At 28.6% G+C, this 57,671-nt stretch carries 61 protein-coding genes and 2 riboswitches (1 of these 63 running past the window's edge); of the genes, 23 read left to right on the forward strand and 38 right to left on the reverse strand.

The annotated features are described in order from the left end of the window. Nucleotides 1-107: 107 nt before the first annotated feature. The 27 genes from spoVG to L988_RS06755 form a co-directional block, all read right to left on the reverse strand. Entirely contained in the window at nucleotides 108-413 is a 306-nt protein-coding gene (gene spoVG, locus L988_RS06625) for a septation regulator SpoVG (RefSeq protein WP_047382757.1), read from the reverse strand. A 32-nt stretch (nucleotides 414-445) separates the two neighbouring features. After that, complete coding sequence (gene ispE, locus L988_RS06630) at nucleotides 446-1,306, reverse strand: 4-(cytidine 5'-diphospho)-2-C-methyl-D-erythritol kinase (RefSeq protein ID WP_047382759.1); 861 nt, start codon at nucleotides 1,304-1,306, stop codon at nucleotides 446-448. After that, nucleotides 1,306-1,596: an RNA-binding S4 domain-containing protein gene (locus tag L988_RS06635; protein WP_047382760.1), complete on the reverse strand. Its 291-nt coding sequence runs from the start codon at nucleotides 1,594-1,596 to the stop codon at nucleotides 1,306-1,308. The genes ispE and L988_RS06635 overlap by 1 nt, the downstream gene beginning before the upstream one ends. Nucleotides 1,597-1,671: 75 nt before the next feature. Continuing rightward, the gene (gene mazG / locus L988_RS06640) at nucleotides 1,672-2,424 is read right to left on the reverse strand and encodes a nucleoside triphosphate pyrophosphohydrolase (RefSeq protein ID WP_047382762.1); all 753 of its coding nucleotides are present in this window, start codon (nucleotides 2,422-2,424) and stop codon (nucleotides 1,672-1,674) included. A gap of 1 nt (nucleotide 2,425) precedes the next feature. Next, nucleotides 2,426-5,179, reverse strand: a complete 2,754-nt coding sequence (mfd, locus tag L988_RS06645) for a transcription-repair coupling factor (RefSeq protein ID WP_047382764.1) — start codon at nucleotides 5,177-5,179, stop codon at nucleotides 2,426-2,428. A gap of 122 nt (nucleotides 5,180-5,301) precedes the next feature. Continuing rightward, a complete protein-coding gene (locus L988_RS06650; RefSeq protein ID WP_047382765.1) occupies nucleotides 5,302-6,654 on the reverse strand; it encodes a 2-hydroxycarboxylate transporter family protein in 1,353 nt (450 codons plus the stop codon). Nucleotides 6,655-6,712: 58 nt separating this feature from the next. Beyond that, a complete protein-coding gene (gene citF, locus L988_RS06655) occupies nucleotides 6,713-8,263 on the reverse strand; it encodes a citrate lyase subunit alpha (RefSeq protein ID WP_047382766.1) in 1,551 nt (516 codons plus the stop codon). Between the two features lies 1 nt (nucleotide 8,264). Further along, nucleotides 8,265-9,164, reverse strand: a complete 900-nt coding sequence (locus L988_RS06660; protein WP_047382770.1) for an aldolase/citrate lyase family protein — start codon at nucleotides 9,162-9,164, stop codon at nucleotides 8,265-8,267. Nucleotides 9,165-9,176: 12 nt separating this feature from the next. Then, nucleotides 9,177-9,455, reverse strand: a complete 279-nt coding sequence (gene citD / locus L988_RS06665) for a citrate lyase acyl carrier protein (RefSeq protein WP_047382772.1) — start codon at nucleotides 9,453-9,455, stop codon at nucleotides 9,177-9,179. A gap of 23 nt (nucleotides 9,456-9,478) precedes the next feature. After that, nucleotides 9,479-10,597, reverse strand: coding sequence for a sodium ion-translocating decarboxylase subunit beta (locus tag L988_RS06670; RefSeq protein ID WP_047382774.1), 1,119 nt, complete (start codon nucleotides 10,595-10,597; stop codon nucleotides 9,479-9,481). 29 nt (nucleotides 10,598-10,626) lie between these two features. Further along, nucleotides 10,627-10,983, reverse strand: coding sequence for a biotin/lipoyl-containing protein (locus L988_RS06675; RefSeq protein WP_047382776.1), 357 nt, complete (start codon nucleotides 10,981-10,983; stop codon nucleotides 10,627-10,629). Between the two features lie 16 nt (nucleotides 10,984-10,999). Further along, the gene (locus tag L988_RS06680; protein WP_047382778.1) at nucleotides 11,000-11,311 is read right to left on the reverse strand and encodes an OadG family protein; all 312 of its coding nucleotides are present in this window, start codon (nucleotides 11,309-11,311) and stop codon (nucleotides 11,000-11,002) included. A 24-nt stretch (nucleotides 11,312-11,335) separates the two neighbouring features. Next, nucleotides 11,336-12,721 (reverse strand): oxaloacetate decarboxylase subunit alpha, encoded by a 1,386-nt coding sequence (locus L988_RS06685; RefSeq protein ID WP_047382780.1) that lies wholly within the window; start codon nucleotides 12,719-12,721, stop codon nucleotides 11,336-11,338. A gap of 178 nt (nucleotides 12,722-12,899) precedes the next feature. Beyond that, nucleotides 12,900-13,553, reverse strand: coding sequence for a GntR family transcriptional regulator (locus L988_RS06690; protein WP_047382782.1), 654 nt, complete (start codon nucleotides 13,551-13,553; stop codon nucleotides 12,900-12,902). Between the two features lie 124 nt (nucleotides 13,554-13,677). Beyond that, nucleotides 13,678-14,883, reverse strand: a complete 1,206-nt coding sequence (gene rpoN, locus L988_RS06695) for an RNA polymerase factor sigma-54 (protein WP_047382784.1) — start codon at nucleotides 14,881-14,883, stop codon at nucleotides 13,678-13,680. A gap of 66 nt (nucleotides 14,884-14,949) precedes the next feature. Next, nucleotides 14,950-15,654, reverse strand: coding sequence for an energy transducer TonB (locus L988_RS06700; RefSeq protein ID WP_047382785.1), 705 nt, complete (start codon nucleotides 15,652-15,654; stop codon nucleotides 14,950-14,952). Beyond that, complete coding sequence (locus L988_RS06705) at nucleotides 15,647-16,036, reverse strand: biopolymer transporter ExbD (RefSeq protein ID WP_047382787.1); 390 nt, start codon at nucleotides 16,034-16,036, stop codon at nucleotides 15,647-15,649. Before L988_RS06705 ends, L988_RS06700 begins: the two co-directional genes overlap by 8 nt. A 5-nt stretch (nucleotides 16,037-16,041) precedes the next feature. Then, on the reverse strand, nucleotides 16,042-16,650 hold the full coding sequence (locus L988_RS06710) for a MotA/TolQ/ExbB proton channel family protein (protein ID WP_047382789.1): 609 nt from the start codon (nucleotides 16,648-16,650) through the stop codon (nucleotides 16,042-16,044). Nucleotides 16,651-16,735: 85 nt separating this feature from the next. Further along, nucleotides 16,736-17,113 (reverse strand): hypothetical protein, encoded by a 378-nt coding sequence (locus tag L988_RS06715; RefSeq protein WP_047382791.1) that lies wholly within the window; start codon nucleotides 17,111-17,113, stop codon nucleotides 16,736-16,738. Nucleotides 17,114-17,195: 82 nt separating this feature from the next. Further along, entirely contained in the window at nucleotides 17,196-18,050 is an 855-nt protein-coding gene (locus tag L988_RS06720; RefSeq protein ID WP_047382793.1) for an ABC transporter substrate-binding protein, read from the reverse strand. Continuing rightward, on the reverse strand, nucleotides 18,047-18,829 hold the full coding sequence (locus L988_RS06725; protein ID WP_047382794.1) for an ABC transporter ATP-binding protein: 783 nt from the start codon (nucleotides 18,827-18,829) through the stop codon (nucleotides 18,047-18,049). The genes L988_RS06720 and L988_RS06725 overlap by 4 nt, the downstream gene beginning before the upstream one ends. Nucleotide 18,830: 1 nt before the next feature. After that, nucleotides 18,831-19,823: an iron ABC transporter permease gene (locus L988_RS06730; protein WP_047382796.1), complete on the reverse strand. Its 993-nt coding sequence runs from the start codon at nucleotides 19,821-19,823 to the stop codon at nucleotides 18,831-18,833. 62 nt (nucleotides 19,824-19,885) lie between these two features. Further along, entirely contained in the window at nucleotides 19,886-21,004 is a 1,119-nt protein-coding gene (locus L988_RS13270; RefSeq protein WP_052191736.1) for a M23 family metallopeptidase, read from the reverse strand. Between the two features lie 130 nt (nucleotides 21,005-21,134). Beyond that, a complete protein-coding gene (locus L988_RS06740) occupies nucleotides 21,135-21,884 on the reverse strand; it encodes an ABC transporter ATP-binding protein (protein ID WP_047382798.1) in 750 nt (249 codons plus the stop codon). Between the two features lie 4 nt (nucleotides 21,885-21,888). Continuing rightward, a complete protein-coding gene (locus tag L988_RS06745) occupies nucleotides 21,889-22,884 on the reverse strand; it encodes an iron ABC transporter permease (RefSeq protein WP_231549769.1) in 996 nt (331 codons plus the stop codon). Nucleotides 22,885-22,916: 32 nt separating this feature from the next. Continuing rightward, nucleotides 22,917-23,774, reverse strand: coding sequence for an ABC transporter substrate-binding protein (locus L988_RS06750; protein WP_047382801.1), 858 nt, complete (start codon nucleotides 23,772-23,774; stop codon nucleotides 22,917-22,919). A 48-nt stretch (nucleotides 23,775-23,822) separates the two neighbouring features. Further along, nucleotides 23,823-24,665: a sirohydrochlorin cobaltochelatase gene (locus L988_RS06755; protein WP_052191737.1), complete on the reverse strand. Its 843-nt coding sequence runs from the start codon at nucleotides 24,663-24,665 to the stop codon at nucleotides 23,823-23,825. A 120-nt stretch (nucleotides 24,666-24,785) separates the two neighbouring features. Further along, a riboswitch (cobalamin riboswitch) is annotated at nucleotides 24,786-24,962 on the reverse strand. Between the two features lie 154 nt (nucleotides 24,963-25,116). Here L988_RS06755 and L988_RS06760 point away from each other — a divergent pair. Beyond that, entirely contained in the window at nucleotides 25,117-26,826 is a 1,710-nt protein-coding gene (locus tag L988_RS06760) for an ABC transporter ATP-binding protein (protein WP_047382803.1), read from the forward strand. A 30-nt stretch (nucleotides 26,827-26,856) separates the two neighbouring features. On the opposite strand, the gene L988_RS06765 is transcribed toward L988_RS06760, so the two are convergent. From L988_RS06765 to L988_RS06815, 11 genes are all read right to left on the reverse strand, one after another. Next, nucleotides 26,857-28,287, reverse strand: coding sequence for a cation:dicarboxylate symporter family transporter (locus L988_RS06765; protein WP_047382805.1), 1,431 nt, complete (start codon nucleotides 28,285-28,287; stop codon nucleotides 26,857-26,859). A gap of 43 nt (nucleotides 28,288-28,330) precedes the next feature. After that, a complete protein-coding gene (locus L988_RS06770; protein ID WP_047382806.1) occupies nucleotides 28,331-29,674 on the reverse strand; it encodes a CoA-disulfide reductase in 1,344 nt (447 codons plus the stop codon). 26 nt (nucleotides 29,675-29,700) lie between these two features. Then, nucleotides 29,701-30,978: a serine dehydratase subunit alpha family protein gene (locus L988_RS06775; RefSeq protein ID WP_047382809.1), complete on the reverse strand. Its 1,278-nt coding sequence runs from the start codon at nucleotides 30,976-30,978 to the stop codon at nucleotides 29,701-29,703. Nucleotides 30,979-31,218: 240 nt separating this feature from the next. Further along, the gene (locus L988_RS06780) at nucleotides 31,219-32,976 is read right to left on the reverse strand and encodes a sigma-54-dependent Fis family transcriptional regulator (protein WP_047382811.1); all 1,758 of its coding nucleotides are present in this window, start codon (nucleotides 32,974-32,976) and stop codon (nucleotides 31,219-31,221) included. 213 nt (nucleotides 32,977-33,189) lie between these two features. Beyond that, nucleotides 33,190-33,960, reverse strand: coding sequence for a MetQ/NlpA family ABC transporter substrate-binding protein (locus L988_RS06785; RefSeq protein ID WP_047382813.1), 771 nt, complete (start codon nucleotides 33,958-33,960; stop codon nucleotides 33,190-33,192). A gap of 2 nt (nucleotides 33,961-33,962) precedes the next feature. After that, nucleotides 33,963-34,613 (reverse strand): methionine ABC transporter permease, encoded by a 651-nt coding sequence (locus L988_RS06790; RefSeq protein WP_047382815.1) that lies wholly within the window; start codon nucleotides 34,611-34,613, stop codon nucleotides 33,963-33,965. Beyond that, complete coding sequence (locus tag L988_RS06795; protein ID WP_047382817.1) at nucleotides 34,603-35,610, reverse strand: methionine ABC transporter ATP-binding protein; 1,008 nt, start codon at nucleotides 35,608-35,610, stop codon at nucleotides 34,603-34,605. The genes L988_RS06790 and L988_RS06795 overlap by 11 nt, the downstream gene beginning before the upstream one ends. Nucleotides 35,611-35,693: 83 nt before the next feature. Further along, nucleotides 35,694-35,780, reverse strand: a riboswitch (SAM riboswitch). 71 nt (nucleotides 35,781-35,851) lie between these two features. Continuing rightward, complete coding sequence (locus L988_RS06800) at nucleotides 35,852-36,925, reverse strand: alanine racemase (RefSeq protein ID WP_081982774.1); 1,074 nt, start codon at nucleotides 36,923-36,925, stop codon at nucleotides 35,852-35,854. A 50-nt stretch (nucleotides 36,926-36,975) separates the two neighbouring features. Continuing rightward, the gene (gene ptsP / locus L988_RS06805; protein ID WP_047382821.1) at nucleotides 36,976-38,718 is read right to left on the reverse strand and encodes a phosphoenolpyruvate--protein phosphotransferase; all 1,743 of its coding nucleotides are present in this window, start codon (nucleotides 38,716-38,718) and stop codon (nucleotides 36,976-36,978) included. An 89-nt stretch (nucleotides 38,719-38,807) separates the two neighbouring features. Next, nucleotides 38,808-39,071: an HPr family phosphocarrier protein gene (locus L988_RS06810; RefSeq protein WP_047382823.1), complete on the reverse strand. Its 264-nt coding sequence runs from the start codon at nucleotides 39,069-39,071 to the stop codon at nucleotides 38,808-38,810. Between the two features lie 226 nt (nucleotides 39,072-39,297). Then, the gene (locus L988_RS06815) at nucleotides 39,298-41,148 is read right to left on the reverse strand and encodes a replication initiator protein A (protein ID WP_047382824.1); all 1,851 of its coding nucleotides are present in this window, start codon (nucleotides 41,146-41,148) and stop codon (nucleotides 39,298-39,300) included. A gap of 773 nt (nucleotides 41,149-41,921) precedes the next feature. Here L988_RS06815 and rpmH point away from each other — a divergent pair. The 22 genes from rpmH to ispF all read left to right on the forward strand — a co-directional run. Continuing rightward, nucleotides 41,922-42,056, forward strand: coding sequence for a 50S ribosomal protein L34 (gene rpmH, locus L988_RS06820; protein ID WP_047382826.1), 135 nt, complete (start codon nucleotides 41,922-41,924; stop codon nucleotides 42,054-42,056). 63 nt (nucleotides 42,057-42,119) lie between these two features. After that, nucleotides 42,120-42,461: a ribonuclease P protein component gene (gene rnpA, locus L988_RS06825; RefSeq protein WP_047382828.1), complete on the forward strand. Its 342-nt coding sequence runs from the start codon at nucleotides 42,120-42,122 to the stop codon at nucleotides 42,459-42,461. A gap of 13 nt (nucleotides 42,462-42,474) precedes the next feature. After that, nucleotides 42,475-42,711, forward strand: coding sequence for a membrane protein insertion efficiency factor YidD (yidD, locus tag L988_RS06830; RefSeq protein WP_047382864.1), 237 nt, complete (start codon nucleotides 42,475-42,477; stop codon nucleotides 42,709-42,711). Nucleotide 42,712: 1 nt separating this feature from the next. After that, complete coding sequence (locus L988_RS06835) at nucleotides 42,713-43,321, forward strand: YidC/Oxa1 family membrane protein insertase (RefSeq protein WP_047382830.1); 609 nt, start codon at nucleotides 42,713-42,715, stop codon at nucleotides 43,319-43,321. A 10-nt stretch (nucleotides 43,322-43,331) separates the two neighbouring features. Continuing rightward, entirely contained in the window at nucleotides 43,332-44,063 is a 732-nt protein-coding gene (locus L988_RS06840; RefSeq protein WP_047382831.1) for a R3H domain-containing nucleic acid-binding protein, read from the forward strand. 11 nt (nucleotides 44,064-44,074) lie between these two features. After that, on the forward strand, nucleotides 44,075-45,442 hold the full coding sequence (gene mnmE / locus L988_RS06845) for a tRNA uridine-5-carboxymethylaminomethyl(34) synthesis GTPase MnmE (protein ID WP_047382833.1): 1,368 nt from the start codon (nucleotides 44,075-44,077) through the stop codon (nucleotides 45,440-45,442). 86 nt (nucleotides 45,443-45,528) lie between these two features. Then, a complete protein-coding gene (gene mnmG, locus L988_RS06850; RefSeq protein WP_047382835.1) occupies nucleotides 45,529-47,379 on the forward strand; it encodes a tRNA uridine-5-carboxymethylaminomethyl(34) synthesis enzyme MnmG in 1,851 nt (616 codons plus the stop codon). Between the two features lie 106 nt (nucleotides 47,380-47,485). After that, nucleotides 47,486-48,301, forward strand: coding sequence for a histidinol-phosphatase HisJ family protein (locus L988_RS06855; protein WP_047382837.1), 816 nt, complete (start codon nucleotides 47,486-47,488; stop codon nucleotides 48,299-48,301). Between the two features lie 21 nt (nucleotides 48,302-48,322). Next, nucleotides 48,323-48,892 (forward strand): hypothetical protein, encoded by a 570-nt coding sequence (locus L988_RS06860; RefSeq protein WP_047382839.1) that lies wholly within the window; start codon nucleotides 48,323-48,325, stop codon nucleotides 48,890-48,892. Then, entirely contained in the window at nucleotides 48,889-49,038 is a 150-nt protein-coding gene (locus L988_RS13650) for a hypothetical protein (RefSeq protein ID WP_156110663.1), read from the forward strand. The genes L988_RS06860 and L988_RS13650 overlap by 4 nt, the downstream gene beginning before the upstream one ends. Next, a complete protein-coding gene (locus tag L988_RS06865; protein WP_052191738.1) occupies nucleotides 49,039-50,184 on the forward strand; it encodes a GspE/PulE family protein in 1,146 nt (381 codons plus the stop codon). Next, nucleotides 50,181-51,203 (forward strand): type II secretion system F family protein, encoded by a 1,023-nt coding sequence (locus L988_RS06870; RefSeq protein WP_047382841.1) that lies wholly within the window; start codon nucleotides 50,181-50,183, stop codon nucleotides 51,201-51,203. Before L988_RS06865 ends, L988_RS06870 begins: the two co-directional genes overlap by 4 nt. Before the next feature lie 11 nt (nucleotides 51,204-51,214). Next, nucleotides 51,215-51,670, forward strand: coding sequence for a type II secretion system protein (locus L988_RS06875; protein WP_047382842.1), 456 nt, complete (start codon nucleotides 51,215-51,217; stop codon nucleotides 51,668-51,670). Then, nucleotides 51,667-52,116: a prepilin peptidase gene (locus L988_RS06880; protein WP_197053405.1), complete on the forward strand. Its 450-nt coding sequence runs from the start codon at nucleotides 51,667-51,669 to the stop codon at nucleotides 52,114-52,116. Before L988_RS06875 ends, L988_RS06880 begins: the two co-directional genes overlap by 4 nt. Then, nucleotides 52,103-52,438: a hypothetical protein gene (locus tag L988_RS06885; protein WP_047382846.1), complete on the forward strand. Its 336-nt coding sequence runs from the start codon at nucleotides 52,103-52,105 to the stop codon at nucleotides 52,436-52,438. The genes L988_RS06880 and L988_RS06885 overlap by 14 nt, the downstream gene beginning before the upstream one ends. After that, nucleotides 52,419-52,937 carry a prepilin-type N-terminal cleavage/methylation domain-containing protein gene (locus tag L988_RS06890; RefSeq protein ID WP_047382848.1) on the forward strand — a complete coding sequence of 173 codons (519 nt, stop codon included), beginning with the start codon at nucleotides 52,419-52,421 and terminating at the stop codon, nucleotides 52,935-52,937. The genes L988_RS06885 and L988_RS06890 overlap by 20 nt, the downstream gene beginning before the upstream one ends. A gap of 133 nt (nucleotides 52,938-53,070) precedes the next feature. Beyond that, complete coding sequence (locus L988_RS06895) at nucleotides 53,071-53,463, forward strand: hypothetical protein (protein ID WP_156110704.1); 393 nt, start codon at nucleotides 53,071-53,073, stop codon at nucleotides 53,461-53,463. After that, nucleotides 53,441-54,133 (forward strand): hypothetical protein, encoded by a 693-nt coding sequence (locus tag L988_RS06900; RefSeq protein ID WP_047382852.1) that lies wholly within the window; start codon nucleotides 53,441-53,443, stop codon nucleotides 54,131-54,133. The genes L988_RS06895 and L988_RS06900 overlap by 23 nt, the downstream gene beginning before the upstream one ends. A gap of 80 nt (nucleotides 54,134-54,213) precedes the next feature. Continuing rightward, nucleotides 54,214-54,741 carry a hypothetical protein gene (locus tag L988_RS06905; protein WP_047382854.1) on the forward strand — a complete coding sequence of 176 codons (528 nt, stop codon included), beginning with the start codon at nucleotides 54,214-54,216 and terminating at the stop codon, nucleotides 54,739-54,741. Next, nucleotides 54,741-56,297 carry a type II secretion system protein GspD gene (locus L988_RS13275; protein ID WP_052191739.1) on the forward strand — a complete coding sequence of 519 codons (1,557 nt, stop codon included), beginning with the start codon at nucleotides 54,741-54,743 and terminating at the stop codon, nucleotides 56,295-56,297. Before L988_RS06905 ends, L988_RS13275 begins: the two co-directional genes overlap by 1 nt. A 1-nt stretch (nucleotide 56,298) precedes the next feature. Beyond that, nucleotides 56,299-57,285, forward strand: a complete 987-nt coding sequence (rfaE1, locus tag L988_RS06915; protein ID WP_047382856.1) for a D-glycero-beta-D-manno-heptose-7-phosphate kinase — start codon at nucleotides 56,299-56,301, stop codon at nucleotides 57,283-57,285. 9 nt (nucleotides 57,286-57,294) lie between these two features. Beyond that, nucleotides 57,295-57,671 carry the 5' portion of a 2-C-methyl-D-erythritol 2,4-cyclodiphosphate synthase gene (gene ispF, locus L988_RS06920; protein WP_047382858.1) on the forward strand. Its footprint extends 100 nt past the window's final position, so the window shows 377 of its 477 coding nt (coding positions 1-377); the start codon lies at nucleotides 57,295-57,297; the stop codon falls past the right edge of the window.

The raw sequence follows: 57,671 nt of genomic DNA on the forward strand, positions 1-57,671 counted from the left end.
ATTCGAACCAACGCATGACGGAGTCAAAGTCCGTTGCCTTACCGCTTGGCGACACCCCAACATCGCTAAAATAATATCATTTTTTTTTTAACTTGTCAATGATTTTTTTATTCTTCTACAATTTCTTCTACTACTACTGATACTGGCTCTTGCGACATAACCTCTTTATACTTAGCTATAACAGAGTCTGTTATATCCTTTCTAAGTTCTGGTGTAATTGGATGAGCTATATCCTTATATTCACCATCAGGCATTTTTCTCGAAGGCATAGCAACAAACATTCCTTTTTGACCATCAATTACTTTTAATCCATGAATTACAAAGCACTCTTCAAAAGTAACATCTGCATAAGCTTTTAACTTAAGTTCGTTTTCATTTTTTACTGTTCTCAATCTTACATCTGTAATTTTCATTCTAAATGCACCTTCCTTACGTTTTAGTAGTTTTATTTAAAATTGCAGAGAAAGACCTCGCAATCATTAAATCTGTATTTTATGTTACTAAATCTTTGATCAATATCCTTTATCAAAAATGCGTAGTAAGCGCTTCCGCTTCCTGACATAAAAAAGTTTAAATCTTCTACTTCTAACAATCTCTTTTTAAAATCTTTTAGGTTTTTATCAGATTTTAAAAGTGCTTCTTCTAAATTATTTTCTATATTTTCTTCAATTAATTCCAATTTATTATTTTTTAAACCTTCTACTATTAAATCTATATTTGCTACTTTAAGAGTTCGAAGATTCTTTAGCTGCTTATATGCTTCTATTGTAGAAACACCAAACGGAGGTTTTATAATAACTAGAGATGTTTTCAAATTATTCTCTATCTTCAGTAATTGCTCTCCTATCCCTCCAACTCTTGAAGGGATATTCGATATAAAAAATGGAATATCAGCTCCTATTTCCTTTCCCAATTCGATTAATTCATTTAAATCTAAAGGGTTTTTATGATAGTTATTTAAAAAATTTAAAAACGTTGCTCCGTTAGAACTACCACCACCTAAACCTGCTTGATGTGGAATATGTTTTTCTAGATAAACCTCTATTCCTAAAGGAGATAGCTTAGTTTTCTCATAAAATTTTTTATATATTTTATAAAGGATATTACTTTCATCAACAGGAATATCCTTTTTATTTGTTTTTATTTTTAATTTATCAAGTTCATCAATTACTTTCACTCTTAACTTATCAGACAAAGTTATTGGTAACATAGTCATATCTAAAAGATGATATCCATTTTCTAATTTACCTACTATATTTAATCCAATATTTATTTTAGCATTCGATTCAAGTTCATACACTTGCATTAAAATATATCCTCCTCACCATCTAAATCAATAACAATTCCTTTGCTATCTAAAACTTCAACCAATTCCGATGTTTTACTTTTTGAAACATTTCCTTCTGGAACTTCTAAAATTCTAAATTTAAAATATCTATTATAGTATTCTAATTCTAATTCCATTCCAACTTTTACTTCTGTACTAGCTTTAGCTACTTTTCCATTCAACTTAGCTTTTCCACCATCAACAACTATTTTTGCTACTGGTCTTCTCTTTATTATTCTACTCACTTTTAAAAACTTATCTAATCTCATTACTATACCATCCTTTTACCGTAATATTATATATACCCTATTTTTTTCATATGTCAAGAGCTTAAAAAGATATTTTTATTTTTTAGCCTCTTCCCAAATCCTATCCATCTCTTCTAAAGTAGCATTTTCCAAATCACAATTTTCTTCAACGTATCTAAATCGTTTTTCAAACTTAGCTGATGCTGCATTCAAACATGTCTCTGGATTCACTCCTAAATGTCTTGATAAATTTACTAAAGCAAAGAATAAATCTCCTAGTTCCTCCTGTGCTTTCTCTTTATTTCCAACCATTATCTCGTCTCTCAATTCATCGATCTCTTCTTCAACCTTATCTATTACACCATGAACTTCTGGCCAATCAAATCCAACTTTCGAAGCTTTTTTTTGCAATTTTTCAGCTTTTAATAAAGCTGGTAATCCCTTTGGAACTCCATCTAAAATTGATTTTCTATCTTTGTGCTCTTTTTCTTCCTTTTTTATCTTTTCCCAATTTATTAAAACCTCATCAGATGTTTTAATATCACTTAATTCACCAAAAACATGTGGATGCCTTCTTATCATTTTTTCTGAAATAGCTTGAACCACATCCTCTATTGAGAACTCACCTTTTTCATCGCAGATATTTGATTGAAAAACTACCTGAAGTAAAAGATCTCCTAATTCTCCCATCAGCTTATCTCCACCCTCGTCCATAGCTTCTAAAACTTCATATGTTTCTTCTAAAAGATGGGGCTTTAAACTTTCCAAAGTTTGTTCTCTATCCCAAGGACATCCATCTGGTGCCCTCAATTTTTTTATAATTTCAACTAACTCATCAAATTTTTGCATTTTACTCTTCATCTCCTCTATACCAGTATAAAAACTCTAAAATATCTTTATTTGAATAAAGACCACCATCCTTTTGAGAATAACGAGCTTCTTTCTCTTCAATAAGTTTCATCAATTTCTCAAAGTTTACAAAATTATTATCAAATTTATAGAAAACCTCATTATCATTTTTTTGAATCTCTTTTATTTTCAACTCTTTGGCTAGTAATTTTATTTCTAAATATTTTAATAAGTTTAGAACCTCTTCTGGTTCATCACCAAATCTATCTTTTAATTCTAATTTTATTTCTTTTAAATCATCTAGATTTCTAATGTCAACTAATCTTCTATAAATAACTAATCTTTCATCACCTTCGATATAATCTTTAGGAAGATACGATTCCTCATTTAAATTTATTTTTGTTTCAAATTCCTCTTGATAATCACCTTTCACACGAGATATTTCCTCTTGCAATAACTTAGTATATAGATTATATCCGAAAGTTTCTAGTGCACCATGTTGTTTATCACCTAAAATTTCTCCTGCTCCCCTAATTCTCATATCTTCTAAAGAAAGTTTAAATCCACCTCCAAATTCACCAATTTCCTTTAAACTCTCTTTTCTTTCAGAAGCTTTCTTTCCCATCTTTTTATCTTTATCTATAATCAAATAACAATAACCTTTTCTCTTTCCTCTACCTACACGCCCTCTCAGTTGATAGACCTGCGATAATCCTAATTTATCAATTCCTTCAATCAATATAGTATTAGCATTTTCTATATCAATTCCATTTTCTATAATAGTCGTACTTAAAAGAATATCTATGTCTCCATCTTGAAATTTTCTAAGTCTTTCTTTTATATTTTTGGGAGACATCTTTCCGTGAATATAATCTATTGTTACAAACTTAGGAAGTATTTTCTTTAAATCATTCAATTTATCTTCTATTCTTTTCACACGATTAAATATATAGAAAACTTGCCCTTCACGAGCAATCTCTTTCATTATAGATTCTCTGATATCTTTTTTATTATCATTTATAAAAGTTGTTTCTACAGGGACTCTGCCTTCTGGTGCAGTTTCAATTACCGATATATCTCTAATACCCAATAAGGCATAATTCAACGTTCTTGGAATTGGAGTAGCTGTTAACGTCAACATATCTACATTTGTTTTCATTTTTTTTAATCTCTCTTTATCTTTAACTCCAAATTTTTGCTCTTCGTCAACTATTACTAAGCCTAAATTTTTAAATTTTAAATCTCCAGATAAAACTCTGTGAGTTCCAATCACAATATCAATACTTCCTGATTCTAATCTTTTTAGTATCTCCTTTTGTTCTTTATCTCCACTTAATCTACTTAAAAGTTCAAGAGTAATCGGATAATCTTTATATCGCTCCACAAATCTTTCATAATGTTGCTGAGCTAGAACTGTTGTTGGTGCTACAATCAAAACCTGTTTTCCATCCATAACACATTTAAAAGCTGCTCTAATAGCTACCTCTGTCTTACCGTAACCTACATCTCCACATACAATTCTATCCATCACTCTAGAAGATTCCATATCTCTTTTTACATCTTCTATTGCATTTTTTTGATCTTTTGTTTCTATATAGGGGAACTTTTCTTCAAATTCCTCTTGCCAAACTGTATCTGCTGAAAATTTATAACCTGTATTTAAAGCTCTTCTTGCTTGAATCTCAACAATTTCTTTTGCAAATTTAAGCATATCCTCTTCTAATTTTTCTCTTCGTCTTTTAAATCCTCTTCTTCCTAAATTATAAAGTTCTGGTGTTTTTCCTGGATTTACTAAAAATCTTTCTATTTTATTTAGTCCTTCAATTGGGACAAACAATTTATCCTCATCTGCATATCTTATGGCTAAGTGATCTTTTCCATTTATCTCTTGAATTCCTAAGTAAAGACCTACACCATAGTTTTCATGAATTATATAATCGCCTTCTCGAATTTGAGATATATTTTCATATTTTATACCATCTTTTTTATTTTGAACTTTAACTCTTTCTGTATCTCCTTCACTTTTTAAAACATCTATCTTTATGCATCTGTTTTGAATTTTTTCATATAAACTTCTTAACTCATCTTCATTATCTCTTTCTCGAATAATTAGTTCTTCTAATTTATATTTTATAATCTCATTATTTTCTAAAAACATCTCAACTTCATTATCTTTTTTAAAATTATTCAAAATTTCTAAAAAATTTAATTTTTCAAAATTATTTTTGTTTATATACATATTTATATTTGATATCTTCTCAAAACTTTTTTGATCTAAAATTGAGAAATGTGTTATTCTATCTATTTCATCTCCAAAAAATTCTAATCTTACTGGATTTTCACCATTTAAAGGAAAAATATCAATAATATCTCCCCTAACAGAAAATTCCAATCTCTTTTGAACCAAATAATTTTTTTGATATCCATTCTTTTCTAAAGTATCTATCAGGTCTTTTCTACTTAACCCTACACCTAATTTTAAGTTTAAGACATTAGTATTTAAAGAATATTTTTTTATCAATCCTTCCAATGACATTAAAATTATAATTTTTTCTTTTTTAGCCATTTTTTCTAACAATTCGTAATTAACTCTATAGTATTCATTTTCATCTTGTAAATCTGAAAGTTTTACTATATTTTTTTCATGGTCTTTTATATTATCAAAATAGATGTCTATATTTTTATTAGATGAACCTATATAAACAACACTATTTTTTTTATCTATTAAAAATTGAGAAATATCTTTTCTAAACATAAATTCCTCCCACTTTCCTTCTATTACTTTATTATACATTATTTATTATAAATTAAAAGAAAAAGAGATCAGACGACTCTGACCTCTTTTATGTATGTAAATTAAATTAACTAAGAGCTTGATTATGCAAAGAATCCAAATATCATTGAACCTAGGATAAGCATCATTGCTCCTCCTACTCTTGATGAAATTTGTGCGAAAGATATTAGTTCCATTCTATCAGCAGCTCCTAAAACCGCGATATCTCCAGATCCACCTCTATTAGCCATACAAAGTCCTGCTGTAATAGCTGCTTCTACTGGGTAGAACTTCATTTTTTTAGACATTAACATTATAAATAAAACTGCTCCTAAAACAATTGCCATTGCTATTGCAACGTTAGCTATTGATAAAGAGTTTATAATTTCTCTTACATCTGTTCCAAATCCTACTGCACCCATAAGTATCCAAATTGTGTACTTAGAGAAGAATGTTTGTACATTCTTTGCTCCAGCTTTTAAAGGTGCTGGAACTACATCTAAAACATTTAAAATGATTGAGTATATTACTAGGAATGCTAATCTGTGCATTTCAAACGGTAAGTTTAAAGATGACCAGATAACCCCAGAAATATGTGAGAATATGAATAATACTCCTGTAAATACTAGTGCAGCGGCAAATTCTTTTTGTCCAACTTCTACTTTCGGACCAGCTTCCTCTTTTATAGCTTCTTTCGAATCATCTAGTATTAAATTACCAAAACCAGTTAATGATGGATGTTTCTTTCCAATCTCTTTTAATAAAGCACCTGTAAATATAGCAATAACGTTAGCTATTGTTAATATTGAGATTGCAAAAGCAAACCAATCTTTTGGATTTCCACCTGTTTTTTGAGCCCACATCTCAGACATAGGTATTGCTCCTGCTCCAGTTCCTCCACCCATTATAGGTAATACATAATTCATTAAGATATCTAAAGGTTCTTTTCCAAATAGGAATCCTACTAAAATACCACCAACACTTGCTCCTAATACTCCGATTAAAATTAACGGAATATATCCTGCTATTGATTGAAGTAATGTTTTTCTGTTTACAGTTAAAACAGATCCTACTATCAGAGCTGGTATAAATAACTCTAAGAAGTTAACCGGTTGCTCACCATAGAAAACATCAATTGATTTTAAAACTTTAGCTGGAATCATATTATAAGTTCCCATAACTGCAGAAGTAAAGAATACTAAAACTGTCCCTCCACCGATATAGTCATTCCAAATTGGAATTCTGTCTCCAATCTCACCAAATAAAATACCAAATACTGCTAAAATTGTGAAAACTGTTAAAAAGTTTCCTCTTAAAAAAGCAGCTTCCTTTCCACCGAAAGGTACATAAACTACTAACGCCACTACTGCCAATAGTGCCAAGAACATTTGAACTGATAATCCACTCCACTTTGTCTGTTTTGGGTCAAACAGTTCTTTGAAATTTTTTTGTGCCATGTTTTTCTCCCCTTATTTCATTATTATATATGTTAATTGAAATTTATTTTATACCCTACTATCTTTTTATTTTTCTAACAACGTCAATTATACTTCCATCTCTATACTCAACAACTGCTACAACTTGATCTTCAAACTCAATCTCTTTTGGTTCTCCAACGATATAGTTTGCTAGCTCTCTTAACTTCTCCATAGTTACTAGTTCAATTCCTGCTTTCTCGAATCTCTCTAATAAATCTGTTCTAGTTGGATTTACAACCACTCCGTAGTCTGTTACAACCACATCTACTGTACTTCCTGGAGTTACTACAGTTGTTACTTTATCAATTATTGTAGGAATTCTTCCTCTTGTTAATGGAGCTACTATTATTGATACATTTGCTGCTGCTGCTGTATCTGAGTGTCCCCCTGAAGCTTCTCTGATTACTCCGTCAGAACCAGAGATTACATTAACGTTGAAATCTTTATCTACTTCTAGAGCACTTAAAATTACAAAGTCTAACTTATTTACAGCTGGTGATGCATTAAATGGATTTGCATAGAAATCTGCACTTACTTCTACATGTTTTTCATTTCTTCCAATCGATTCAACTGCTGCTAAGTCAAAGCATTGTGTATCATAAAGTTGTCCCATTAGACCTTCTTCTAATAAGTCAACAAAGGCTTTTGTAATTCCACCTAATCCAAAGCTACACTTTATATTCTTTTTTATTAATTCTTCTCTTATAAATCTTGTAACTGCTAATGAGGCTCCTCCTGAACCTGTTTGCATAGAGAATCCATCGTTAAAATATCCTGATGCCAACATTACATCTAAAACTTTTTTAGCCATCAATAACTCTTTTGGATTTGATGTAAATCTTGTTGCTCCAGACATAATTCCATTTGGATCTCCAATCTCATCAACTACAACTACGTAGTCAACTTGAGTTTGAGGAATACTCATTGGACTATTTGGATAATCAACTAAAGTATCAGTTATTATAACTACTTTATCTGCATGTGCAGCATCTACTTTTGCATAACCTAAAGATCCACATAGTGATTTTCCTTTAACTCCATTTGCATTTCCCATACAGTCTGCTGATGATGCACCTAAGAATGCAACGTCTATCTTTATATCTCCCTCTACGATAGCTCTTGCTCTTCCACCGTGAGATCTTATAACTGCTGGATAGTCTCCTAACATTCCATCCGATATCTCTTTTGCTAGGTCACCTCTTAATCCACTCGAACCTAATCTATTTACTACTCCAGCTTTAATATGTTTTACAATACCTTCATGAGCTTTTGTGAACGAACTTGCTTCAACTCTAAGATTTTTGAATCCCATCTCAGCTAATTTATCTAAAACCATCGGTAAAACTTTATCTCCATTTCTAAAATGGTGGTGGAAAGAGATTGTCATTCCATCTTTCAATCCTGATTTTTTTATAGCTTCCTCTAATGAATCTACAACTTTAGTTCTTTTTACAGTTCCCTTTAAGCTTTCTGCATCTTCATTGATCGACCCTTCAGGTTGATAAGCAAATGGAGAGTTATATGCTTTTCTTTCCTCATAACCTTTTATTGTTTTTAAAAGGCTTTCATCAACTCTTTTATTTATCATATTACTCGTCTCCTCCTAATCTTACCCCAGCTGCTTTAGCTAGTCTTAAAACATGTTCAGCTCTTTCAATTATTGGTTTATCTACCATTTTCCCATCTACAGTAAATACTCCTTTATTTTGCTCTAAAGCTTCTCTTGTTGCACCTACAATTTTTTTAGCTTTCTTTATTTCAAGTTCTGAAGGTGTATATACTTTATGTAATAACTCTATTTGTCTTGGATGAATCAGTGATTTTCCAGAGAATCCCATTTGTTTTATCATTGTAGCTTCTCTTGTAAATCCTTCGTCATTATTTACATCTGCATAAACTGAATCTAAGGCATCTATTCCTGCTGCTCTAGCTGCCATTACGATCAGTCCTCTTCCTGTAAATAACTCTACACCTTCTGGAGATCTATTAGTTTTTAAGTTAGTAACATAGTCCTCTCCACCGATAGCCATTCCAACTAATCTGCTTGAAGAAGTTGCTATTTGGTAAGCATTTAAAGCTCCTAATGGACTTTCAATTGCAACCATTAACTTTGTTGTTCCAACAGGAATTCCCGCTTCTTTTTCGATTCTTTCCACATGTGCTTCAACATCTAAAACATCTTTTGGTGTATCTGTTTTAGGGATTCTTATTATATCCGGTTGAGCTCTTACAATAAACTCTAAATCTTCTACTCCAAATTCAGTGTCTAATGCATTTATTCTTACAACTGTCTCAATATTTAAACTTTTGTATATTGGTCTCATCTTTTGTAACATGTTGTAAACTAGGAATCTAGCTGAGTCTTTCTCTGTTATAGCAATTGCATCCTCTAGGTCAAACATTATTGAATCTGGTCTATAAATATGTACATCTTTTATTACTCCTGGATTATTTCCCGGAATAAAAAGCATCGAACGTCTTAATTTCATTTTTTCCTCCTACTACCAAGTGAATTTTTGTTGAGCTGCTCTTGTAACAACTGTTTGGATTCTGCTTTTGATTACAGGCTCAATAGCCCCTTTATCATTTACTAATACTTTTGCTGAAGTAACCCCTAACTCTTCTAAAGATTCTAAAATTACTCTTCTAACATCATCTCCATATTGCCCCATTACAACGCTTTCAATTTCTAATTCAATTCCTGTAGCATTTGGCTCGATTATTACATACATATCACTCGATTCAAGAGTTCCTGCCACTGCTTTTACTTTGATCTCCATTTCCTGGCCTCCAATTTTTTTAATTATTTAAACATAGCTAGTAACACACCTGCTGCTACTGCTGACCCTATAACTCCTGCTACGTTAGGTCCCATTGCATGCATCAGTAAGAAGTTACTTGGATTTTCCTCTTGTCCTACTTTTTGAACTACTCTTGCCGCCATAGGTACAGCACTTACTCCTGCTGCTCCTATCATCGGATTGATTGTACCTTTGCTAAGTTTACACATAACTTTTCCAAAGATTACTCCTCCTGCAGTTCCAAATGCAAACGCGAAAAGTCCTAATACTATTATCTTTATTGTTGCTAAATTTAAAAATGCTTCTGCATTTGTTGTCGCTCCAACTGTCAATCCAATAAATATTGTGATTACATACATTAAAGCTCCCTTTATATGCTCTACTAAGTTAGGAACTAATCCACTTTCCTTAGCTAAGTTTCCAAACATTAGCATTCCTACTAAAGGTATTGCTGATGGAATTATTAATGTTACTACTATTGTTACTACTATTGGGAATAAGATTTTCTCTCTTTTACTTACAGTTCTAAGTTGAGTCATTTTTATCTGTCTTTCCTCTTTCGTTGTAAATAATCTAATAATAGGTGGTTGAATTACTGGTACTAGTGCCATGTATGAATATGCTGCTACCGCTATTGGTCCTAACATATGTGGTGCTAACTTTGATGTTAAATAGATAGCTGTTGGTCCATCTGCTCCACCTATAATTCCGATAGATGCTGCTTCGTTTCCAGTCATTCCCATTGCAACTGCACCTACGAACGCTCCAAATATACCTAATTGTGCCGCTGCTCCAAGAAGTAAACTCTTAGGATTAGCAATTAATGGACCGAAGTCTGTACTTGCTCCTATCGCTAAGAAGATTAGAGGAGGATAAACTCCATACTTTACTCCTGCATATAAAATATTTAAAAGTCCATTTTTATCCATTATTCCTTCACTCACTGGTGCTGGTAAATTTACCAATAACATTCCAAAAGCTATTGGAAGTAATAGATAAGGTTCATACTGCTTTTTTATTGCTAAAAACAATAGGAATAACGCAACTAAAATCATAATACCTTGATTCATAGTCATCATTGCAATTCCTGTTGTTGAAAATAGATTACTTAAAAACTCCATTTTAACTCCTTTCGACTTTATTATTTTGATTAAGCTATTGTTACTACTACTGTTCCACCGTCTACTGTGTCACCTTTATTTACAGTTATTGATTGAACAACTCCATTTACTGGTGAAACAATTGGATTTTCCATTTTCATAGCTTCTAATACTAATAAAGTATCTCCAGCTTTTACGTTTGCTCCTACAGTTACATCTACAGATACAACTAAACCTTGCATAGGTGCCTCAACTTTTGTACCATTTCCTGCTGGTGCTGATGCCACTGCAGCTGGTGCTGGCGTTGAAGATGTTGGTGCTGATATTGTTCCGTTAACCTCTGTTACTGATTCTACTTCTACCTCGTATACTTTTTCTCCAATTTTAACTTTATATACTTTTATCATTTTTATTACACTCCTATTAGTTTAATTCTTTTATTCCTACAACTCTTATATTGGCATCCTTATCTTCTCCAGCTGCCTCTATACATGCTACCATCATAGCTACTCTCATCTCTTCGCTTGTTATCTTTGATGGATCAAACTTTTCTCTTTCTACCTTTGCTGGTGTTACTGCTGGTGTAGCTTTTTTTACCTCTACCGCTTTCTCTGCTGGAATATATTTAAACAGTGAAAGAACGAAAGCTAATATTGCTAATATTGTAAATACAACAAGCATACTTATTAACGTTATTTCAAGAGCTATCATAAGCGTTATTGCGTCTTTAAACATTCTTATAAATCATTCTCCTTTCAACTAAAATACTATATTTATACTTCTATATTCTTTTTCTACTTTTGGTTTATCTCTATTCTCTAAGTAAGGTCTAGCTATTTGTGGGAACATAGCATACATTAGAACATCTTCAGGAGATTTTGCTAAATCGCCAATCTCTCTTTTTATCTCATCATATTCTGGCTTTAGAAGGTCTGCTGGTCTTCCTGTGAAAACAGCTTCATCTCCAATTATTTTTTTCTTTACCTCTTCTGACATTGGAGCTGGTGATTTTCCATAAAGACCTTTTACATAATCCTTAATCTCTTTTGGTACCATCTTATATCTTTCTCCAGTCAATACATTAAATACCGCTTGAGTTCCAACCATTTGACTAAGTGGCGTAACTAGTGGAGGGAATCCTAAGTCCTCTCTTACTCTTGGAATCTCTTTTAGTACATCTTCATATTTATCAGCAGCTTTTTGCGCTGTAAGTTGAGATACTAAGTTTGATAACATTCCACCAGGTAGTTGATATTCTAAAATGCTTGGCTCAACGAAGTAAGCTTGCATATTTAAAACTTTCTCATCTACATATTTTTTTCTAATTGGTTTGAAGTATTCTGCAATCTCTTTTAAAAGTGTTAAATTTAACTCTGGGTCTCTTTCTCCACCTTCAAAAGTTCTAACCATAGATTCTGTTGCTGGCTGTGCTGTTCCTCCTGCAAAAGTAGATATCCCTGTATCAATAATATCAATTCCAGCATCTACAGCTCTTAGGTATAACATACTTGCTATTCCACTTGTAGCATGAGTATGTAACTCTAAAGGAACATTTAAAACAGACTTTAACTCTTTTACTAGGTTGTATCCTGTTTCAGGAAGAAGTATTCCAGCCATATCTTTTATTACAATTGAGTCTGCTCCCATAGCTTCCATCTCTTTAGCTAACTCTTTATAGTACTCTGTTGTATGAACAGGACTTATTGTATAAGCTATTGAAAGTTGGCAATGTCCTCCATATTTTTTAGTTGCTTCAGCAGCAACTTTTAAGTTTCTTGTATCATTAAGTGCATCGAATATTCTGATTATATCGATACCATTTTCAATTGATTTTTTTACAAACTCTTCAACTATATCATCTGCATAGTGTCTGTATCCTAAAAGGTTTTGACCTCTTAAAAGCATTTGTAGTTTTGTTTTTTTAGCTCTTTTCTTGATTTCTCTAAGTCTTTCCCAAGGGTCTTCATTTAAGAATCTAATACAAGCATCAAAAGTGGCTCCTCCCCAAACTTCTAAAGCATGATATCCAACTTCATCCATCTTCTCAACAATTGGAAGGATTTCAGCAGTTGTCAATCTTGTTGCTATTAGAGATTGGTGTCCATCTCTTAGACAAGTTTCCGTTATTTTAACCTTATTTTTCAAAATATCCTCCTCGGCATTCAGTGTCCCGTATTCTGTATACAATTTTATATTTACAATACAGTATACAACATTTTTCATATTTGTCAAATTATTTTTCTATCTTTAATCCTATAAAAAATATAATTTTAGTACAGTGTGACCTACTTTTCCAAAAAAAAATCAGAATTTCTTCTGATTTTTAACTTTCAACCTGCTTTATTAAAAACTCTTTAGCTTCTAGCAAGTGTTTTCTATTAACTTCAATCGCTTCATGCTTTTTTCCACTTTTTATTAATTCTACTATTTTCATATGATCAGCATGTGCACTTAATCTTCTCTCATTATTCTCAGCAGATATCTTTCTAAACTTTTTTAGATATAAGTTCAAATTATTTATTAGATGAATAACTCTTGGTAAATCAGAAATTGCATATAAAATCTTATTAAATTCTGAGAAATATTTAAATACTTCTAAACATTTAACTTCATCATTTACTATTGCATCTGCCTTATATATATTCTCCTCTAATTTTTTAATATCTTCTAAAGTAACTTTTTCAAATAACTCTTCAAATATAACTGTTTCTAAAGCTATTCTTATTTTAACAACCTCTTCAACATCTTTTTTAGTAGTTTTGGGAACTGTTACTCCACCTTTTTCTCTAGCTTCTACAAGCCCTTCTAACTCTAACATTCTAAGAGCTTCTCTAAGGGGTGTTCTGCTTATATTTAATCTTTCAGCATATTCTTCTTCTACTATCCTGCTCCCTTCTTTTATGTTTCCATTTACAATCTCATCTTTTAAATAATCATATACTTGTTCACGGATTGATTTTTTTTTCTTTATAACCATTATATTCCCCTTCTTTTTAACTCGTCGTAAATCACACTAATTTATCCATTCAATTATACTATTCATATATTTAATACAAAAATAATCTTTAGGCTTTATTATATCACAAATAATTTTTTATTACCTATTTTTTTCTATGACGACTAGAGGGTATTCCCAGTTCATCTCTATATTTAGCTATTGTTCTTCTTTGAATCATAACACCTCTATTGCAGAGTTCTTTCAATATTTTTTCATCTGATAAAGGATTTTTTTTATTTTCCAAATCTATAATTTCTAATATTTGATTCTTTATATATTGATTTTTTTCATCTAAAACTATATATTTTTTTAGACTCTCGATTCTACTACCACTTTTTAAAAACTTATCCTTTATAGCTCTTGATATTGTTGATTCATGTAAATCTAATTCGTAAGCAATATCTTTTATTTTTAAGGTTTTTAATGGAGCATTTCTTAATATAAAATCTTTTTGATAATTTAAAATATAATTACTTACTTTTAAAAGTGTTTTTTGTCTTTTTTGAATACTTCTTTCTAATGTTAAAGCTAAATTATAGCTTTGTTTGTCATCTGTTCTTACTTTAATTTTTGGGATTTCCTCTTCATTTAAAGTTATTATAATCTCATCAGCTATTATATCTAGATTAATATCTGGTATGATGTATTTCGTTTTTTTATTTACATAGTATCCTCTTGCTGGTTTCGGATTCAAGGTTTTTATTACCTCTATGTATCTTTTTAGAGTAGACATATCAATCTCTCTTTCTAAACAGATTTTATTCAAATTTGTATTGGCTATATCTTCTAAATTTTTTTCAAGAATTTCCTCTATTTTTCTTTCTTTTATTCCTCTGTTTAAAAGTTGTATTTTTAAACAATCGATAAGATCAAAAGCTCCTACTCCAATTGGATCTAACTTTCTTAAAATACTTAAGCTCTCTTTAAAAACAACACTTTTATATCCCCCATCTTTTCTTAACTCTTCCAAGGAACCATCTAAATAACCACGTTCATCTAAATTATTTATTAAATATTCTAAAATATTTTTTATCTCTTTTGATAAAGTTAAATAACTAATCTGTTCCTCTAAAAAATCTATTAAACTCTCTTCTGAATCCGATATGTTTTCTAAATAGTTTTCTACTTCAGTAGATTTTGATTTTATCTGCTTTGGATAAACTATCTCAATTCCTGGATATTTCTCCTCTTTTTCTTTCAAAAATTCTTTTAATTCTTTCAAACTCATTTTTAATATATCAATAGATAACTTCATCTCTAGAGATAAAGCTATTTTCAAACTTTGATCTAATCCCAATTTAAAATCCATAACTTCCCCTTTCTTATAAAAATAGGTAGAGCTTATTAAACTCTACCCAACTCCATGCTACTATTTTCAAATGTTTTTAAATTTAAACTCTTTTTCAAAATGTACTCTTATATTTTTATTGTTATATTGAATTGGTTTAAATCTCCATTGATTGAGTGCCTTTTCTACTTCCTCTTTAAATCCAAATTTTTGTTCACCTGATAAAAACTCTATATTTTTTACACTACCGTCAACATCTACAAGAAATTTCACCCTAATTATTCCAATACCTTTATAACCTGATTTTTTAGCTCTAATGGGATATTTAGGATCAACCTCTTTTAATATTTCATACTCTATTCCTTCTAAAGAAATTGCAGTAAATACTCCATCTTCCCCTTGTAAAAATCTATTATTATCTTGAAATTCATTATATTGTACCTCTTTTTTAGGCGATTCTATCTTTTTAACTTTGGCTTTTTCTACCTCTTTTATAACTTTATTTTCTTGTTTATTTTCTTGTTTATTTTCTTGTTTTTTTTCTTGTTTTTTTTCTTGTTTTTTTTGTATTATCTTCTCATCGTTTTTTTTAGCTTCACTTTCTATCTCAGATGCAATGTTTTTAGGTTTTGAACTAGCTTCTGTGTTATTACTTATAGCTCTATTATTTCTCACGGATACAACTATATTTTTTTTCTCTTTAAATTTTATCTCTTCCTCTGTAGTGTGAAATAAAAACATACCTACTACTAAAGTATGTAAAACTGCTGATAAAATATAAAATTTATTCATTAAAATTCAGCTCCACTTTATCTATTCCTATATCTTTTAATTTAGCAATAGCTTTAACTACAACTTCATATCTTAAATCTTTATCTGCACTAATTGTTATCTCTTTTACATTCTTAAGTTTCTCAGATAGATTCTCTAACATTATTTCAGTTGAAATTTTATCTACTGAAATATAATATTTTTCATCTTTATCTATAATTAATTCATACTCTAAATTTGAACTCTCTGATATAGCTCCAGATTTTGGAAGCTCCAATTTAAATCCACTATATTTATCAAAAGTTGTAACTAGCATAAAAAATATCAACAATAAAAATACTACATCTATTAGAGGTGTCAAATCTGGAGTAGCTAAACTTCTTTTCTTCGTTCTTCTCTTCATAAATATTACCTCTTTACAATATTTACTATAAATGTTGCTATTTTTTCTACTTCTAAACTCATTTTTTCTATCTTTTTATTAAAAATATTATAAGCTATTATTGATGGGATAGCTATAATTAACCCACCCGCTGTTGTCAATAAAGCCTGTGAAATTCCGCCTGCAATTGCATTAGGATCTCCAGTTCCTGTTACAGCAATTTTTCCAAAAGCCGAAATCATTCCTGTTACAGTTCCTAACAAACCAATCATTGGTGCGGTATAAGCTATTATTCCTAAAATATATGTATTTTTTTCTAAAATATCCATCTCTTCAAGTTCTATCTCTCTCAGCAACTCATCACTATCTTTATAATCTTCCGTTAGGCAATAACGAGTTAAAAATTTAGTTAAAGTTTTTCCAACTACACCTTTCTCTTTTTTTGAAAACTCTATAGCTTCATCATATTTTTTATCTAATAAAAGTTCTTTTATCTCTTTTTTAAACATCAAATCTACCGATGTTTTATTTTTTATAAAACATATTGTTCTCTCTAGTATAATTCCAAGTGAAATCGTTGATAAAAATAATAAAATATATAAAATAGGCCCCCCAGCTTTTAAATAAAATAACATCTAATCTCCTCCGTTTAAAAAATCTATAACTAAAGTATATATTATAGAATTAAAAAGAGCAAGGGATTAGCCTTGCTCTCATAAATTAATTTGCTGTTTTATTTGCTTTTAACATCTCATATCTCATTTTCATTTGCTCTGTTTTCATCTCTGCTTGAATATTAGCTTTATCTTTGTTTATTTTTTCTATGTTTGTAAAGTTTGGAGTCTCTTTTGCCATCTCTTTCATCATCGCTAACTTATTTTCTTGTAATTTTATTCTTCCCTCTTGAAGTTTAGGATTCGTTCTCATTTTCTCTCTCATAGCTAATTTTTCTTCGTTTGTTTGGCATTGATTTGTCATCATTTTTCCACCATTATTTCTCATCATTTCAGAAGACATTTTATGCCCGTTATTTCCTTTTGCCATTGCTACTGTTCCTAACCCTAATGCCATCATCGATACCAATAAAAATTTTTTCATTTCTTATACCTCCTAAGTTTTCTTCGCTTTCGTTTACAAAGATATCTTAACAAACTTTTATGGCTAAAATATGGCAACATTTTTATTTTTTTAGTTCATTATAAATTTTTTCTATTTCATCAAAAACTCTATGTGATGCCCTTAAAATCTCGGTTGAGTCTATTACATATATATCTTTATTTTTAAATGCTTTCGTTTCCTCTATAAGTGGAATAGATTTTACAATGCCATCTATATTTTTAATACTTCTTGTTCCTATTATATAATCTGGATTTTCATTTAAAATATATTCTGAAGATATTATCGCTTTTTTTCCTAATTTTGGCTGAATAACCTCTAATCCTAATATCTCTAAAATTTCTACTGGCAATGATTTTTTATCAAAAGATGTTGGTGGTGAGTTAGAATATAAAACTAAAGCTTTTCCATCTAGTTTTAAATTTTTTTTTATATAGCTCTTTTTTTCTTCTAGCTCAAAAATAAGCTTTCTACTTTCCTCTTCTCTTGCTGTAAGCTTTCCTAAAATAGATATATTATGCAATATATCATCTAAATTTTTATTTATAAATGTTATAGATGGAATATCAAATTTATCGAGCTCACCTTTTACCTCTCCCATTACATTAAAAATTACCAAATCTGGATTAAAAGATAAGATTGTTTCTACTGATGGTTTTGAAATAGGTCCCGCTAAAGCTAAATGCTTTGTCTTTTCTTCTGGCCATATTTTTTTATTATGATTTCCAACTCCTACAATTTTATCCTCAGCATTTATTTTATATAAAATCTCTACTGCACCAAAGTTATATACTAAGATCCGATTGTATTCTTTTAATTTTACTCGCTCTCCCTTATCGCTAACAACCCAATCTCCAACAATCTCTAAAGAAAATACTTTTAACCAACACACAGTAAATAAAAATAAAAATTTTTTCATCTTATTCTCCTTTTTGGTAAAACATAGATTTCATTATCTGCTTCTAATATAACAGGTTTAAAGTTATAAACCTCTTCTAAAATTTTTGACTTTATAACATCTTTTGGCTTTCCTTCAAAAGATATCTCTCCATCTTTTATAAAAATTATCTTATCACAAAATATAGATGCTAAATTTATATCGTGTATTACTATTATTCCAATCAACTTTTTCTGTATTACTCTATCTTTTAAAAGTTCTAAAAATTCTAATGAGTAATTTATGTCTAAAGCTGAAGTAGGTTCATCTAAAAGCAAAACCTCACCCTCCTGAATAAAAGCTCTTCCTAACAAAACTCTTTGAAACTCTCCTCCACTCAATGTTTTTATATCTCGCTCTAAAAAGTCTTCTAATTTTAGAAGATCAACTATCTCTTGAACTAAACTTTCATCTTTTAAATCTAATCCTTTAAAAAAATTTTTTATATGTGGTACTCTTCCTAATTTTAAAGTTTCTAAAACTGTGAAATTGACATCTTGATTTGAACTTTGTGTAATAAAAGCTACTTTTCTTGCGAACTCTCTTCTTGAATACTCATCTGTACTTTTTTTATTTAAGAGTATATCTCCACTAACTCTATTCAAAAATCCCATAATAATTTTTAATAAAGTACTTTTTCCAGAACCATTCGCTCCTAAAATTCCAACTAATTCACCCTCAAAAAATTTATAATCTATATCTTTTAATATCTCTTTTTTACCATAGGAATAGCTTATTTTTTTCAATTCTAAACTCTTCATTTTAAACTCCTTTTCTACTTTTAAATGCTAAGTATATAAAAAATGGTGCCCCAAATATTGCTGTCACTATACCTATTGGTATCTCCATTGTTGAAGATAATCCTCTCGAAACTGTATCACATAACAATAAAAATATTCCTCCATAAAACATTGAGAGTGGAACTAATTTTATATTACTACTTCCAAATATGATTCTCACTAAATGAGGAATTATTAAACCTACAAATCCTATCATTCCTGAAAAAGCTACTGAAAAGCCAACCATAAATGTTGAAATCATCAAAACTTTATATTTAAATTTTTTTATATCAATACCTAAGCTATGTGCTTCTTCATCTGAAAGTAAAATAATATCTAAGTTATATCGATTTAAATAGAAATATATTAATGAAAATATCAAAGGAAATAAAAGTATTCCTATTTTTTTCCAGTCCCCTCCGCCTAAATATCCCATGGTCCACAAAACAACTCTGAAACTATCCTCTCCAACTAAATACATTGCTAAAGAAATCATAGCTCTTAAAAGTGCTGAAAGTGCTATACCTATTATCAAGAGAGTTGATAATTCAACACCTCCTCTTTTTCCATTTGAAAGTTTAAAAATTATCAAAGAGGTTATAAAAGAAAAAATAGATCCAAAAATACCAAAATAACTTTCTGGTAATCCTAATAAAAAGGCTATTACTGCTCCAAAAGTTCCACTTGCTGATATTCCTATTATATATGGATCTGCCATAGGATTTCTAAAAAGTGTTTGAGTAATAGCACCACTACTTCCTAAAAGCATACCTATTATTATAGCCATAATAACTCTTGGAAGCCTTAAGGTCCATAAAACTTTGTAATCTAAAGAGTTTCTATCCCCATTTCCCAAAATAAGATTTATAGCTTTTAAAACTTCAATTTTATAATTTCCTATTAAAAGAGAAACACATATTAAAAATAATAAAATAAAACTCGAAACGATAATTATAACTCTATTTTTATATTGCATTTTTTCCTCCAAACTATTTTATCAAAAAATAAATCCCCCAAATTGATTTGGGGGATTTTTTATTAAAATTTTAAATATGTTAATGGATTCTCTATTTTTCCATTTTTTCTTATTTCAAAATGTAAATGTGGTCCACTAACTCTTCCTGTTGCTCCACTTAAAGCTATATGCTGATTCTGAGAAACTTTCTGCCCTTTTTGAACGTCAATTTTGCTTAAATGTGCATATCTTGTTTCGTAACCATCTGAATGTTTTATTATTATTAGTTTTCCATAACCACTAGCTCTTCCTGCAAAACTCACAACACCATCTCTTGCTGAAACAACCTTTGTTCCTGTTTTTGCTCTTAAATCTATTCCGGCATGATTCAATACTTGCTTTAAAACTGGATGTTTCCTTGAACCAAAACTACTTGTTAGACTCATTGCAACTAAAGGATTAGCAAAGCTTCCCATCGGATTTTGTTTAACATATTGCTGCTTAAAGCTATTTAAATATCTTGAAACTTTTGGTTCTCTTAAAAAGATTTTTGCACCTATTAAAAGTCTATCGATATTATTGTCCTCTTTTATTGTTGTTACATCTACCTCAAATCTTTTTGATAAAGCTTCAAATGTATCTCCTTTTTTTACAGAATAAAAAATACCTTGCTCTGTAGGTATATTTATTTTCTTTCCTATTTGAAGTACTCTTAAATTTTTATCAACATTATTTGCATAGATATAATCACTTTTTATTTTATATTCTTTTGAAAGATCAGAGATTGTATCTCCTTTTTTTATTGTATATTCTATATCTTCTAAAACTATTTTCTCTTCTAAATCAATAGTTTCATCAATAGCTATTAACTCTTTATCTTCTTGTTCTTCCCATTCTTTTGAGATTTGATTCTCAAGTTCCTTATCATCTAAAGCTAAAACTTCTTCAGAAATTCTTGGTAGTTCTATTGCCTCAGGAGAGTTTAAAATCTCAAAGTCGGCTTTTTCTTCATTCTCTTTAGAATCAATAGTTACAATCAAATTGCCATTTTGCACTACATCTCCAAGCTCAGGAGTTTCTTTATTTTCTATTGCTATACTTTCCTCTTTAGTCTTAATATTTTTTAATGTAATCTCTCTATAAAAAATTGATGTTACTAAAAAGACTAAAATTCCTAAAAATATCTTTTTTCCTTTTTTCATAATCCACCATTCTTTTCTTTTTATAATTCTATGTAATTTTTTATAGATTTTACCATATTTTTATAAATTAAGTCTAGCTTTTATTTTTTTTGTGTTTTTTTCGAATACTCATACAACTTTTTATATTTTTTTACAAAAAAATAACTATTGGTTTTTGAGTTTTTGGATGTTTAATGACCTCTACCTCTATTCCAAATATCTCATTAATTTTTTCAGAAGTTATAATATTTTCAGGAGTTCCTTCATACTTTATCTCTCCATCTTTCATAGCAAAAATATAATCACAATACCGGCTAGCAATATTTATATCGTGTATTACAGCAACTACAGTTTTATTTAATTTTTTTACTAAATCCATAATCTGATATTGATATCTTATATCTAAATGATTTGTAGGTTCATCCAATAATAAAACTTCGCTCTCCTGAGCTATTGATCTAGCTATTAAAACCCTTTGCATCTCCCCACCAGAAAGAGTTAAAAAACTAGCTTGTTTTAAATGAAGCATTCCTACTTGGTTCAATGCATCATCAATATCTTTTTCATTCGAGTTACTAGTAAATAAAGAGCTTCTATTATATCTTCCCATTTCTACTATCTCTTTAACAGAAAAATCAAAATTTATCTTTTGGTTTTGACTAAGTACTGATAATTTTCTTGATAACTCTTTTACTGAATAATCATTAAGTTCTATATCGTCTAAATATACACTATTTTTTTGTGGGATATAGTTACGGTAAACATTTTTCAATAACGTACTTTTCCCACATCCGTTTTCTCCTATAATTCCTATAAACTCTCTTTTTTTTATTTTTAACCTTATATTTTTCAAAATCTCTTTTTCATCTATTTTAAAGTCTAGGTTTTCTATTTTTATCACAAATCTATCCTCCAAAATTATAACTATTTTTTCTTAACATGCTCATAAAAAATGGTGCACCTAACATTGAAGTAATTACTCCAATAGGAATCTCTTGGGTTTTAAAAACTGCTCTTGTCAATGTATCTGTTCCTAACAAAAATACTGCTCCTAAAAGAATTGCTGACGGTATTAATCTTTTATGATTGCTTCCAACAAAACCTCTACAAATATGAGGTATCACCAATCCAACAAACCCAATTACTCCAGTTGCAGATACTATAAATCCTGTTAAAAAAGTAGACACCATAACTATCAAAAACCTTAATCTTTTTACATCCACACCTAAAGTTTCTGCCAACTCATCTCCAGCTATTAAAATATTTAGTTCTCTATACTTTAGTGAAATAAGTCCTATTGATATTAAAAGAACAATAAAAAGAGTTGTCAAACTATCCCATCTTGCACCAGCTAAGCTTCCCGATATCCAAAACATAGCTCCTCTCAACTGAGCTTCATTTTTAGCTGTTGTAACTAAAAAAGTAGTAACTCCCGAAAAAAGCGAAGACACGGCTACCCCTATTAATACAAGTTTTGTACTAGAGTATCCTCCATTTCCAGCTAAATAAAAAACTAAAAATGCTGTCAGTGTTCCAAATATAAAAGCCCCTATCCCTGGAGAAAATCCTATTCCTAGTAATCCTCCTAAAACAATTGATATCACAGCTCCAGTACTAGCTCCAGAGGAGATTCCCAAAATATATGGACTTGCCAATGAGTTTTTTGTCAATGCTTGCATTAGTATTCCAACTAATGACAATCCGCCACCACTTAAAAGAGATAATATGACTCTTGGAACTCTCAAATTCCACACAATCATCTCTGTCGACTTTTTCCACTCGATAGAAAAAATCTCTCTATTCAAACTTTTGTTTATTATAATCTTCCAAACATGCAATGGTGATAGAGAAACACTTCCTACTGTAACAGCTATAGTTCCTAAAATAAATATTAAAGTCACTGAAATTAATATAAGATTTTTGCTCTGCACTCTCACTTTTGCTCCTCACTCAACCCTTCTGAAATTTTTTCAATTCCTTTACTCACTTTTATTCCCGAAGATAGATAACTTAGAGGTATTCTTATAAATCTATCTTTTTTTACAGCTTCAAGCTCTGATATTGGAGAACGATTTTTTAAGAAATCTATCTTTGACTCATAACTTTTATCTCCATAATCTATAACAATTATTGCTAAGGGATTCTCATCTAATATTTTCTCCCAACTTCCAGTTCCAAAACTAAAGCTACTTTTTCTAAAAATATTTTCAGCTCCAGCTATTTCCATCATTGTATTTCCTATTCCATTTCCTCCAATTACAAATGGTGCTGACTCTTGACTATCATAAGCAAATATTTTAATCTTTTTCTTTCCTAAATTTTTTGATTTCACTTCTTCTATCTCTGACTTCATATTTTTTACAACTTGATTTGCATTTTTTTCAAGATTAAATCTTTTTCCAAAATATAAAATATCCTCATAGATATCATCTATATTTGATGTTTTTTGAGATTTTGTAAAAAAAACTTCTACTCCATTTTCTTTTAATTCTTCAATAGTTCCTAGATTTTTAGGTGTTGCTATTGATTGCCATCCTGTTAAAAAAGTTGGATTCAATGAATAAAATAACTCTTTTGTTGGGGCTCCTGCTGCTAAAACAGGAATTTTATTATATTTCTGTTGGAGCTCTGGAAGAATCTCATCATCTAAAAAAGATGTTCCAATCAAATAATCTTCTGCTCCTATAGCCAACAACATCTCAGTTGTAAATTGTGATGTTGATACAACTCTTATAGAATCACTTGAAAAGGTAAGCGTAGTTAGTAATAAAAATAAAAATAATTTTTTCATATTCTTTCTCCTTTGAATAAAAAACGGAAGAGATTATCTCTTCCAAGTTTAATGGCTTGCTTTTCTCCCTCTTGCATATTCAGCTTTTTTTACAAGAATATCTTCAGGTCTTATATTTTCTAACTCTCTAGCCTTTTCAATAAAAATATTTTGAACTCTTTCTATTTCTCCTAATCCTTTTAAGTTTAAAGATACTTCAAACCCATTCTCTTCTAAAGCCTCTTTCCAGTCTTCAGCTATATCATTTTTTGCATGATCTCCAGCAACAAACATAAGAGGCATAAGTGTAACCTTCTCTTTTCCATCTTTCTTTAGCTCTTTAACAACCTTATCTAACCCTGGATATCCCTCCACAGTTCCTACATAAATAGGTTTTTCTAAATCTCTAGCTATATAATCTAACATAGGATATGTTGAGTGTGCTGGATGTTCCGTTCCATGACCTATCATAACGACAGCTTCACTTTTCGATAAATCTCCTATCTCATCTTCTAAAACTTCTAAAAGATGAAAGTAATCTTCTACTGATGTCAAAAGTGGAGTTCCAACTCTTATATCTTCAAATCTATCTGTAAAACTTTCAACTTCTCTTTTTAATGCTTCCATCTCTGTTCCATTTATTATATATGTTGGCTGAAGGATTACATGCTTATATCCCTCCACCAGTAATTTTTCTAAAATTTGAGTTGTATTTAAATTTTCTATTCCTCTTTTAGCTAAAATTCTATTTATTATTCTTGAAGTAAACACTTGATAAAAATCCAATTTTGGAAACTCAGCCTTTATCTTTTTATTTATAACATCTATTGTTTTCTCTCTAGTATCCTCGTGTGTAGTTCCAAAATGAGCAACTACAACCGCTCCTTTTTCTAAGTCCTTATAAAAATCCATCTTCTCTCCTCATATACATTTTTTATAGTAATACAAATTTTTCACCAATAAAAAAACCTCTCTTTTATCAATGAATTTTAAAGAGAAGTCAAATATATCAATATTATGCTTCTCCGTCCTCGCAGAATCTTTAATAATGGCAGGTCTCCTGACTTAGATTCATCCTACTAACAGCCCTTCCCAAAACTTTTCATTTCAGTGGTATTACTGCTTTTGTCCTCTATACAGTGGCGGGACCGTTTGAGATTTACACTCAATTCCCTTTTAATCTATAGAACCATTACTCTTCTTTATATGTAATATTAACACTTTATCGTACAAATTTCAATCAAATTATCTAAAATTTATAACATTATCATCTATTATTTATATTATTTATATCTTAAAGTATTGACTTTTATATATAAAAAAAGTTACTATTAAATTAATAACACACAAAGGAGATAACTCTATGAAAATAACTTCATCTAAATCTTTGTTATATTATTTAAAAAAAGAAAGAAAATTACTACTCTTTTTTCTTTCGATAAGACTAGCAATGACTGCTATAGATATCTACTCTCCTCTTTTAATAAAAAATTTAATTGATGAGGCCTTACCAACTAAAAATATAAATCTACTGCTAAAGTTTTCAATAATTTTAATAGTTTTATATATACTTCGTCTAGCTTTTGCAGTTCATTCTCAAGCTAATGGAAAACTTATGGGAAGTAAAATAAAACAATCCATGAGAAATGACCTTGTGAAGAAATTATTATCTCAACCTGCTGAATTTTTTAAAAAAAATCAAAGTGGTGATCTAATTTCTAGAGTAATAAGTGATTTAGATAGTGTTTCAACACTTTGTCACAGAGGATTAGAAGACTTTATATTTTCGGTTATTACAATTATTGCATCCATTTTCATTATGATTGATTTTGATTTAAAGTTATCTCTAATAACTTTATTTCCTCTTCCATTGACTCTTTTCTTTGTATATAAAGAAAATAAAAAAATGAAAGCTGGACATAGATTGGTACGAAAAAACTCAGGAATACTATCCTCTAATTTTCATGACACTCTAAGAACCATCTCATTTTTAAAAGATAATCATTTAGAAAAATATGCAGAAAATAAATTTCTAGAAAAAAATCAATCTTTATTGAATAGCGAGAAGGAAAATATGATTCCATCTAGTTTAATTGTTTCTGGAGTTACATTCTATTCTAATATAACCCAACTTATAATTATACTCGCAGGTGGATATCTATATATAAAAGATGGTGTTACTATGGGGATTATACTATCTTTCTTATTGCTTGTTGATCGATTTAGATTACGTATTATGAGAATGGTTGGCTTAGTTGATATTTATCAGAAAGGAATATCTGGAGTTAATCGTTTTAATGAGATTATAAATTTAAAAGATAGACCTGACGGTAATTTTGATTTCAACGAGCAGATTAAATCTATCGAATTTAAAGATATAAGCTTCTCTTTTGAAGAAAACAGTATTTTAAAAAACTTTAATCTAAAAATAAATAAAGGCGAAAAAATCGCTTTAGTCGGTGAAAGTGGAATTGGAAAAAGTACTACTGCTTCTCTTTTAAAAAGATCTCTTATTCCAACTGAAGGTAAAATCTTAATCAATGGAATTCCTTTAAACGAAATAACTTTTAAAAGTTATTTAAGCAAATTGGCCATTGTAGATCAAAGTGATTATATAATCAATGGAAGCATGATTGAAAACATTACTCTTGTTAAAGAAAATTTCTCAGATGAAGAGATAAAATTTGCAATCGATAAATCCTATGTATATGAGATTTTTGATAAGTTTTCTCTTGGAAAAGACACTATAATTGGAGAAGGAGGAGTTCATGCTAGCTCTGGACAAAAACAAAAGATTGCCATGGCTAGATTATTCCTAAAAAATCCAGATTTAATTCTCTTAGATGAAGCTACAAATGCACTAGATATCATAAATGAGAAATCTATTTTAAAAAATATAAAAGAGGAATATAGCGATAGAATTCTTATAGCTATAACTCATAGATTAAGTTTACTAGAGGATTTTGATAAAATTTATGTCCTTGGTGAAAATAATATTGTTGAAGAAGGAAGCTTCTCAGAACTTTTGGCTTCAAAAGGAAAATTTTACAAACTTTACAATGGAATCAGATAAAAAAAAGTCACCCAAAGGTGACTTTTTTAATTATTCATCATCAGAAGAGTTTGCTTCACTTCCTGCTTCCATATCTTGATAAACTTCAGTATTTAGATTTCCTAAACTCTTATCAACCATTAATGCATTTGTAACCGATCCGATTACGTTTAACATTGTTCTAGGCATATCGATAATTGGGTCGATTGCTAAAATTGGATTGATTAAAGGGAACATAGCTGCTAAACCAGTACCTGATAAAGCTACTGATGCTGCCATTGTTGCCGTTCCTGGAATTCCTGCGATTCCTAACGAACTGATTGCCACAACTATTATTGACATAACTATTAATGTCATATCTACAGAGTGTCCACTCATATTAGTTACGAATACTATTGTTAATGCTGGGAATATTCCTGCACATCCTTGCATTCCTGCTGTTGTACCAAAACTTGCTACGAAACTTGCAGTTGACTCACTAACACCTAATTTGTTAGTTAATGTTGAAATTGTTACTGGTAAACAACCAACACTTGATCTTGAAGTAAATGCTAAGATCATTAATGAGATACTCTTTTTAACATATGTAAATGGATTTAATCCGAAGAATGCTACTGCTACCATTTGAATAACAAACATAATTGCTGTTGCTAAGTATAAAACTGCTATGAATTTTCCTACTTCTGCTATTGCCCCAATACCTTTTTGTGCAATTGTATTTGCTAAAAGTGGTACTACTGCTAAAGGCATCCATCTAATGATACTCATTGCCATAGATACAATTATCTTTTGAGCTGCGTTGATTAAATCAAAGAATGGCTTTACGATATCCATATATTTCTTTGACATTCTTTTTGCTGCTACTCCAACTACTGCTGAGAATATTACTAATCCTACAATGTTTAATTTAACCATTGCTTCAACAGGATTTGAAGGAATTAAAGCTTTTAATGTATCAACTATGTTACTTACTTCTCTAATTTGTCTTCCACCTGTTGTTGCTACTGTTGCTACTGCATCAGATGAAAGTTTTCCAACTTGGAATATATTTCCTAAAAGTAATCCTACACCAACAGAGATAGCTACCATTACTAAAGTAATAACTAAACTTCTCTTTACTAAATCTCCTAGGTTAGCATCCTCTTTCATGTTGATAATAACATGAATAATTGAAACCATTACTAGAGGAATAACTAGCATTCTTATTAAAGATATAAATCCTCCACCAAGTAAACTATACCATAATGTAGTTTCTCTAACGAATACTAACTTCATTGGATCCTCTGGGAATCCTGCTACAACTTGAATTGCTAATCCTAAAATTAAACCGACAACTGTTGCAACCATAACTTTTGCAGAAAAGTTAAATTTTTTCTTTGGTAACATATTTATTAGGTATAAAATAACTAATAAAGCTACTAAGAAACCAACAGTTTTTAAATCACTAATCATTAAAAATTGTTCAAAAAATACGTTGTTCATTTTTTTCTCCCGTTTCTATATTTAAATTTTTATTGAAGCCTTTTTATTTTGCTACGTTTCCAGCTACGTTCATTACATCCCATGTTCTTGCGAATGGTGGTGCATAACAGAAATCCATCATTCCAATTTCATCTACAGTTAATTTTGAATAGATTGCTGTTGCTAAAGAATCAACTCTTAATACAGCACCTTTCTTTCCTGCTATTTGCCCTCCTAAAAGAACTCTTGTATCTGCATCATATATTAATTTTACAAATATATCCTCTCTACCTGGATAATAGTTTGTTTGATTTTTATCTTTTATGAATACTGTTTTATAATTAATCCCCATTTTTATAGCTTCAGCTTCTGTAATTCCTGTTCTTCCAGCTTCTACTTCCATTACTTTAACTGCTGCCGAACCTAAAGTTCCTTTGAACTCAGTTTCTAATCCAGCTAAGTTTTCTCCAACAACTCTTCCAATTTTATTAGCTGTTGTTGCCAATGGAATATATACATCTTCATTTCTTACCAGATGTGGAACTGTTGCACAATCTCCTGCTGAGTAGATTGAATCAATACTTGTTTTTCCATAGTTATCAATCACTAAAGCACCATTTGACAACATCTTAATTCCTGTTTCTTTTAAGAAAGCTGTATTTGGTCTAACTCCTGTTGAAATAACTACTATATTTGCTGGATATTGACCTTTGTTTGTTTTTACTCCAACAACTTTTCCATTCTCTTCAAGAATCTCTTCTACAACCTCTTCTAAATGTAGCTCTACACCTTCATGAGCTCTGATCTCTTCTTCCATAACATCAGTGATTTCTTTATCAAAACTTTCTAATAAAACTCTATCTCCAAGTTGGATGATTCTTACACTTCTTTTTCCTAAATGTTTTGCAGCTTCAGCAACTTCAAGACCGATATATCCAGCTCCTACGATTACAATCTCTTGATTTTCCTCTTTTAAAATCTCCTCTTTTAGCTCGATTCCATCAGTATAATCTTTTAAAGTGTATACACCTTTTGCTGATAAATTTTTAATAGGAGGCATAATAGCGTGAGCTCCTGTTGCTACCATTAACTTGTCATAGTTGTCTGTGAATATCTCATCAGTCACTAAATTCTTAATAGTTACCTCTTTCTTTTCAACATCTATTCCAATTACTTCATGCTTTATTTTAATATTCATTCCTGCTTCTATAAATTTTTCTACAGGTCTAGCTATCATGTTGTTTGGATCTTCAAAGAAATCTCCTACATAATAAGGTAATCCACATGCTCCCCATGAAACTATCTCTGTCTTTTCATAGATTACTAATTCTGCATTTTTGTTTAATCTGCTTGCTTTTGCCGCAGCTGACATTCCAGCAGCAACTCCACCGATAATTATTATTTTCATTTTTCCTCCTAAAACTTTACTTATAATTAGTTATTTAACATTATTTCTAAAACAACTTCATCTGTTTTTCTTAGTCCCTCTTGAGCTAAAACTTTTACGTTCGCTAGTGTCGCTTCAACATTCTTTCCTACTATTCCTTCACCATATTCAAAGTTTCTCTTTTTCTTAGATAAATAGTATGAATCAAATGCCATCCCTATCGAGCTCGCAATCTTTGTTGCACAAGAACTTTTTGCACCATCACAAAGCATTCCTGATAATGTTGCTAATGTTGTTTCAATCGCCGAATCAATTCTATCTAAAGATAAACCATCTAAGAAAGCTAAAGCTCCTGCTACTCCTCCACCTGCACAAACAACACCACAATAAGCAGATAATCTTCCTACATTTGATTTTATATGAATTGTTGTCATATGTGAGAAGAATAGTCCTCTAATTAAATCTTCATGTGATAATCCTTTTTCTTCACAATATTTTATAACTGGTAAAGAAGCTGACATTCCTTGGTTTCCACTTCCACTTGTTGTCATTACAGGCATCGAACATCCATTCATTCTAGCGTCACTTCCTGCACTTGCAAAACTTACGATTTTATTTTTTAAATCTTTACCGTAAACTCCCTCTTGCATTCCCTCATATATTCCTTTACCCATTCCGATTCCATAATCATTTTTTAGTCCTTCATTTGCTATAGCTGAATTGTAAGCTATAACCTTTTCAAAAATCGGAGCGATTAACTCTAAATCTATTGTTTTAGCCAAGTCATGAATTAACTCTACTGTTAAAAACTCTTTATCTGTCATAGCATCCCCTGTAACAACTTCATCACAAGTTCCACCTTTTATTAATTCACCATTTTTTTCTATCTTAACAATATTTGTATGATAATCCTTTATCTCTATAGTTACTGTATCTTCACCTAAAACTCCAGTAGCTCTCATATGAAGTTTTACATCTCCTTCAATTTTAGTAGCTACTACTTTTTTATTGTCTAAATACTCTTTAACTTCATTTAATCTTGATTTATCAATTGTTGATATAACCATTAAATCTTTTTTTGAATCCCCCAATATTGTTCCTAATGCAACTGCTGCTTCAATTCCTACCATTCCTTCTGAATTAGGAATCTTTACACTTTTAACATTTTTTATTAAATTTCCTGAAAGAGCTATTTCAACTTTCTCTGGAACTCCACCTAATATTGTTGTTAATTTACTTCCTATATAAGCTAAAGCTATTGGCTCTGTACACCCTTCTGCCGGAACTATCTCTTCATTTAAAATACTTAAAATTTTATCTATCATTTTACAAAAATCCTCCTTAATTTAAATTTATACTAATATAAGCAATATACAAGTATTATAATAAGCAATTTCTGTTCCAATAGATATATTTTTTAATATTTGTGTTATTTTTTTATTTTTTTTGTATTAGTATTTTTATTTTTTAATTCTACTTAACATAATTTGAAATAGCTTAATTTTGATTTTTTTTCATTTTGAAAATTTTTTCATTTTGAAAAAATTTTTTTTCATTTTGAAAAATCAGATATCATATCTCTGAATTTTTCTATATAACGTTGTTAAACCTATATTCATTTTACTTGCTATTATTTTTTTTCCTTCAGTGTCTTTTCCAAATATTTCTAAAGCTTTTTGAATGTATTTTTTTTCAATATTCTCAAAATCTTCTAAATAGTTATCTTCTTTAGATAAAGAACAATCCTTTTTTAATTCTTTATCTAAATACTTCTCTTCTAATAATTTTTCAGGAATTGTTGATAAACTTAAAATATCACTACCATCAGAAAGGTTGAACATAAACTCTACAACATTTTCTAACTCTCTTATATTTCCTGGCCAAGAATAATTTAAAAACAATCTCTCTACTTCTATATCGATAAAGTTTATATATCTCTCTGTTATTTTATTATATTTTTTTATTAAATTTCTTGTGATAGGAAGAATATCCTCAACCCTTTTTCTTAAGGGTGCTACTTCAAAGGGAATTACTTTTAACCTATAATAAAGATCCTCTCTGAACTTCTTTTCCATTATCTTTTTTTCTAAATCAACATTAGTTGCTGCAATTATTCTAATATCTAATTCTATATCTCTATTTGAGCCAATTCTTGTTACTTTTCTTTCTTGGAGTACTCTTAAAATTTTTGCTTGAAGATAAAGTGGCATATCACCTATTTCATCTAAAAATATAACTCCTCCATTAGCTAATTCAAATTTTCCCATACGTCCATTTTTATCTGCACCAGTAAAAGCTCCTCTTACATATCCAAACAACTCACTCTCTAAAAGAGATTCTGGAATTGCTGCACAATTTATAACTACAAACGGAGCATTTCTTCTGTCACTATGGTAGTGTAAGGCTCTAGCCACAAGCTCTTTTCCAGTTCCACTTTCACCCGTTATCAAAACTGTAGATTTAGATGGTGCTACATGTTTTATTCTTTCTTTTAATAATTCCGTAAATTCAGACTCTCCAATTATATTTTTTAAAGAAACACTATTAGATGTTTCAACTAATTCTCTGATTCCTTCATTTACTTTATTCATATCATCAAAAATAAAAATCTTTTCATTTCTTCCAAAAGCTTCAAAAGGAAGAATTTTACCTAAAACAAGTAACTCTTTATTTTGAACTTTTAATTTATAAATCTCTTGCTCCATGATAAAATCGTTCTGAGAATCAATAGTTACTTTTTCACCTATAATAGATCTTCCTAAATCTATTTTTTTTAATGCAAAGTTATTTATTGCTGTTATATCTCCTTTTTTATTAAATCTCAAAACACCTTTTTGAATTGTATTCAATATTGTAGAAAGAATGTTCTCTCTTTCTGTTTTTTCTAGATTTTCATTATATTCTATAAATCTAACACTTATTAATTCTGCCATCTGCTCTACAAAATCTAAATAATTTTTTAAATTTTCTAAAACTCTTTTTTTCTGTTCTTCATCAAAAGAAACTAAGCTTATTAAACCTATTATTTCACCTTCATACATTATTGGCGTTGATATCTCAAGAACTTCTAAACAACAGCTCTTTTCTGAGCAACCGTTACATATTTCATCCTCTCTTGGATTCAAAATAACAGTAGTTTCTTTTGTTTCTAATGTTTTTTTGTTTGCTCTACCTTTTATTTTTTCACCTATTTTTTGAGGGCCACTTCCTGTTATTCTTATTAAGTTTTTATCACAGATACCTACATCCATAGAAAATAGCTTTGAAATTGTTTTAGCATATTTTTTTAACTCATCCTTTATCACCAATAAGTCAGTTTTCATCTTACTCCCTTTAAACTATACTTTTTTAATATATGTATACTATCAAAAATATTTATAATAGTCAATTTCTAAAAATATAAATCTTGACTTTTTTAATAAAAAATCTAGTATAGATTATATCATATAGTATGTACTTTGAAAAGAGTTCTTTTTAGAAATATATTTGACACAAAATTCAAAAAAAGGACGAGAAAAGATTTTCTCGTCCTTTAATTAAAATGCAGTTACTACTGCTCCTTTATATGTTTTTTCTATAAATTCTTTTACTTTTTCACTTTGTAAAGCTTTAACTAATTTTTGAATATCCTCTCTTTTTTCATCCCCTTCCCTTACTGCTATTAAATTAGCATAAGGAGATTCTTTTCCTTCTATTATTAAAGCTTCTGTTAATGGATTAAGTCCCGCTTCTAAAGCATAATTTCCGTTTACAACTGCCAAATCAACATCCTTCAAAGCTCTTGGAATTTGTGCTGCATCTAAAGATTTAAATTTAAGATTATTTTTGTTTTCTACTATGTCAAATTCAGTTGCTAAAAGATCAGTTGGATCTTTTAATTTTATAACTCCATTATTATGAAGTAAAATTAAAGCTCTTCCTCCGTTTGTTGGATCATTTGGTATTGCTACAACACCACCTTTTTTTAAATTTTCTATTTTATCAACTTTTTTTGAATAAACTCCTAACGGCTCTACATGTACATTTCCTGCTATCACTAACTTCAGATTTTTTTCTTTAGAAAATGTATCTAAATAAGGTTTATGTTGAAAGAAGTTAGCATCTAACTCTTTCGAATCTAAAAGTAAATTTGGTGTTACATAATCTGTTATCTCAATTATATCTAAATCAACATCTTGAGATTTTAAATCATCTTTTACAAGCTGTAATAGTTGTGCATGGGGAACAGGTGAAGCTCCAACTTTCAATTTTGCTCCATAACTTACAATTGAACCTACTAATCCTAATAATAAAACTAATTTTTTCATAACTACCTCCCATTTTTTTTCAATCTATTTGATATTAAACTCCCTATTAACTGAATCCCTTGAACTAAAGCAATAATTACTAAAACTGAATATATCATAATATCTAATTTAAAACGATTGTAACCAAATCTTATTGCTAAATCTCCTAAACCTCCACCTCCAATAGCTCCAGCCATTGCAGATAATCCAATTAAATTAATAATTAGCAAAGTTATTCCTTGAATTAAAGATGGTAATGACTCAGGTATAATTACCTTTGTTATTATTGTATAATTATTAGCTCCTAGACTCTCACTTGCTTCTATAACACCTCTGTCTACCTCTAAAACACAATTCTCTACAATTCTTGCTACAAATGGAGCCGCCGATATTGAAAGTGGTACAATTGCTGCTGTACTCCCTATTGTAGTTCCTATTACAAATCTTGATAACGGAAGTAACAAAATCATAAGAATGATATATGGAAAAGATCTTGTAATATTTATAACTCCATTTAAAAAGCTATTAATTACCTTGTTTTCATATATGTGACCTTGTGATGTTATTGCTGCTAAAATTCCACATGGAAAACCTATTATAAGAGAAACAATTGCAGAAAATATAACCATATAGATTGTTTCTATTGTCGCCTGTATTAACATATTAAATACCATTATAAACTACCTCCACCCCTACATCTAAACTTGGAAACCATTCTATAGCTTCATTTTGTTTTTCTAAATCTCCTATTAATTCAACAACTAAATGTCCTACTTGCATTGTTGCTAATAAATCAATTGATCCTCCTAAAACATTTATATCTAAATCAAATTTTCTTACAGCTTTAGATAAGATAGGATCACCAGCTACTGATCCTAAAAACATAAGTTTTATTACTTTATTTCCTGGTTTTTTTATAAACTCAATTTCCTCTTTTTCTTGAGCTGGAATATATGAAATTAACTCTTTTGTAACCTCATTTTGAGGATTTAAAAATATTTCATGAGTTTTACCTATTTCTATAATTTCCCCATTTGACATAACTGCAACTTTATCACAGATTTCTCTAATAACTTCCATTTGATGAGTTATTAAAATTACTGTTAAATCCATTTTTTTCTGTATATCTTTTATTAAAGATAATATAGATTTTGTAGTTTTAGGGTCTAGTGCTGAAGTAGCTTCATCCGATAGAAGAATCTTTGGATTATTTGCTAAAGCTCTCGCTATGGCTACTCTTTGTTTTTGACCTCCAGAAAGTTGAGAGGGATAAAATTCTCCTTTGTCTTCAAGTTCAACTAATCTCAGTAATTCATCAACTCTAGTTTTTATCTCTGATTTTTTCCATCCTGCAACCTCTAAAGAAAAGGCTATATTATCTCTCACGTTTCTAGATTTTAATAGATTAAAATGTTGAAATATCATTCCTATTCTCTTTCTTTTTTCCAATAAATCTTTTTTAGAAAGCTTTGCTATATCTGTTCCTTCAATTTTTATAGAACCGCTATTTAATGCTTCTAAACCATTAAATAATCTTATCAAAGAGGATTTTCCTGCACCACTCAATCCTATTATTCCAAATATTTCCCCCTTTTGAATATTTAAATTTACATTTTTTACAGCATGAAAATTATTGCTATAAATTTTATTAACATTCTCTAATATAATCATAATTTTTAATCCTCCCGTATAAAAAAAACTCCCACCTTAATTATTAAAATTAAGATGAGAGTAAATTAATCAAATTTAGATCTCTCCCATCTTTCTGGAATTAGCACCACACTCATTGGTAGGTTGCTGAAACGTCGACGGGCCAGTCCCTCGGTCTCTCTTGATGGTTTTGAGTAATAATATCTCATTTGAAAAAAAAAGTCAATATTTTTTTAAAATAAAATTTTATTTTTGTTCGTAGTCATATAATCTCTCTCTTGATTCTTTCGTTTATACACGATAAAAATTCATAATGAGGAACTTTTAAATATTTTATACTATCTTCTAAATCATAAAAAATCTCTATAAAATCCCCTTCCTTTACTGATTCATCAACTAAAATAAATGAGCTATCCATGCTAATATGAACTATTTCAAACTTTTTATTATTGATTATAGACATAATACCTTCTCCTCTTTTAGAAAATCCATCTCCATAGCCCAATCTTATTTTTGCTATTTTTTTATTTTCAGTCAAAGTTATTTTTTCTTTTTTCTCGTATCCAATATATTTTAAATCGTTTAAATCTTTTATATCTAATATTTTTCCAATTAACTTAAAAGCTCTTTTTATATTAGGATCATAGTAACCTATCTCTTGAAGTCCAAATAAAATTGTTCCACATCTTATATGTGTACATCCAGCACCTTCAATTGAAATAACTCCAGCACTATTTTGCATATGTATAATATCGAATCGCTTTTTATCTAACTCTGATAATATATTATTAAACTTTTTCTCAACAATCAACATATCTTCATAATCAGCCGCAAAGACATGAGTACAGATTCCTTTAAATTTTAAATTTTTCTCTAAAATTAATTTTTTTAATTTTGAAAAATCACTTTCTACAACTCCATTTCTTCCAAATCCAAAATCTAATTTTAAATGAAGTTGTTCCGTCGAAATATCACTCTCTAATAAAAAAAGAAGGTCTTTAAAACTATTTATAACCATCTCAACATTTTTATTTTGTTTCAAAAAATTTAAGTCCTCTATCGTTTCTAAAATTAATATATTTACATTTTTTAACTTCAATTCTAAAATTTTTTCTGCTTCACACTCTCTAGCAACAGCAAAATATTTACACCCGTGCTCTGATAGAAGAGATACGATATTTTTTATTCCATGGCCATACGCATTTGCTTTTACTACAGCTATAATCTCTTTATTCCTTAATCTTTTTAGATATTCATAGTTATGAAGAATATTTTTTTTATTCACTTCGATTTTAAAATCTTTAAATCCCATAACCACTCTCCTGTTTTTTCTCATAGTATACTCCAAAAAGAAAAAAAGGTGAAACAAAGTTTCACCTTTTTATATTATCCTAATAATTGATCGTTAAATTTATCTACTTCTGCTAATACATCTTCAGTTGTACTCATAGACATTACTCTCTCTACAAGAGCTTCTGCTGATGCTTTATCCATAGCCATTATGTTTTTCTTTACTTTTGCAACTGATATAGCTGACATTGAGAATGCATCTAATCCCATTCCAAATAGTAAAGCTGTTGCTCTAGCTTCTCCAGCAAACTCTCCACACATAGATATAGAAATTCCACCCTCGTGTGCTCCATCGATAGCTGCTTTTATTGCTGCTAAAACTCCTGGATTATATGTATCGTATAAATGAGAAATTCTTTCGTTTCCTCTATCTACTGCTAACGTATATTGAGTTAAATCATTTGTTCCTATTGAGAAGAAATCTACTTCTTGTGCAAACCATTTAGCTCTGAATGCTGTTGCAGGAGTTTCAATCATTATTCCTAATTGAATCTCTTCATCGAACTTTATTCCTTCTGCTCTTAATTCTGCTTTACACTCTTCTAATAATTCTTTTGATTTTCTACACTCTTCTATTGAGATTACCATAGGTAACATTATTTTAATATATCCGAAAGCTGATGCTCTTAAAAGTGCTCTGAATTGAGTTTTTAAAATTTCAGGTCTATCTAAACATATTCTTAAAGCTCTCCATCCTAAGAATGGATTTTCCTCATGTGGTAACTCCATATATGGTAAAGATTTATCTCCACCTATATCCATTGTTCTTATTGTTACTGGGAATGGATTTCCATTTTCATCTTTCATAGACTCAGCAACTATTTTATACGCTTCAAATTGCTCATCTTCTGTTGGGAATCTGTCGTTAGCCATAAATAAGAACTCTGTTCTATAAAGACCAATTCCATTAGCTCCGTTTCTTAAAACTCCTGCAACATCTTTTGGAGAACCTATATTTGCCCAAGCTCCTACCGTTACTCCATCTTTTGATGTAGCCGTTTTATCTTTTAATTGCTTTAAAAGTTCTTTTTCTGCTAAATAATTTTCTCTTTTCTTTGTGTATTTTACAACATCTTCTTCTGTTGGATTTAATATAACATCTCCTGTTAATGCATCAACGATTATAGCTGCTTCATTAGAAACTAATGATGTTATGTTTCCTGTTCCAACTACTGCTGGAATTTCTAATGATCTAGCCATAATTGAAGAGTGAGCTGTCTTTCCTCCGATATCAGTTATAAATGCTACAACATTTTTTAAATCTAATTGAGCTGTATCTGATGGAGTTAAATCTCTTGCTACAACTATTGAATTAGCCGGTAATGAAGATAAATCTACTATTTCAATTCCAACAATGTTGTATAACCATCTTTTTGCAATATCTCTTAAATCTGCTGCTCTTTCTCTTAAATATTCATCCTCTAAATTTGCTAACATATCACAATATCCGCTGATACCTTGCTCTAATGCATTTTCTGCTGTTATTTTTTCATCTTCGATTAATTCAATAACTTCATCAAATAAATCTTCATCTTCTAATAGTGTTATATGTCCATCAAATATTGCTGCTTTATCCTCACCTAATTGTCTTGCAGTTTTTTCTCTGATTTTTAAAAGTTGTTCTTTAGTTTTATCTCTTCCTTCTATTAACTTTTCTTTTTGAACCTCAACATTTGAGCATTCTCCTTTGTCTATGAAAAGTTCTTCTTCCTTATATAAAAATACTTTTCCAACTGCTACCCCTGGAGATGCGTCTATACCTTTTACAAATTTTCTCATATTTTATCTCTCCCAAAATTTTTTTTTGACAAAAAAAAGGACAGAGTCACCCCCATCCTTCTCACACATCAAACTATCGTACTATGTTATTAGTCCTTTAGATTTTCTAGTAGGTGAGCTAACTTCTCAACTGCTTCGTTCTCATCTTCTCCAGCAGCATGAACTGTTATTTTTGCACCTTTTTTAATTCCTAAAGAAAGTAATTTTAATAAAGATGTTCCCTTTACTTTTTTCCCCTCTTCATTTTCTAATTCGATTTGAGATGTAAATGTTTTTGCTAAACTTACAAATTCGTTACCAGGTCTTGTATGTAGTCCTGTTTCATTCTTAATTTCAACTGTCTTATTTGCCATAATCCTACTCACCTTTCTACATTTATTGTTTATTATTAAATAAAAATATAAAAATTTAAATCTATTATTCTAATATAGAATACTTAATTTTCAAAATTTTGTCAATTTTTATTTTGAATTGTTTTTTTGTCAAAAAATGTTCATTTTTAAGTCTTTAATTGTGTATTTTATGATATTTTAACTCTTTTATACACTCTGGTTTAACATATCTAAGGTTTTGTTAAATCTATTCATTAATAACTCTCTCAATATACTTCTTTATTGTATTAAAATAGATTTTTTTGGATTTTCTTTTCATAGTCAATAAAAAGTTAACATCAATGTTTTCTTCTAAAGAACACAAATTTATTGCTTGTTCCTCTATTTTTAATTTTTCATACTCATCATATTCATCAAAAACCTTTAATATATCTATTGATATGTCTGTTTCATCAATAAGCTCTTTTATGCTATTTATAACTGGTTTTTTCACTGTTTTTCTTGCTTGATTAATCTTTTTCTTACTAATTAATCCTTTCTCTTTAACTATATTATTGAAAAGTGTTAAGTTTTGTTTTGAAACATCTTCTTCTTGACTTAATAGGTTTTTTAGAACACCATTTATATATTGAACTAAAGTTGTTTTTATGTTTGAATTTAAATTTTTATATATAATTTTTAAAACTTCTACTAAAATTATTTCTCCTTCTTCTAAGAAGATTTTTTTTATTTTAGTATCTGTTCTTTTATCCCAAGCTCTTGAAACATATATATTTTTTTTAGCTTTTTGAATATATTTACCAACTTCTTCTGGATAACTAAACTCTTCATCTTTTTGAGGTTGTTTTTTTATTATTTTTCTTTTTATATTTTCAATTGTATTTTCTTTTGTCGATTCTTCTTGTTTTATCTCTTCAACAACTTCTATTACTTCTGCTTCTTCTATCTCTTCAACATTCAATTCTTTTTTATTACTATATTTTTCTCTATCTTTTGAATATGTAATCTCTTTTGGTTTACTTACTTTATTACTTTCAATAAACGAAGAAACATGACACTCTCCATCTTTTTCACTATTAAATTTATAAACAATATAATATGTGTCTTCTTCTTTATCTTGATATGATTCATAGTATTCAACATATCCTAATTCTACCAATACATCATATGCTTTTTCTACTCTTTTCAAAACTTGTTTCATTCTACATAAAACATATGTTTTTGTATCTCCATTTTTATTGATTCTTTCTGTCGTTTGTTCTGTTTTTAATGGAATAATCGCTGCGATTGTTCTAAGGTTTATTCTATCTTCTTGTTTTTCATATCTAATTTTACTAATATATTTATAAATTCTTCCAGCAATTGGATCTTTAGCTAAAATTTCCATTAAAGCTTTTGAATTATACTTTATATATCTTTTGTCACTAATTTTTTTTCTTATATTTTTATTTAAAGTAACTCTATAATAAATCTTTTTTCCTTTTTTTAATTTTTGATAAGTTAAAAGCTTAAACTCTTCATCTTCAAATTTGTATTTTCCCAACTTTGTATGATTTGACACAATAAATTGATACTCTGTATTTTTTAAATTTTTCAAAGCTTGCTCTACTTTTGTGTAATAGGTTCTATTCATTTTATTTCCTAGAAAATGAACTATAAAATCTGAAATTTCAAATTCTATATACTCATCTTCGTTGTCTAACTCTTTTTTTGCTTCATACGTTGATATTAAATATGTGTATATTTTTTCTTCAAAAATTGAAGGTTGGAATACTTTATCTCTTGAGTCTTTAGCAACCAATGTACAATACATTGTAACTCCTAAATCTTCAAACGAATATTGAAAGTTTACTCTCTTATTTTGTTTTTGTGGAGTAAAAAACGGAAACACTATCATTTCAACAGGTATATTTATAACATTATCTTTTAAATTTAAGAAGTTCCCTGTTTCTTTTATTATAACTTCTCTAACTTCTATGTCTGGTAATTGATTTAATCTAATATCTATCTTGGTTATATCTGTTAAAAGTGACCCTGTTGAAGCTATATTAAAATTCTCAACAACATCTCCTTTTTCCTTTTTCACCTTCTTCTCCATAAAAACCTCTCTATAAATTTTATAATACCAAATATGTATATATACAATAATAATTATATTTAGCGTAATATAATATAGCATTTTTTCTGTATATTAACAATAATATTTTTTTCTTTTTTCATCCCTTTATTTATCTAGTGTTTCAAATAAAAATATTATTTTTTTATAGTAAAATCAATATGTTTTTTTATGTATATAAACAATAATATTTTTTGATTTCTTTAATGCCTTGATTTTACTAAGTTATTATGAATTAAAAATTAATTAATTCTTTTAAAATAAAGCTTTGTCATTATGTCTATTATCAATAATATTTTCTATATTCTTAAATGCCTTGATTTTATTAGGTTTCTTAATTATAGATTTTATAGAACTTCTTTAAAAACATAGGTTTATAATTATGTATATAAACAATAATATTTATAACTCTTTACAAACCTTTGATTTATCTAGCTTTATATTAATTTGAGCATTCTAGTTACCAATAAAACAAAGCTTTTTGCTTATGTCTATTATCAATAATATTTTTTTTTATATAAACTTAATTAAATCAATGGCTAAACATATGTTTTTTTTTTAACTTAGTCAGTACATATAACATTATACAAAAAACAAAAAACAACTATGCGCGTATAATATAATTTTCATAATTTATTCAAAGAATTTCTTATGATTTAAGATTAAATTTTTATTTATTAGAATTTACTTGACAAAACTCAAAAATTCTTCTAAAATATTTATCTGAAATATAGATATTTTTAGGAGGTGAAAAAATGAAAAGAACTTATCAGCCAAATAACAGAAAATACAAAAAAGATCACGGATTTAGAGCTAGAATGGCAACTAAAAACGGAAGAAAAGTATTAAAGAGAAGAAGAGCAAGAGGAAGACAAGTATTATCAGCATAAAACCCGGTGATCTAAAACACCGGGTTTTTAAAGATTTAAGGACTATTTTAGGGAGTTAATAATATGACTAATTTAAAAAAAAATAGGGAGTTTCAAATTGTTTATAACTATGGAAAAAAATCATTTGGATATTACTCTCTTATTTTTTTTAAAGCAAATGAAACAAATGAAAACAGATTTGGATTTGTTGTTAGTAAAAAAACAGGAAATGCAGTCTGTAGAAACAGATTAAAAAGATTATTTAGAGAGTATTGTCGTTTAAATGAAGAAAACCTAAATCTTGGTTATGACATAATTTTTGTTGCTAAAAGAACAGCTGGAGAAAAATTTAAAACATTAAGTTTTGAGGAGATGAAAAAAGATCTTGACCGTGTTCTTAAAAATTCTAAACTATTTAAAAAATAGTTTAATTTGTATTTTGAAAAAAATTATCTTAAATTTAATAAGATTTTATCAAAAATATATTTCAATATTTTTGGGGAAAAACTGTATATTCTACCCATCTTGTTCAAAATATATGTATGATGCAATAGAAGTACATGGAATTTTGAAAGGGACTTATTTAGGAATAATACGAATTTTAAGGTGCCATCCATATTCTAAAGGAGGATATGATCCAGTGCCACCACTTAAAAAATGCGGAGGAAGAAAATAAAATGGAATTTTTATACAAGATATTCGAACAAATATTAATGTTTATAAATGGAATTACAGGAAATTTCGGTTTAGCTATAATTGGTTTAACGATATTAATTAAAATAATATTATTACCATTGACTTTAAAACAAGATAAATCAATGAAAAAAATGAAAGAACTACAACCATTGTTAGAAAAATATAAAGAACAATATGGTCACGATAAAAATTTATTAAACCAAAAAACAATGGAACTTTACAAAGAAAAAAATGTTAATCCGGCTGGAGGATGTTTACCACTAATAGTTCAATTACCAATATTATGGGCACTGTTTGGTGTTTTAAGAGCAGAAAGAGGAATAGTTCCTGCTGAATCGTTCTTATGGATGAATTTATTACAACCGGATCCTTATTATATATTACCTGTTTTAAACGGTATTGTTGCATTTATCCAACAAAAGTTAACAGGAACAGATAGTAACCCACAAATGAAACAAATGATGTATGTATTCCCAATCATGATGATATTTATTTCTTATAAAATGCCAGCTGGTTTACAAATTTACTGGTTAACATCTAGTTTTGTAGGAATCTTACAACAATATTTCATAATGAAAAAAGGAGACTAATACAAAAGTTATGGAAAATATGATTGAAATCAAAGCAAGCAATAGAGAAGTTGCCATTGCTAGAGCTATAAAAATATTGGAAGTTACTGCTGATCAAGTTGTTAAGGTTACTGAACTAGAGAAGCCAAAATCATTCTTTGGTTTTTTTGCTAAAGATGGTTTGTATAAAGTTGAAATTAGCAGAGAAGTAGAAACTGAAGAGATTGAGATTTCAGCTTTAGAAGAAAAGCTAGTAGAAACTATATCAAAAACAGAAACTGAAGAGATTGAGCAAGTAAAAAAAGAAACAAAAAAAGAGATTAAAGAAAATAGAGAAAAGGATATCATTAGACTTTCTCAAGAATTATTGAATAGAATGGGACTTGACTTAGAAGTTGAGGTTCTAAGATTAGAGGGTAAAAATTGTGTTATAAACCTTTATGGTGAAGATAATGGAATTATTATTGGAAAAAAAGGAAAAACATTAAATAGCTATGAATACCTATTAAACACATTGATTAAAGATGTTAGAATAGATGTTGATGTTGAAGGATTTAAAGAAAAAAGAAATGTAACTTTAAGAGATTTAGCTAGAAAAATGGCTGAAAAAGCTATGAAAACAACTAAACCTATAAAATTAAATCCAATGCCACCAAGAGAAAGAAAAATAATACATGAAGTTGTTAATAAATATTCAGAATTAGATACTTATAGCGAAGGAAAAGACCCTAAAAGATATATTGTTATTAGAAAAAAGAAATAGGGGTGAGTTATATGTTTGATACTATTGCTGCCATTTCAACTCCAAGAGGAGAAGGTGGAATAGGAATTGTTAGAATGTCAGGAAGTGATTCTTTATGTATACTAACAAAAATATTTAAACCTATATCAAATAAAAATGTTAGTGACCTTAGAAACTTCAGTATAAACTACGGTCATCTTTATGATGGAGAAGAGTTGATAGATGAAGTTTTAGTTTCTATAATGAAAGGACCTAACACTTATACAAAAGAGGATATTGTAGAAATTAATTGTCATGGAGGATTTTTAATTACAGAAAGAGTTTTAGAGTTAGTTCTAAAAAGTGGAGCTAGAATAGCTGAAATTGGTGAATTTACAAGAAGAGCTTTCTTAAATGGAAGATTGGATTTAACTCAAGCAGAAGCTGTAATTGATTTAATTCATGGTAAAACAGATAAAAGTATTTCTCTTTCTTTAAATCAATTAAGAGGAGATTTAAGAGAGCAAATAGATATATTAAAAAAGCAACTTTTAGATGTTTCTGCTCATGTTAATGTTGTATTAGATTATCCTGAAGAGGGGATAGATGACCCTCTACCAGATGATTTAGTAGATAACTTACACAATGTTGTTAATACAACAGATGCTTTAATCAAATCTTATAATAAAGGAAAAATGATTAAAGAGGGAGTTAAAACAGCTATTGTTGGAAAACCTAATGTTGGAAAATCAAGTTTATTAAACTCTGTTTTAAGAGAAGAAAGAGCTATAGTAACTCATGTAGCTGGAACTACTAGAGATATAATTGAAGAAGTTGTAAACTTAAACGGTGTTCCACTAGTTTTAGTTGATACAGCTGGAATCAGAAAAACAGATGATTTAGTAGAAAATATAGGTGTAGAAAAATCAAAAGAACTTATAGATAAAGCAGATTTAGTTTTATTTGTAGTTGATAACTCTAGAGAGCTAGATGAAGAGGATTTAAAAATCCATGAAAGAATTCAAGCGGATAAAGTTATTGGGCTTATAAATAAAACCGATATTGAATCTAAGTTAGATACGACACCATTAACAAAAATAAAAAAATGGATAAAAATTTCTGCATTAGAAAAAATTGGAATAGATTCAATGGAGAAGGAAATTTATAATTATATAGTTTCTGGACAAGTTGAGGACAGTTCACAAAAATTAGTTATCACTAATGTTAGACATAAGTCTGCGCTAGAAAAAACTAAACAAGCTGTAGAAAATATATTTGAAACAATAGATATGGGATTACCGATGGATTTAATAGCAGTAGATTTAAAAGAGGCTTTAGATTCATTGTCAGAGGTAACGGGAGAAATTAGTAACGAAGATCTTTTAGATCATATCTTTAGTAATTTCTGTGTAGGAAAATAAAGTATTAGCCACGGATTTATTGTCTGTGGCTATAATTTTTTTGACATTTATTTATGTATATGGACAAAAATAAAAGGAGAAATAGTATGAGTTTTAAGTATGATGTAATTGTTGTAGGTGGAGGACATGCTGGGGTTGAAGCAGCTTTAGCAAGTGCTAGATTGAATAGAAATACACTATTATTTACTTTATCGTTAGATAATATAGGAATGATGTCTTGTAATCCTTCTATAGGAGGTCCTGGAAAGAGTAACTTAGTTGCTGAGATAGATGTGTTAGGTGGAGAGATGGGAAGACATACTGATCAATATAATCTTCAATTAAAGCACTTAAATACAAGTAAAGGACCTGCTGCAAGAATAACAAGAGGTCAAGCAGATAAATTTTTATATAGAACAAAAATGAAAACACTATTAGAAGCAACTGAAAATTTAGAAATCATGCAAGATAGTGTCGATGAAATTTTAGTTGAGGATGGAGTTATAAAAGGTGTTAGAACTGCTTTGGGAATAGATTATTATTCTGAAACTGTAGTTTTAGCAACAGGGACATTTTTAAAAGGTAGAATTGTTATTGGTGATGTTAAATATCCTGCGGGTAGAATGGGAGAAAATTCTGCAGAGAAATTATCAGAAAGTTTAGAAAAAAATGGAATATTACTTGAAAGATACCAAACAGCAACACCTCCAAGAATAGATAAAAGAACAGTAGATTTTTCTGTAATGAAACCTCTATATGGAGAAGAACACCCTAGATATTTCTCAATCTATACAGAGAAAGAGAGAAATAACGTTGTTCCAACATGGTTAACACATACATCAGAAGAAACATTGAATGTAACAAAAGAGATGTTAAAGTATTCTCCGATAGTTTCAGGGATAATTGAAACTCATGGACCAAGACATTGTCCTTCATTAGATAGAAAAGTTTTAAATTTCCCAGATAAATTTGATCATCAAATTTTCTTAGAGTTAGAATCTAGTGAATCGAATGAACTTTATGTAAATGGTCTTACAACAGCAATGCCTCCATTTGCTCAAGATGCAATGTTAAAATCAATAAAAGGGTTGGAAAATGCTAAAATAATGAGATATGGATATGCTGTAGAATATGACTATGCTCCAGCTTCACAACTTTATCCAAGTTTAGAAAGTAAGAAAATAAAAGGATTATATTTTGGTGGGCAGATAAATGGTACTTCTGGATATGAAGAGGCAGCTACTCAAGGATTCATAGCAGGGGTTAATGCAGCTAGAAAAACTTTAAATAAAGCTGCAGTGATATTTGATAGAAGTGAAGGATATATAGGAGTATTAGTTGATGATATCATTCATAAAAAGACTCCAGAGCCTTATAGAGTGCTTCCATCAAGATCTGAATATAGATTAACTCTGAGATTTGATAATGGCTTTATGAGGCTCTTAGATAAAGCTGAAGAGATAGGAATAGTACCTAAAGAAAAAATAGAGTTCTTAAAAAAATGTAGAGCAGATGTTTACTCTGAAATTGAAAGAATAAAAGAAACAAAAGTTCCGATGAAAGATGCTAATGAAATATTAGAAAAAAAGGGAACTGAGCAAAGACTAACAAAAGGAGTTCAAGCTAGTGAACTTTTAAAATTTAAAGAGGTTTCATACGATGATTTAGCACATCTTTTAGATATTCCTGAATATCCAGAGTTTGTTAAAAATCAGATAGAAACAATGATAAAATATGAAGTATTTATTGAAAGAGAAAGAGAGCAGATTGAAAGATTTAAAAGATTAGAGGCTTTAAGTATAGCTGAAGATTTTGATTTCGACACTGTTGTTGGAATATCTAATATAGCTAGGGCCGGAATGAAAGAGATAAAGCCTTTATCTATAGGAGAAGCGTCTAGAATAAGTGGTGTTACAGGAAACGATATCGCACTTCTATTAGCAACATTAAAAAAATAGTACTACGAACAAAAATAAAAACTGTAAATACAAAGTTAAATAAACTTGTAATTACAGTTTTTTTTGTTATACTTATATTTGTAATAAAATATCGAGGAGGACAAAGTTGATTATAAGTGATTATCATATACATAGTAGTTTTTCTGGAGATAGTGTTGAGGACTTAGATAAAATCTGTAAAAGAGCTATTGAATTAGGAATTAAAGAGATTGCAATAACTGATCATATGGATTTAGATATAAAAACAGTATCGAATGATTCAAATTTTTATTTAAATTTAGATGAGTATGTTCCTACAATTTTAAAATTAAAAGAGTTTTATAAAAATGACTTAGATATAAAATTAGGTATGGAGTTTGGAATACAAAAGCATTTAGGGGAGATTGGAGATGAAATCATAAAGAGATATCCATTTGATTTTATAATTTCATCTGTTCATACTGTGGATAGACTTTTAGTTGATCAAAAAGAATTTTGGAGCGATAAAACAAGAGATGAAGCTCATGACAAATATTTTTTTGAAATATTAAAAAGCGTGGAAAACTTCAACCAATTTAGTGTTCAAGGACATCTTGATTTTATTACAAGATATGGAGGACTTGACAAAAAAGGATTTATAGATTATATAAGGTATCAGGACCTTATTGACACTATTTTAAAAAAACTAATTTCAAAGGGAAAAGGAATTGAAATAAATACTTCGGGAATAAGATATAATGAAAATAGATTTTACCCATGTGATAATATAATAAAACGTTATTTTGAATTAGGTGGAGAGATTATAACTATAGGTTCAGATTCACATAAAGCATCAGACTTAGGAAAAGATTTTAAAAGAGCTTATGATTTCTTAGAAAGCATAGGAGTAAAATATATATCATCTTTTGATCAGCTAGATGTATCTTTTAAAAAAATAAAATAATTTCTTTAAAAGAAGGTGATTATGAACAAAAATACAAAAAACAAAGGGCTAACTTTTTTAGAAACAATAGTGGTTGTTACTATTATTTTTATTGTTAGCTCTTTTTTATTTGTAAAAATTATTAAAATCAATGAAAAATTTGATCTTGAAAAAGATAGAAGACTTTTGCAAATTACATTTTCAAAATATTCTATGAAGTCGCTTTATTTAAAAGAGAAATATTTAATTGAGTTGGATTTTTTAGAAAAGGAAGTAAGGATAAAAAGAAATAATTTTTTAGTGGAAAAACTATTTTTATCAAAAAAGTTAAATTATGAAATACCATATAATCGATCTAGAAATCCAAAGTTTAATGTAGAAACAACAATTACAGGAAATTTAAGTAAAGCTTTTACTCTTTATATTTTTGGTTATAGAGACCAAGTAGAAAATAGGTTAGCATTTTATACCTTTCAAAGAGAAAAAATTTTAAAAATAAATACATATTTAAATATGAACGTAAAAGGAGTGACATACGAGAATATAATACAATATCATTACTCCACAGAAGGCGAAGAAAGAGTTGGTTGGAAAGAGGAGGAGATATATTGAGGTATAAGATATATGCATTTTTTTTAATAACTGTTGTTTTAATAAAAGTTGAAACTGAAAGAGGTCATTTGAAAAAATATGTTAAAGTTTCAAATTCAGAAAAAAAAGTGAACCTTCAAATTCTAAAAATTCAAAGAGGGGTTTAAATGCAAGAAGATATATATTTTAAAAGAGATGTTTTTGAAATAAAAGAGTTGAAAGATTTAAAATATAACAAAGAAGATATAACAGAAATTTTAAATGAACTTATTTTTTATAGCTTGAAAGAAAGAGTTTCGGATATTCATATAGAATCAAAAGAGGGTTTTATTAAAATAAGAGTTAGAATAGATGGACATTTGAGAAAATATACTGAGATAAGCAAAAGTTTAGGTGTAAGATTAATAACCAAAATAAAATTGATGAGTGAGCTTGATATAGGGGAAAAAAGATTACCACAAGATGGGAGATTTAAAGGACAATTTAAAGATGAGAAAATAGATTTTAGAGTCTCACTAACACCAACGATTTTTGGAGAACGTGTTGTAGTTAGGTTATTAAAAAATAATATATCAGATCTTTCGATAGATAATTTAGGTTTTTCATCTAATAACTTGATTAGATTGAAAGATTTATTGAAAAAAAAGAGTGGATTATTACTTTTTTGTGGGCCTACAGGAAGTGGAAAGACAACGACACTTTACTCTATTGTTAATTATTTACAAAATGAAAATTTGAATATAGTAACAATTGAAGACCCAATAGAATATCAACTAACAGAAATAAATCAAATTCAGTGTAAAAGTGAGATTGGATTAGATTTTTCAACGATATTAAGAAGTGTTTTAAGACAAGATCCAGATATAATTTTAGTTGGAGAGATAAGAGATAAAGAAACAGCAGAGATTGCTTTAATGGCTTCTTTAACAGGACATTTAGTTGTCAGTACTCTACATACGATAGATTCATTATCAGCTATAGATAGATTGATAAATTTTGGAATAGATCGATTTATTATAGCTACAGCAATAACAGCGATTGAAAGTCAAAGATTAGTTAGAAAACTATGTGGTTATTGTGGAGGTGAAAAAAATAGGGAGTGTTGTAATGAAGGATTTAAGGGAAGAGAAGCTGTTGAAGAAATAATTTTTTTTAATAAACAGATAAGAGATTTTATACTTAACGGAACAACAAAAGAGCTAGAGGATTATTTGAGAGAGGAAGGATTTAAAAATCTTTTAGAAAACGGATATTCAAAGGTATCAGAAAAAATAACAACAAAAGAAGAAATATTAAGAGAGTGTTTTGTATGATTTTAAAAAGAAAAATTAAAGATAAGGAGCTTCAAAATCTATATTTAAGGATAGGAAGGTTGTTAAATGCTGGAATTCCTTTAAAAAAAGCAATTGAATTTCAAAAAAATAGTTCAAAAAATAAATTATTAAAATCTAGAATTTTGAATCTGGATAGAAGATTGCAAAAAGGAGAAAATATCTATTTTATATTAAAGGACGAAGAACTTATAAAAGAGAGGGAACTTCTGATTATTTATGTCTCTGAAAATATAGGAAAAATGGGAGATGGTTTTTTAAAAATAGCACAAATGAAAGAGAAAAAAGAGAGATTAAAAAACGAAATAAAAATAGCACTATCATATCCTATTTTTATTTTAGTTATATCGACAATAATAATTCTTTTAATATTTTATTTTATAGTCCCAAATTTTGAGACTGTTTATTCATTAAATCCAAATGAGCTCCCATTAATAACAAGATTTATCTTAAAAATTAAAAATATATTATCAAAATATCCCTACACAATTTTAATTTATATTTGTGTAGTTTTTTTTTGCTTAAAATCGAAAGTTATGAAAAAAACATTATATAAAATTCCTATAGTTAAAAAATTTTTAATTGAAAAATATATGATAAGTATTTTAGATAACTTATCAACTCTTTTAGAATCGGGTATTTCTATAGACAAAGGTATTGATATAATTTTAGAGAATTTAGAATCTGGATTTTTAAAAAATAAAATATATATTTTAAAAAATATAAAAAAAGGTGATCTTCTTTCTAATTGTTTTAAAAGATTAGGTTTTTTTTCTTTAGAAGAGATTGATATGGTTAGAGTTGGAGAAGAGAGTGGAAACGTAATTTTGATATTAAAAGAGATTGCTTTAGTGAGAGAGGAGGAGTTAAATAAAAGATTGAAAATGATTTTAAAATTAGTAGAACCATTTTTATTATTGATAATAGGAATAATAATAAGTGTTTTTGTTGTTGGTTTATATTTACCAATTTTAAATATAGACGATATTTTAAATGTTTAGAAGGAGGGTTAATGAAAAGAAGAGAAGGGTTTAGTGTTATTGAGATTATCTTAGTTTTAGGAGTTATTGGAATCTTAAGTAGCTTTATTGTGCCTAAGGTGAGGGATTATCTTGCTATGGCAAAAGATTCAAAAGCTATTAATACTCTTCAAAATTTGCGTGTTGCATCAGAGACTTACTATTTAGAAAAAGGTTCTTATCCATGGCCGAGTACTGGAATAACTAATATGTCTGAAGTATTGGAAAATTTAGAAAATTATATTGGAAAAAATAAAGTCCCAAAACCAGGAGATGGAGATGATCTTTTACTTGAAATAGGAGGAAGTAAGTCAACACCAGACGGAGAGATAACTTATGGTGGAGAAGTAAAAGTTAATTTAGACACAGGAAACACACATTTTATCTTAACTCCTAAAGATTCAAAACAAGAATATAATATTCGAGGAGAAAAATGGGAGGATATTTGATTCATATATTAGAGATATTTATTTTATTTGAAATAATATTTAGAGATTTCAAAGAGAAAATAATATTGAATAAAAGTAATATAGCACTTCTTTGTATAGGTATTTACTTTGGATTTTTTTATGGTGATTTGAGAGAACGAGTTATAGGAAGTGCTCTTTATACGTTACCATTTATATTTTTATATACTTATGGTAGCGATTTCTTTAAAAAAGAGTGCATAGGGTTAGGGGATATTAAGTTGATGATTTCAATAGGGATGTTATTGAAATTTCAAAATTTTATAAATATATTATTGTTTATAAACATAAGTTTTATTTCAGCGCTAATCTATATAGTTATTAAGTATGTATTTTTTAAAACTTTAGAAAAAGAGATAGCTTTTGGACCTTTTTTAATTTTTTCATACATAATATTAAAATATGGTGAGCTATATGACAAATTCTAAAAGAGGATCAACATATATAGAGATATTAATTTCACTGGTTATAATCTTATTAGTTATCAATCCAATATTTTCTGGAATCATATATTTAAAAAGAAATCTTAATTTTTTAGAAGATTATAAAATTTTAGAAAATGAAATTGAAAAAGTTAGGTCTTTTTATAAATGGAACAATATAGATATAGATTATTTATCTGAAGATAAAGAAATAATAATTGATATAAAAAAGAAAATTATATATGAGGAGCTTTATAAATTTGAAATAATTATTTATAAGAAGTATTTAAAGAGAGAGAGTATTTTATATGTATATAAACAAAAATAAAGGGACTACTCTAGTAGAGATGATTGTAGTTTTGTTTATAATTACAGTTATTTTGCAAACGTTCTATATTTATATAAGGCATATAAATATAGAAAATAAAAGAGTTTTTAAAAAAATTCAAGAAAAAATGAACAGTGAAATTATTTTCAATAAAATTCAGAATTCGATGTATGAATCATATACTTATAAGATTTATCAATATTCAAATATGCCAAAAGTAATTGATTATTCAAGAGAAAGCTTAAAAGAAGGAAATATGTTATTAATAGAAAAGTATATTGCTTATCAAGATGAAACAGAAATTGAGATATATTATCAAACAAGTAATTTAATAAAATCATACTATGGTTTAAAAAATACTCAAAACGAGATTCGAAAGATAGAGGGGGGAGATACTATTTTAAGTAAAGTGAAAATAAGATTTTATTTAAAAGAATATGGAGCAAATGTGGAGGGATTTTATTTTAGTCAAGAATATAAGAAAGAACTCAAGAGATAAGGGTGTTATTTTACCCTTAGTTTTATTATTAATCTCTATTTTAATGTGGTCTTTCTCTTTCTTTTTATTTTTTTATAAATCTGAAATAGATGAGTTTCAAGCTTTAAAGCGCTCAAATGATGACTATTGGGAGATGGAGAATATAAGCATAATAGCAGAGTATGAACTTAGCAAAGGTAATGAAAGCATAAAAAAAGATATTTATAGAGATATTATAGAATATTTTGAAGACCATGATTTAATTTGGATAGAACCAAATAAAATATCAAAAAGTGGATATAAGAGATATAAAGTGATACGAAATAATAGTGAAATAACAGGAAAAGTTGAGTTAAATTTGGGTACAGATAATATTTTAGATATAACATTATTGAAAGAGATTTGGATAGAAAATAAATTGATAGAGATTATTGTAAAAATTAATTATGAATATTTAAGATACGACGGCGATTTTTACAACAGCTATAAAAGAGGGGTTGATAGGATTGAGGCAAGAGTAAAGTATGAAAACGTTAGAAATAAATGATAGAGGAATAAAAGTTCTTGAAGATGGTGAAATAATAAATCAAGCTCTTTTCAAAGAATATGAAGAGATTCCATTTGAAGTTAAAGAGTTATTACTTATTTATGATGCTCCAGAAAATATTATCTTAAGAATCTCGTTTTCTTTAGATGAAGAGATAGTTTTTGAAATAAAAAAAGTTATAAAAGAAGTTGGATGGACATTAAAAGAATCTTGTAAAGTTTCAAAAAAAATTAAAATGTTATTAATATTAGTAGTAATATTAGAATTATTTTTTTTATGTATAATTTTTTTTAAAGTTTCATCTTTAGAAAAACAAGTTTTCGAATTAAGAAAAGAGAATGTAAATAGTCGAAAAATAATATCTTCATTTGATGAAAGGATAAAGATTATACCAAATGAAGAGAACAAAGTTAATGTTTTTCAGAAAAGTGATTTAAATAACTTTTTAGTATTTCTATCCGAAGTTTCAAGAATATCTGGAGTAAATTATGAAAAAATACAATTTTTAGATAAAAAAATTTTAATATCTGGATTTGGAAGAAATATGAGTAATCTGTCAAAATTAAAAAAATTTATTTCTGGATATGAAAAGATAAAAGAGTCAAAATTTGATTTTATAAAAAAAGAGGGGGAAGAACTATATTTTTTGATAGAATTAGATCAAGAGTAGGAAAATTAGATAAAAAAATATTTATCTATTTATTAATAATTTTGAGTTTATTTTTAATTTTTATAAATCAAGGTTTAAAATTGAAAATATTAATTGATGAAAAACAGGTTTTAGCTGTAACTCAAAATAATTTAAAAAATATAATTTTAGAAAAAGAGATTTTGTTTAAAGAATACAATAAAAAAATGAATGAAATGGATTTAAAAAAAGAAAAAGAAAACTTTAGTTATTTTATTTTTAATGGAACAGAAGATGTTTTTAATTTTATAAATAATTTAATAGAAGAAAATAATTTAGATTTAGAAATGATAGGTCGAGAGGTAATAGAAAAAAATAGTGAGACATATGGAGAGGTTTATTTTCAAATTCGTGGAAACGAATTTGAAATTTATAATTTTATTTATGACTTGGAGAATTCAAAAAAATTTATAAAATTCAATATGAATTCAATTTTAATAGAAATAGATGGAGATAAGTTGTATTTAAAATCGAATATTATGTATATAATCAATAATAAAAAAAATAAAATAGACTATGATTATTATAATAGAGACACTTTTAAAAAGTTTAGAAGTAGAAATATTCAAGGAAAAAGGAGAATGTTATAATGGTGATTAAAAGTGGTATATTATTTTTTTTAATATGTTTTAGTATTTTTTCGATGGAGAATTATCCAAAAGAATTGGATTTAAAAGATATTCCAATTACAGATTTATTTGCTCATTTATCAAAGTATTCAAAATATACTTTGATAGGTGATTCTTATATAAAAGATATAACTGTGGATGTTTTTTTTAAAAAAGGAACTTCAATTGAAGAAATCTTAGTAACTGTTGAAAAAACCTATGGTTTAACAAGAGTAAAGAGTGGTAATACTTTTATTTTTAGAGGAAGAAAATCTGAAGATAAAGATATGTTAGTTGGTAAAGTTTATGATATAAATACAAATAGAGAGGTAAAAGGGGTTACAGTTCTCTTGAAAAGAAGAGAGGCTTTAGAAGCTATATCTGGTGAGTATGGAGAGTATTTGTTAGATAGTTTAAGTAGAGGAACATATTTTATATCGATTTTATCAAACGATTATGTATACGAAGGAGATTTTTTAGATATAAAAGAAGGTATTAATAGATTTGATTTTTATATTGAGAAAAAAAATTATAAATCTGTAAAAAATATCGTTGAAGAAAGGGAACAAAAAATTAAAAAAGATGATATAATAGAACATATTTTATTAGAAAATCTAAATCATAAAGAGATTGAAAAGATTTTAAAAGAGACTTTTGATGAGAAGTTGAAAGTTTCAACAAGTCCAGGAAATAACTCAATTATAATTTTTGGTAATGGAGAAGCGGTTTACACAGCTAAAAAATTAATAAATCAATTGGATAAAAGAAAAAAACAAGTTAGGGTTACTGCAGAAATTATAGATGTAAAGGAAAATTTATTTGAAGATTTAGGATTTAATTGGGCTTACGATAGTCAAGGTAGATTGTCTGATAAAAATAGTGGAGTTTATCTTCAAACATTAGTTTCGACAGGAGTTGACGGTGTTGGTGAAATTATGGGAAGTTCAATTAATTTTGTGAGTAAATTTAATAGTGGAAAAGATGTTTTAGATTTAACTTTAAATCTATTAGAAACGACACAGGACTTAACGGTGAATGCATTACCTTCGATTATACTATTAAATGGTGAGACAGGAACACTAAAAATGACCGAAGAAGTAATTGTTGGTGAAGACAAAGAGGAAAACACAAATAACGATACAATTAATTATAAACCGATATTTAAAGAAGCTGGTATAATATTGAAAGTATTGCCATCTATAAAGGAAGATAACAGTGTTTATCTAGATTTAGACTTAGAGGCTAGTGATTTTAAATTGAAAAAATCATTAAAGCCAAATGATGAGAATTCAGGAACATTTAATTCAGAAGGTGGTTCTAAAATTTCAAGGCAGCTACAAACAAAAGTTAGAATAAAAAATAATGACGTAATTTTAATTGGGGGATTAAAAAGGAAAATAGATCAAAAAATAAATAGTAAAGTTCCTTTTTTAGGAGATATTCCTGCTGTTGGAGTTTTATTTAAAAGTAGGTCGAGTAGATTAGAACATACAGATTTATATATAAAATTAAAAGCTGAAGTAATAGAGGAGATTTAAAATGGAAAAGAGTAGATTAGAAGAGATACTTAATAGTTTTCAAAATTTAAAGGTTGCAGTAGTTGGAGATATGATGCTAGATGATTATTTGATTGGATCAGTAGATAGAATATCTCCAGAGGCACCAGTACCAGTAGTATCAATAAAAAAAGAGAGATTTGTGCTAGGTGGAGCAGCAAATGTAGTTAACAACTTATCCACATTAGGAGCAAAAGCTGTTTGTTTTGGTGTTATTGGTGAGGATTTTGATGGTGAAAGATTAGTTAGAGAATTAGAAGCAAAGTCAATAGAAACATCAGGAATTGTAAAAACTAATGATAGACCAACAATAGTAAAAAGAAGAATAATAAGTGGTACACAGCAGCTATTAAGATTGGATTGGGAAGATGCTAGAGCAATTCCTGAAAATTTGGAAAATAACTTATTAGAACAAATAGAAAAAAGAATAGATGGATTAGATGCAATAATTTTATCAGATTATGATAAAGGAGTTTTAACTCCAAGAGTTGTAAAAAAAATAATAACGCTATGTAGAGAAAAAGGGATAATTGTAACGGTAGATCCAAAACCTAAAAATGCACTTAACTATATTGGGGCTACATCAATGACTCCAAATAGAAAGGAAGCTGTTGAGTGTCTAGGAAAAAAGAGTTTTGATAATATGCTTGCAATAGGAAAAGAGCTTAAAGAAAAATTACAATTAGACAACTTATTATTAACAAGAAGTGAAGAAGGAATGAGTCTTTTCCATGAAGAGAATGTAATAAATATTCCAACATATGCAAAAGAAGTTTTTGATGTAACAGGAGCAGGAGATACAGTAATATCTGTATTTACTTTAGCATGTGCAGCGGGAGTAACACTTCATGAAGCAGCAAAGATTGCAAATACAGCAGCGGGAGTTGTTGTAGGAAAAATGGGAACATCAACAGTTACAAAAGAAGAGATTTTAGATTTTTACAATAGAATCTATAATGAGTGGAAATAGGTGAAAGTTATGCTAAGAATTGGAAATGGGTATGATGTTCATAGATTAGTAGAAGGTAGAAGATTGGTTTTAGGTGGGGTAGAGATACCTCACCTAAAAGGTGTATTGGGTCACTCTGATGGAGATGTTTTAATACATGCAATAATGGATGGATTGTTAGGTGCTTTAGCATTAGGAGATATCGGTCAACATTTTCCTGATACTTCAAATGAGTATAAAGATATTGATAGTATGATTTTATTAGAAAGAGTCTTTCAGATAGTAAAAAGCAAAGGTTATGCTATTGTAAATTTAGATTGTATAATTGTTGCTCAAAAACCTAAATTAAAACCATATTTAGATTTAATGAGAGAAAGAGTTGCTTTAGTTTTAGAAACAGATATTTC

This window comes from Cetobacterium sp. ZWU0022, assembly GCF_000800875.1.
In the GTDB taxonomy this organism is placed as follows: domain Bacteria; phylum Fusobacteriota; class Fusobacteriia; order Fusobacteriales; family Fusobacteriaceae; genus Cetobacterium_A.

Coding starts and splice junctions, on each gene's coding strand:
- L988_RS06780 (WP_047382811.1), bottom strand. CDS start 32,976: ATGAAAACTGACTTATTGGTGATAAAGGATGAGTTAAAAAAATATGCT.
- L988_RS06765 (WP_047382805.1), bottom strand. CDS start 28,287: ATGAACAACGTATTTTTTGAACAATTTTTAATGATTAGTGATTTAAAA.
- L988_RS06815 (WP_047382824.1), bottom strand. CDS start 41,148: ATGGAGAAGAAGGTGAAAAAGGAAAAAGGAGATGTTGTTGAGAATTTT.
- spoVG (WP_047382757.1), bottom strand. CDS start 413: ATGAAAATTACAGATGTAAGATTGAGAACAGTAAAAAATGAAAACGAA.
- mnmG (WP_047382835.1), top strand. CDS start 45,529: ATGAGTTTTAAGTATGATGTAATTGTTGTAGGTGGAGGACATGCTGGG.
- L988_RS06810 (WP_047382823.1), bottom strand. CDS start 39,071: ATGGCAAATAAGACAGTTGAAATTAAGAATGAAACAGGACTACATACA.
- L988_RS06670 (WP_047382774.1), bottom strand. CDS start 10,597: ATGGAGTTTTTAAGTAATCTATTTTCAACAACAGGAATTGCAATGATG.
- ispE (WP_047382759.1), bottom strand. CDS start 1,306: ATGCAAGTGTATGAACTTGAATCGAATGCTAAAATAAATATTGGATTA.
- L988_RS06790 (WP_047382815.1), bottom strand. CDS start 34,613: ATGGTATTTAATATGTTAATACAGGCGACAATAGAAACAATCTATATG.
- L988_RS06730 (WP_047382796.1), bottom strand. CDS start 19,823: ATGCAATATAAAAATAGAGTTATAATTATCGTTTCGAGTTTTATTTTA.
- L988_RS06900 (WP_047382852.1), top strand. CDS start 53,441: ATGAAAACGTTAGAAATAAATGATAGAGGAATAAAAGTTCTTGAAGAT.
- L988_RS06710 (WP_047382789.1), bottom strand. CDS start 16,650: ATGTTATTTTATTTAAAAGCTGGGGGGCCTATTTTATATATTTTATTA.
- L988_RS06800 (WP_081982774.1), bottom strand. CDS start 36,925: ATGAGAAAAAACAGGAGAGTGGTTATGGGATTTAAAGATTTTAAAATC.
- L988_RS06750 (WP_047382801.1), bottom strand. CDS start 23,774: ATGAAAAAATTATTTTTATTTTTATTACTAACTACGCTTACCTTTTCA.
- mnmE (WP_047382833.1), top strand. CDS start 44,075: ATGTTTGATACTATTGCTGCCATTTCAACTCCAAGAGGAGAAGGTGGA.
- L988_RS06650 (WP_047382765.1), bottom strand. CDS start 6,654: ATGGCACAAAAAAATTTCAAAGAACTGTTTGACCCAAAACAGACAAAG.
- L988_RS06870 (WP_047382841.1), top strand. CDS start 50,181: ATGATTTTAAAAAGAAAAATTAAAGATAAGGAGCTTCAAAATCTATAT.
- ptsP (WP_047382821.1), bottom strand. CDS start 38,718: ATGAGAAAATTTGTAAAAGGTATAGACGCATCTCCAGGGGTAGCAGTT.
- L988_RS06885 (WP_047382846.1), top strand. CDS start 52,103: ATGACAAATTCTAAAAGAGGATCAACATATATAGAGATATTAATTTCA.
- L988_RS06835 (WP_047382830.1), top strand. CDS start 42,713: ATGGAATTTTTATACAAGATATTCGAACAAATATTAATGTTTATAAAT.
- mfd (WP_047382764.1), bottom strand. CDS start 5,179: ATGTTTAGAAAAGATATTTCTCAATTTTTAATAGATAAAAAAAATAGT.
- rpmH (WP_047382826.1), top strand. CDS start 41,922: ATGAAAAGAACTTATCAGCCAAATAACAGAAAATACAAAAAAGATCAC.
- L988_RS06775 (WP_047382809.1), bottom strand. CDS start 30,978: ATGATAGATAAAATTTTAAGTATTTTAAATGAAGAGATAGTTCCGGCA.
- L988_RS06760 (WP_047382803.1), top strand. CDS start 25,117: ATGAAAATAACTTCATCTAAATCTTTGTTATATTATTTAAAAAAAGAA.
- L988_RS06840 (WP_047382831.1), top strand. CDS start 43,332: ATGGAAAATATGATTGAAATCAAAGCAAGCAATAGAGAAGTTGCCATT.
- L988_RS06660 (WP_047382770.1), bottom strand. CDS start 9,164: ATGAAATTAAGACGTTCGATGCTTTTTATTCCGGGAAATAATCCAGGA.
- rfaE1 (WP_047382856.1), top strand. CDS start 56,299: ATGGAAAAGAGTAGATTAGAAGAGATACTTAATAGTTTTCAAAATTTA.
- citF (WP_047382766.1), bottom strand. CDS start 8,263: ATGATAAATAAAAGAGTTGATGAAAGCCTTTTAAAAACAATAAAAGGT.
- L988_RS06860 (WP_047382839.1), top strand. CDS start 48,323: ATGAACAAAAATACAAAAAACAAAGGGCTAACTTTTTTAGAAACAATA.
- L988_RS06715 (WP_047382791.1), bottom strand. CDS start 17,113: ATGAAAAAATTTTTATTGGTATCGATGATGGCATTAGGGTTAGGAACA.
- L988_RS06875 (WP_047382842.1), top strand. CDS start 51,215: ATGAAAAGAAGAGAAGGGTTTAGTGTTATTGAGATTATCTTAGTTTTA.
- L988_RS13275 (WP_052191739.1), top strand. CDS start 54,741: ATGGTGATTAAAAGTGGTATATTATTTTTTTTAATATGTTTTAGTATT.
- L988_RS06770 (WP_047382806.1), bottom strand. CDS start 29,674: ATGAAAATAATAATTATCGGTGGAGTTGCTGCTGGAATGTCAGCTGCG.
- rpoN (WP_047382784.1), bottom strand. CDS start 14,883: ATGGATTTTAAATTGGGATTAGATCAAAGTTTGAAAATAGCTTTATCT.
- L988_RS06720 (WP_047382793.1), bottom strand. CDS start 18,050: ATGAAAAAATTTTTATTTTTATTTACTGTGTGTTGGTTAAAAGTATTT.
- L988_RS06690 (WP_047382782.1), bottom strand. CDS start 13,553: ATGGTTATAAAGAAAAAAAAATCAATCCGTGAACAAGTATATGATTAT.
- citD (WP_047382772.1), bottom strand. CDS start 9,455: ATGGAGATCAAAGTAAAAGCAGTGGCAGGAACTCTTGAATCGAGTGAT.
- L988_RS06680 (WP_047382778.1), bottom strand. CDS start 11,311: ATGTTTAAAGACGCAATAACGCTTATGATAGCTCTTGAAATAACGTTA.
- L988_RS06755 (WP_052191737.1), bottom strand. CDS start 24,665: ATGGATTTTTATAAGGACTTAGAAAAAGGAGCGGTTGTAGTTGCTCAT.
- L988_RS06895 (WP_156110704.1), top strand. CDS start 53,071: ATGGAGAATATAAGCATAATAGCAGAGTATGAACTTAGCAAAGGTAAT.
- L988_RS06725 (WP_047382794.1), bottom strand. CDS start 18,829: ATGAAGAGTTTAGAATTGAAAAAAATAAGCTATTCCTATGGTAAAAAA.
- L988_RS06785 (WP_047382813.1), bottom strand. CDS start 33,960: ATGAAAAAATTAGTTTTATTATTAGGATTAGTAGGTTCAATTGTAAGT.
- L988_RS13270 (WP_052191736.1), bottom strand. CDS start 21,004: ATGAAAAAAGGAAAAAAGATATTTTTAGGAATTTTAGTCTTTTTAGTA.
- L988_RS06675 (WP_047382776.1), bottom strand. CDS start 10,983: ATGATAAAAGTATATAAAGTTAAAATTGGAGAAAAAGTATACGAGGTA.
- L988_RS06635 (WP_047382760.1), bottom strand. CDS start 1,596: ATGAGATTAGATAAGTTTTTAAAAGTGAGTAGAATAATAAAGAGAAGA.
- rnpA (WP_047382828.1), top strand. CDS start 42,120: ATGACTAATTTAAAAAAAAATAGGGAGTTTCAAATTGTTTATAACTAT.
- L988_RS06795 (WP_047382817.1), bottom strand. CDS start 35,610: ATGATTATATTAGAGAATGTTAATAAAATTTATAGCAATAATTTTCAT.
- L988_RS06865 (WP_052191738.1), top strand. CDS start 49,039: ATGCAAGAAGATATATATTTTAAAAGAGATGTTTTTGAAATAAAAGAG.
- mazG (WP_047382762.1), bottom strand. CDS start 2,424: ATGCAAAAATTTGATGAGTTAGTTGAAATTATAAAAAAATTGAGGGCA.
- L988_RS06705 (WP_047382787.1), bottom strand. CDS start 16,036: ATGAAGAGAAGAACGAAGAAAAGAAGTTTAGCTACTCCAGATTTGACA.
- L988_RS06700 (WP_047382785.1), bottom strand. CDS start 15,654: ATGAATAAATTTTATATTTTATCAGCAGTTTTACATACTTTAGTAGTA.
- L988_RS06890 (WP_047382848.1), top strand. CDS start 52,419: ATGTATATAAACAAAAATAAAGGGACTACTCTAGTAGAGATGATTGTA.